This is a genomic window from Bacillus sp. 5w2, from assembly GCF_054353775.1.
In genome coordinates, this window is sequence record NZ_JBTIWT010000006.1 from 173,015 (window position 1) to 215,593 (window position 42,579).

General features: G+C 34.4%; 30 protein-coding genes, 16 tRNA genes, 1 rRNA gene and 4 pseudogenes (1 of these 51 running past the window's edge). 3 read left to right on the forward strand and 48 right to left on the reverse strand.

The genetic code is table 11. From position 1 onward, the window contains the following. The 8 genes from ACXY7N_RS13860 to ACXY7N_RS13895 all read right to left on the reverse strand — a co-directional run. Positions 1–652 carry the 5' portion of a C39 family peptidase gene (locus ACXY7N_RS13860; RefSeq protein WP_016089375.1) on the reverse strand. The gene continues 98 nt to the left of window position 1, outside the view, so the window shows 652 of its 750 coding nt (coding positions 1–652); its start codon is at positions 650–652; its stop codon lies off the left edge, out of view. A gap of 13 nt (positions 653–665) precedes the next feature. Further along, positions 666–1,487 (reverse strand): hypothetical protein, encoded by an 822-nt coding sequence (locus ACXY7N_RS13865; protein WP_016089376.1) that lies wholly within the window; start codon positions 1,485–1,487, stop codon positions 666–668. Positions 1,488–1,693: 206 nt separating this feature from the next. Beyond that, a complete protein-coding gene (locus ACXY7N_RS13870) occupies positions 1,694–2,929 on the reverse strand; it encodes a sensor histidine kinase (protein ID WP_141537606.1) in 1,236 nt (411 codons plus the stop codon). 11 nt (positions 2,930–2,940) lie between these two features. Beyond that, a complete protein-coding gene (locus ACXY7N_RS13875) occupies positions 2,941–3,612 on the reverse strand; it encodes a response regulator transcription factor (protein WP_001238626.1) in 672 nt (223 codons plus the stop codon). 150 nt (positions 3,613–3,762) lie between these two features. Beyond that, complete coding sequence (locus tag ACXY7N_RS13880; protein WP_016133574.1) at positions 3,763–4,467, reverse strand: metallophosphoesterase family protein; 705 nt, start codon at positions 4,465–4,467, stop codon at positions 3,763–3,765. Positions 4,468–5,130: 663 nt separating this feature from the next. Continuing rightward, positions 5,131–6,009 carry an ankyrin repeat domain-containing protein gene (locus ACXY7N_RS13885; RefSeq protein WP_016089380.1) on the reverse strand — a complete coding sequence of 293 codons (879 nt, stop codon included), beginning with the start codon at positions 6,007–6,009 and terminating at the stop codon, positions 5,131–5,133. 258 nt (positions 6,010–6,267) lie between these two features. After that, positions 6,268–6,771 carry a nitrous oxide reductase accessory protein NosL gene (locus tag ACXY7N_RS13890; protein ID WP_016133573.1) on the reverse strand — a complete coding sequence of 168 codons (504 nt, stop codon included), beginning with the start codon at positions 6,769–6,771 and terminating at the stop codon, positions 6,268–6,270. A 131-nt stretch (positions 6,772–6,902) separates the two neighbouring features. Further along, positions 6,903–7,157, reverse strand: coding sequence for a hypothetical protein (locus ACXY7N_RS13895; protein WP_016089382.1), 255 nt, complete (start codon positions 7,155–7,157; stop codon positions 6,903–6,905). Positions 7,158–7,410: 253 nt separating this feature from the next. On the opposite strand from ACXY7N_RS13895, the gene ACXY7N_RS13900 reads away from it, so the two are divergent. Next, positions 7,411–8,715, forward strand: a complete 1,305-nt coding sequence (locus tag ACXY7N_RS13900; RefSeq protein WP_088083200.1) for a CitMHS family transporter — start codon at positions 7,411–7,413, stop codon at positions 8,713–8,715. A gap of 42 nt (positions 8,716–8,757) precedes the next feature. On the opposite strand, the gene ACXY7N_RS13905 is transcribed toward ACXY7N_RS13900, so the two are convergent. The 7 genes and pseudogenes from ACXY7N_RS13905 to colA all read right to left on the reverse strand — a co-directional run bounded on the left by ACXY7N_RS13905 (position 8,758) and on the right by colA (position 18,709). Beyond that, positions 8,758–9,450 (reverse strand): response regulator, encoded by a 693-nt coding sequence (locus ACXY7N_RS13905; RefSeq protein WP_016089384.1) that lies wholly within the window; start codon positions 9,448–9,450, stop codon positions 8,758–8,760. Beyond that, the gene (locus tag ACXY7N_RS13910) at positions 9,450–11,060 is read right to left on the reverse strand and encodes an ATP-binding protein (protein WP_098485860.1); all 1,611 of its coding nucleotides are present in this window, start codon (positions 11,058–11,060) and stop codon (positions 9,450–9,452) included. Before ACXY7N_RS13910 ends, ACXY7N_RS13905 begins: the two co-directional genes overlap by 1 nt. Before the next feature lie 152 nt (positions 11,061–11,212). Next, positions 11,213–12,160: a methyl-accepting chemotaxis protein gene (locus tag ACXY7N_RS13915; protein WP_437435397.1), complete on the reverse strand. Its 948-nt coding sequence runs from the start codon at positions 12,158–12,160 to the stop codon at positions 11,213–11,215. Next, positions 12,155–13,189: pseudogene (locus tag ACXY7N_RS13920) on the reverse strand (HAMP domain-containing protein); the annotation flags it as partial. The gene ACXY7N_RS13915 and the pseudogene ACXY7N_RS13920, both read right to left, overlap by 6 nt. Positions 13,190–13,435: 246 nt before the next feature. Then, positions 13,436–15,004, reverse strand: a complete 1,569-nt coding sequence (floT, locus tag ACXY7N_RS13925) for a flotillin lipid rafts scaffold protein FloT (RefSeq protein WP_016089387.1) — start codon at positions 15,002–15,004, stop codon at positions 13,436–13,438. Between the two features lie 12 nt (positions 15,005–15,016). Next, complete coding sequence (locus ACXY7N_RS13930) at positions 15,017–15,565, reverse strand: NfeD family protein (protein ID WP_016089388.1); 549 nt, start codon at positions 15,563–15,565, stop codon at positions 15,017–15,019. A gap of 246 nt (positions 15,566–15,811) precedes the next feature. After that, positions 15,812–18,709, reverse strand: a complete 2,898-nt coding sequence (gene colA, locus ACXY7N_RS13935) for a collagenase ColA (RefSeq protein WP_098485861.1) — start codon at positions 18,707–18,709, stop codon at positions 15,812–15,814. Positions 18,710–18,977: 268 nt separating this feature from the next. Between colA and opuD the strand changes: the two genes are divergently transcribed. Further along, positions 18,978–20,528 (forward strand): glycine betaine transporter OpuD, encoded by a 1,551-nt coding sequence (opuD, locus tag ACXY7N_RS13940; RefSeq protein WP_016089390.1) that lies wholly within the window; start codon positions 18,978–18,980, stop codon positions 20,526–20,528. A gap of 129 nt (positions 20,529–20,657) precedes the next feature. Here opuD and ACXY7N_RS13945 read toward each other — a convergent pair whose 3' ends face one another. The 13 genes and pseudogenes from ACXY7N_RS13945 to ACXY7N_RS14005 form a co-directional block, all read right to left on the reverse strand. Further along, positions 20,658–21,524: a GNAT family N-acetyltransferase gene (locus ACXY7N_RS13945; protein WP_016089391.1), complete on the reverse strand. Its 867-nt coding sequence runs from the start codon at positions 21,522–21,524 to the stop codon at positions 20,658–20,660. Positions 21,525–21,669: 145 nt separating this feature from the next. Next, complete coding sequence (locus ACXY7N_RS13950; protein WP_488592443.1) at positions 21,670–24,867, reverse strand: leucine-rich repeat domain-containing protein; 3,198 nt, start codon at positions 24,865–24,867, stop codon at positions 21,670–21,672. Between the two features lie 129 nt (positions 24,868–24,996). Then, positions 24,997–26,172: a sporulation protein YhbH gene (gene yhbH / locus ACXY7N_RS13955; RefSeq protein ID WP_016089393.1), complete on the reverse strand. Its 1,176-nt coding sequence runs from the start codon at positions 26,170–26,172 to the stop codon at positions 24,997–24,999. A gap of 443 nt (positions 26,173–26,615) precedes the next feature. Further along, positions 26,616–28,511 carry a PrkA family serine protein kinase gene (locus tag ACXY7N_RS13960; RefSeq protein ID WP_016089394.1) on the reverse strand — a complete coding sequence of 632 codons (1,896 nt, stop codon included), beginning with the start codon at positions 28,509–28,511 and terminating at the stop codon, positions 26,616–26,618. Between the two features lie 542 nt (positions 28,512–29,053). Continuing rightward, positions 29,054–31,123: a sensor domain-containing protein gene (locus ACXY7N_RS13965; protein WP_088083197.1), complete on the reverse strand. Its 2,070-nt coding sequence runs from the start codon at positions 31,121–31,123 to the stop codon at positions 29,054–29,056. 127 nt (positions 31,124–31,250) lie between these two features. Beyond that, on the reverse strand, positions 31,251–31,739 hold the full coding sequence (gene trmL / locus ACXY7N_RS13970) for a tRNA (uridine(34)/cytosine(34)/5-carboxymethylaminomethyluridine(34)-2'-O)-methyltransferase TrmL (RefSeq protein WP_000538147.1): 489 nt from the start codon (positions 31,737–31,739) through the stop codon (positions 31,251–31,253). Positions 31,740–31,797: 58 nt separating this feature from the next. After that, complete coding sequence (locus ACXY7N_RS13975) at positions 31,798–32,685, reverse strand: amidase domain-containing protein (RefSeq protein WP_016089397.1); 888 nt, start codon at positions 32,683–32,685, stop codon at positions 31,798–31,800. Positions 32,686–32,729: 44 nt separating this feature from the next. Continuing rightward, positions 32,730–33,872, reverse strand: a complete 1,143-nt coding sequence (queG, locus tag ACXY7N_RS13980; RefSeq protein ID WP_016089398.1) for a tRNA epoxyqueuosine(34) reductase QueG — start codon at positions 33,870–33,872, stop codon at positions 32,730–32,732. Positions 33,873–34,071: 199 nt separating this feature from the next. Beyond that, positions 34,072–34,145, reverse strand: a tRNA-Gly gene (locus tag ACXY7N_RS13985). 114 nt (positions 34,146–34,259) lie between these two features. Further along, positions 34,260–34,913, reverse strand: coding sequence for a DsbA family protein (locus ACXY7N_RS13990; protein WP_016089399.1), 654 nt, complete (start codon positions 34,911–34,913; stop codon positions 34,260–34,262). 188 nt (positions 34,914–35,101) lie between these two features. Continuing rightward, complete coding sequence (locus ACXY7N_RS13995) at positions 35,102–35,878, reverse strand: transglycosylase domain-containing protein (RefSeq protein WP_016089400.1); 777 nt, start codon at positions 35,876–35,878, stop codon at positions 35,102–35,104. A gap of 486 nt (positions 35,879–36,364) precedes the next feature. Then, positions 36,365–36,828: pseudogene (locus ACXY7N_RS14000) on the reverse strand (NUDIX hydrolase). A 146-nt stretch (positions 36,829–36,974) separates the two neighbouring features. Then, on the reverse strand, positions 36,975–37,694 hold the full coding sequence (locus ACXY7N_RS14005; protein ID WP_016089402.1) for a YebC/PmpR family DNA-binding transcriptional regulator: 720 nt from the start codon (positions 37,692–37,694) through the stop codon (positions 36,975–36,977). 645 nt (positions 37,695–38,339) lie between these two features. On the opposite strand from ACXY7N_RS14005, the pseudogene ACXY7N_RS14010 reads away from it, so the two are divergent. After that, positions 38,340–38,660: pseudogene (locus tag ACXY7N_RS14010) on the forward strand (DUF3884 family protein). 100 nt (positions 38,661–38,760) lie between these two features. Here the strand turns inward: ACXY7N_RS14010 and ACXY7N_RS14015 are convergent. From ACXY7N_RS14015 to rrf, 20 genes and pseudogenes are all read right to left on the reverse strand, one after another. Continuing rightward, a complete protein-coding gene (locus ACXY7N_RS14015) occupies positions 38,761–38,907 on the reverse strand; it encodes a hypothetical protein (protein WP_179197184.1) in 147 nt (48 codons plus the stop codon). Between the two features lie 30 nt (positions 38,908–38,937). After that, positions 38,938–39,390, reverse strand: coding sequence for a YrhA family protein (locus tag ACXY7N_RS14020; RefSeq protein WP_016089404.1), 453 nt, complete (start codon positions 39,388–39,390; stop codon positions 38,938–38,940). 155 nt (positions 39,391–39,545) lie between these two features. After that, positions 39,546–40,118: an imm11 family protein gene (locus ACXY7N_RS14025; RefSeq protein ID WP_088083196.1), complete on the reverse strand. Its 573-nt coding sequence runs from the start codon at positions 40,116–40,118 to the stop codon at positions 39,546–39,548. A gap of 42 nt (positions 40,119–40,160) precedes the next feature. Beyond that, positions 40,161–40,797 (reverse strand): annotated as a pseudogene (locus ACXY7N_RS14030) (AHH domain-containing protein); the annotation flags it as partial. A gap of 227 nt (positions 40,798–41,024) precedes the next feature. Next, positions 41,025–41,106: transfer RNA gene (locus ACXY7N_RS14035), tRNA-Leu, on the reverse strand. A gap of 10 nt (positions 41,107–41,116) precedes the next feature. Continuing rightward, positions 41,117–41,187 (reverse strand) — tRNA-Cys (locus ACXY7N_RS14040). 14 nt (positions 41,188–41,201) lie between these two features. Further along, positions 41,202–41,276 (reverse strand) — tRNA-Gly (locus ACXY7N_RS14045). Positions 41,277–41,281: 5 nt separating this feature from the next. After that, positions 41,282–41,356 (reverse strand) — tRNA-Gln (locus ACXY7N_RS14050). 63 nt (positions 41,357–41,419) lie between these two features. Then, positions 41,420–41,495, reverse strand: a tRNA-His gene (locus ACXY7N_RS14055). 19 nt (positions 41,496–41,514) lie between these two features. Further along, a tRNA-Trp gene (locus ACXY7N_RS14060) sits at positions 41,515–41,588 on the reverse strand. Positions 41,589–41,595: 7 nt separating this feature from the next. Next, a tRNA-Tyr gene (locus tag ACXY7N_RS14065) sits at positions 41,596–41,679 on the reverse strand. A 10-nt stretch (positions 41,680–41,689) separates the two neighbouring features. Continuing rightward, positions 41,690–41,765: transfer RNA gene (locus ACXY7N_RS14070), tRNA-Thr, on the reverse strand. A gap of 18 nt (positions 41,766–41,783) precedes the next feature. After that, positions 41,784–41,859, reverse strand: a tRNA-Phe gene (locus ACXY7N_RS14075). Between the two features lie 9 nt (positions 41,860–41,868). Then, positions 41,869–41,944 (reverse strand) — tRNA-Asp (locus ACXY7N_RS14080). A 3-nt stretch (positions 41,945–41,947) separates the two neighbouring features. Next, a tRNA-Met gene (locus ACXY7N_RS14085) sits at positions 41,948–42,024 on the reverse strand. A gap of 24 nt (positions 42,025–42,048) precedes the next feature. Continuing rightward, positions 42,049–42,124 (reverse strand) — tRNA-Val (locus tag ACXY7N_RS14090). Between the two features lie 5 nt (positions 42,125–42,129). Continuing rightward, positions 42,130–42,204: transfer RNA gene (locus ACXY7N_RS14095), tRNA-Glu, on the reverse strand. Between the two features lie 17 nt (positions 42,205–42,221). Further along, a tRNA-Ser gene (locus tag ACXY7N_RS14100) sits at positions 42,222–42,313 on the reverse strand. 2 nt (positions 42,314–42,315) lie between these two features. Then, positions 42,316–42,390, reverse strand: a tRNA-Asn gene (locus tag ACXY7N_RS14105). 8 nt (positions 42,391–42,398) lie between these two features. Further along, positions 42,399–42,514, reverse strand: a 5S ribosomal RNA gene (rrf, locus tag ACXY7N_RS14110). Positions 42,515–42,579 lie beyond the last annotated feature (65 nt).

Here is a 42,579-nt window from a genome sequence, read left to right on the forward strand (position 1 = left end):
CGAGAGGATCTCGAATATATACAAATTCCTTATCATATCCAATAAGCACTACACAATGTTCATTATACGTAATAGAAACATCTCCACTATTTGTTTCCCATGTAGTAAATTCATCTTCATCTAATGGCTCAAATGTTGCATTTGTAATCATGACTACCGGCTGTCCTGATTTTACACTCTTATAAAGTTCTTCTATACTCTTTCCTGTTAAGTCCACAGATTTGTTAGGTAAATACTTTTTCGCTAATTGAAAGAGTGGTCCATGATATACACCATATCCAGATTCAGAAAACGTATAAATATTTCCTACAAATCCTTCATTCGGATTCCCACGTACACCATCTTTCATAAAATCAACTTTCTTTATTTCATTTGCTAATTTCATCTTATCCACTGTAATACCTGCGTATTGTAACATCATCGCTAAGCTCGTCACTTCACAGCCTCTATCTAACTCTGGTAATTGCTGAATTAAAGGAACATTTGATAAGATAATCTTTTCATCATTATTACTAAATTCCGCTTCTTTTCCATTTTGTATATTGAAGAATGTTAACTTCTCCATATACTTTGTAATTCCATTTGTATATACATTCCATACTGCTATAGATAGTAATACTATACATATATACCACTTAAACCTCCGTATCACTCTCACGCCCTTTTTAGTTCGTTAAATAAGAATAAAACGCGTCAGCATCCGTTCGAATCACCGGTATAAAATTTAGTTCTTTTCCTTTTTCAGGCTGATTCTTTTTTATTTTTTCTGCTAATTCTTGAACGTTCATATTCATTTTGTCCATATTAAGCTCATCCGCCATTTGTAGCACTTTTTGTTCATTAATTTCGCTTAATACTTGATATATATCTTTACCATACAAATCAATATGATAATTTTTTGCTTCTTCCTGCACTTTTTTTTCGTACACTTCTTGCGCTAACGCTTCTATCTCTTTTCCTTTTTGTGAAATACCTAACTTCCCTGCTTCCTCTCTTACTTTCGTTCCGTAGATTTCTTCCGCAATGTCCTCTATTTCTTTTCCATTTGTCGAAATACCTAATTTACCCGCTTCATCATTAATTTTAATCGTATTAATTTGAGTAATTAAATTTACAATCGATGTATTTTCTATAGATATGCCTAACTTTAACGCTTCTTGCTTCACTTTTGTTTCATAGATTTCTTCTGTAAGAGTTCCAACATCTTTTCCTTCAATTGAAATGCCTAACTGTTCTGCTTCCCTTCCTACTTCTGTTTCATGGATTTCTTTTTCTAGCGTAATTTGTTCTTTTCCTTCCGTTTCAATACCTAGATTCTCCGCCTTTTCTTCTGTATGCACCGCATGTATCTTTCCATTATTTAATTGCTCTTTACTGCGTTGCGTGTAATCTGTCTTTCCTTTTGATGTTTCAGAAGGAGAGGCACCCCCTAGTATGCTTAAGCTCATTACTCCAATAGTGAATACCGTCATCATTTTCTTTTTCAAAATTAATTCCTCCCTCTTACACTTTCTTTTTCATCATTCCCTATACATAATTGAAATAACATTTTGATCGATATAATCTGCTCAAATACATTTTTATAATCGCTTCTTTATGCGACGAACTTTCTGTATATAATACATGTTATAAATAGTTTCTTAACTTTCCCTTAAAAAAGACGACCTTGTAAAAAACAAGATCGCCTTCTAACTCATATTCTTTGATTTTTAGGTAGGTTCACTTCAAAACAAGTCCCCTCTCCCCATTTGCTCTCTACTGATATTTTCCCGTAATGCTTTTCTACAATCCAATTCGCGATTGAAAGGCCTAATCCCGCTCCTTCTGACGCACTTCTCGCTTTATCTCCTTGATAAAAACGATTAAATAATTTTGGGATGTCCTCATCTTCCACTCCTATCCCGTCATCTTTCACTCGTATACGAATCGAGCTATTCGTTTGCGTACAATCGATTTGTATATGCCCACCTTCATTCGTATACTTCATCGCATTATCTAACAATATGACCATCATTTGATGGATTCTCTCTCTATCACCCATAAATGATACGTCATGCTCCACTTTCAATATCATCTCTTTTTCTTGATAGGAAGCAATTTCCTTATATGGATCTACTATCTCTTCTAACAATTTATCCATTTCAAATATTTTCTTATCCATCTCAATTTGATTAGAATCAGAACGTGCTAGCAATAATAAATTACTAACGAGTTTCGATAACCGCCTACATTCTTTTGAAATTGTAGAGATATCCATTGCTTTTTCTTCTATCGTAGCGGATGGGGATTGGAATAACACATCCGTTTTTGATTGAATGACTGCAAGTGGCGTTCTTAATTCATGTGATGCATCAGAAACAAACTGTTGCTGTTTTTCCCATGAATTTTGAATGGGTACGAGTGCTCTACCAGCTAAGAAAAAGCCAATTCCTATTGCACATAGACTTCCTATGCTACAGCCAATAACGAGAATTAAAAATAAAGTATTTAGCATCTCTTCTTCAGCTGTTATATCGCGTACGATTTGAACTATTTTTCCATCTTGTTGAAATGCAAACGTTCTAAAATATAGCCCTTGCACTTCTATATCTTGCAAAGAACCTGACTTTTTTGGAGCAAACATTTCTAAGTTTTCTTCAAAAATAAGACGGAATTTTGGATTTCCCGTACCTATCTCCACAGTTTTTCCACTCCAAGTTAACTTCATTATCCTAGGATCCCCAATTGGAGGATATCCCCTAATTTTTTTAGTTATTTTTTTATCATCTGAATTTTCTCTATGCTGAACGGCTTTGTCTATCGATTTATCTACTTCACTATAAATACGATTATACGTGTACGAATAAATAATACTACCTAATACGCCTATCAAAATGATAAATACTAATGAGTTCAATATAGTCAATCGAATACGCGTCTTCTGAAACATGCTTCCCTTTTTCATTGTTCTTTTAATATATATCCAATACCTCGAACAGTTTGAATATCTTTCTGATAACCGAATGGCTCTAATTTTTTACGTAAATGATGTACATACACTTCTACAATTGCTACTGTCGTATCTGAATCAAATCCCCAAACACGATCAAAAATTTGTTCACGCATTAAAATCTTTCCGCTATTTTGAACAAGGTACTCTAGAAGCTCATATTGTTTTAATGTTAACTTCATACTTTGTCCATCTACTTGAACGTCTTTATCTTTTCCGAACAGTTCAATCCCTTTATAACGAATAGTCTGCTTTGTTGTTAAACTACCGCTTCGTCGTAATAAAGCACGAATTCTCGCTTTTAACTCTGGAGCCTGAAATGGCTTAACGATATAGTCATCCCCACCAAAGTCCAAGCCTTTCACGCGATCTTCTAAAGAATCTCTCGCTGTCAAAAAAAGGACTGGTGTCTCAATCTTTTCATCTCGTATTTTTTGAATCACTTCAAACCCGTCCATCTCTGGCATCATCACATCAAGCAAAATGGCGTCATATATATTTTGTAATGCTAGAAATAATCCATCTTCTCCATTCAATGCTGTATCTACTTCAAATTCATCGCGTAATATTTGGACAATAGACTCTAATAAAGAAGCATTATCTTCTACTACGAGTAAGCGCATATTCTCACCTTCCACCATATTGTTCAATCCTATTTATAATTATATTTTAACGTTTTTCTCAATATAAAATTTGAAAGATTTATTATAAAAATTCTTTCTTAAATTTTTCTTAATAAAAAATTGAAAGAAATAAGACTCCCCTTATCTCTTTCAACTTTTTACTACGTATACCTTTTTACTCGGCAATTCTAAACAATTTAGCTGGCCACCATATACAGCACCGCCATCAATCCCTATAATACGATTACTACCAAAATACACGCCGCAATTCTCACTACCATGAAGTGTTTTTGTTTCCGTATGGCCGAATACAACAACCTTTTCGCCACTATATCCATTATGAAACTCATTACGAATCCACATTAACGTATATGGTTCACATTCCGAAACTCGCTTCAATGGCTCAACACCAGCATGTACAAATATATACTCTTCTATTTCAACGTAATGATCTAATTCTTGAATAAACTTTACATGTTCCTTTAAAACATTCGATTGTAAAATTGGTTTTTGGAAGGCTTCTTCATTAACCACAATATCTTTTTCTGCAAATCCATAGCTGTATAAAGTCTTATCTCCACCATTCCTTTTTACCCAATGGTTCCATGAACGTTCCTCATCAGTCGTTAACGCTTTAATCATCATATCTTCATGATTTCCCTTTAGGACGAGGGCTCCCTCTTCTTTTAACTCTTTTACCTTTTCAATTACAGCACGCGCATTGGGACCACGATCTACATAATCCCCTAATAAAATTAATTGATCCTTTCTTGCATCGTATTGAGCTTCTTCCAATAACTGTTCGAACTTTTCTATTTCTCCATGAATATCACTAATAACAAGAATCCTTTTCATATTATCCCCTTCTTTCTAAACCACTCTCTTTCTAATTATAGTTCAAAACAACAGAAATTTCTGAATCCATATTCAAAATCACGTTTCTTACAAATAAAACGATTATCCTTACAACAATGTAAGTCTCTTGTCATCCAATTCGATAGTTACAATTTCTATATTTCCTTATACTAAAAGTAAGAAATGAGACAAAAAACAAGGAGAGATGAGAAATGAAAAAAGTGATGGAAGTTGTAGTAGCAGTGGCAGAGGTTTTCGTAAATGGCAAACAAGTTGCAATGGAGTTAAACAAATAATGAAAAGGACAAGATTCATTCTAGACCCTTTACTCATATAAAAGAGATAAGACTTCTTCATTTTTTTGATCCCTTATCTCCTTGTAAGAAAACCGTATCCTGAAAAAGGATGCGGTTTTCTTATTGCCATATTCATTTACTTATTTATTATTCCTAGTTGATTATAAATAAGTAAAATCTCTGCTTAAATTGCTTTTAACTCAAGTTCTGAAAATCTCATTTTTCTCTTCCTTAGTTACTATGTATCTATCCCTCCCATCAAATAATTTTTTCAAAATAAAAATCCCATTTAAATACACATTACTGAATCTATCATACTAAATGACTTCTTCATTCTGTCTATCTAAATGGGATTATTTCACACTTGTTATTCCACTGGTTGTGGTTGTGGCTGTGGCTGTACTACTTCATTCGCTCCAGCTACCCTCAACATATTTGCAATATCTTTAAAACCTCTTTTTTCAGCATATTGCAGTGGCGTAATATTTTCCTTATTGGCCATATTTACATCTGCCCCGTGGTCAATAAGCATTTGAATTACTTTCTTATGATTTTCACTACCATTTCCTAATACGATTGCTTCTACTAAAGCTGTTCCACCACGAGCATTTCTATAATTCACATCAATATCTGTATGCTCTAATAATTCTTTTACAACCTCTACATGGCCACGTTCAGATGCAGAAATGAGTGCTGTTCCACCTGATTTAGTAATTTCATTCGTATTAACCCCTGCATTAATTAGTAGCTTTACAATGTCTGTATATCCTTCTCTACTTGCATAAAGAAATGGATTACTTTGTTTCTCATCTTTACTTTCAATATTAGCACCTGCACCAATTAATGCCTTAACTGTCTCTACATGATTTTGATACGTTGCTGCAAGGATAGGCGTTTCTCCGTTGTCACCTTCTACGTTTATATTGGCTCCATCTTGAATCAGCTTCATAGCTGTTTCTGTGTCTCCAAGAGTCGCAGAAAGTAGCAACTGTTTGTCCATTAAATTTATACTTTTTTCTTCTTTAGATTCTTCCTGTTCTTTATGCTTTTCTTTTTTCTTTTCGTTTTTCACATGAACCGGTTTCGATTCTGGCTCCTCTTGCTTATCGCAAGCCACTACCGTCATTAAAAGTCCTAATAACATACATAATAAAATTTTTTGTTTTCTCACAACTACAGCTCCTATGAAAGATAATGTTTTCTTAACCATTCCTCCATCACATACAATAACTCTTCTTGAGTACATTTATCCATAAGTTCTTTATATTCCTTCTTTAATCGGATTATCTAAACTTATACCTATGTTTCTCAACCTATATTAGCGAAGCAATTAGTTTAGCACGATTTTACCGCATTTGTATACATTTCTAAAAAGTGCATAAATGATTGCTTTAGGTTACTATATTCCATTGTAACCGTTCTTCTAAAAATTTTACACCTTTTCTATATTTGCACCTGAGTAATAATAAAAAAAGGACAACTATATAGTTATCCTTTTCTATTATTAATGATGTCCACCGTGATTTCCCTTTTTCGGGTTCCCCATCATTTCTTTATTCATTTCCCATTTATGCTCTGCTAGCTCTTTATATGAAAGAACTTTCCCTTTGTAGTTAGACACAAAGCTCTCTGCATCCTTTTTATTTTCAAATGAAATAACATTATAAGCCATCGGTGTTGTTATTGTTTTATCATATACGTAAGTCGCATCTTCTAATGAGATCCACTCTTTCGAATCATAATCACGAACAAATTTCTCTTTCGTCTTTTCACCTGGATTAATCTCCATCCATTTATACATACAACCAATATCATCAAATTTTAATGCTTTTCCATTTTCTAAAATGATTTCTGTTGCAAATTGATTATCTATTACCCCAATTTGGCAAATATCACATTTATCATGTTTCTCATCGATTGCCACAGCCTCTGCTTGTTTTTTGCCACATCCTACTATTGTAAAGACAAAGAATAAGCATATAGCAAGCATGACATACTTTGTTCTCATTTTATTTCCTCCCTAACCGTATCTTCCACAAGGAGCATATCAAAAAGTTGTGTGAGATTTGTGAAAAAATAATGTGCTTTTTGTAATATAAGGAACAAAAAAGATGTGTAGCCATTTCTACACATCTCTCATCATTCACAACCTGTAATTAATAAATCGTCTTCTAACGTAACTAATAATGTATTTGTATTAATTTGCTGCCCAGCAACTACATTTACTAATCTTATATTTCCACTGATACCGACTGCAACTTTTTCAAGCTCACCATTATTTTTTCGAATCATCATTAATTTTTCCCACTCATATACGTAAGAAGATTCATTAACAAAAATCTCTTCTACTTTTCCCTCATAAGAACTATAAATTTCTTCCATTCTCGTTTTCATATAAAATCTACTCCCTATTTCACACTTCAATATTTTCATCTTATTCTACCATTCTTACGGAGAGCTGCTTACCTTTTTAAAAATTCAAATTAACTACCGTGAACAAAATGAACAAAATAAAAATTATGCTTCTAATGATGTTATTTTTCAAATTATTTACCATTTGAATAAATGCTTTTATGATAAACAAAAAACATTTTTTCTGAATTTTCATTACATTTTGAAAGCGTAATCATTTTGAGGGGGAGATTACATGTTAGCACTACTTGGATTTGCGATGGTATTTGTCTTTATGTTTTTAATTATGACGAAACGTATGTCTGCACTAGTAGCATTAATATTAATTCCAATTACTTTCGCATTAATTGGTGGTTTTTATGCAAATATGGGACCTATGATGTTAGAAGGCATTCAAAAACTAGCACCTACTGGTATTATGCTTATGTTTGCTATTTTGTATTTTGGAATTATGATTGATAGCGGTTTATTCGATCCTGTCATTAGTAGGATTTTAAAATTTGTAAAAGGAGATCCTTTAAAAATTGTTGTTGGTACAGCAATTCTTACTATTATCGTTTCATTAGATGGTGACGGAACAACAACGTATATGATTACTGTTTCCGCAATGTACCCTCTATATAAACGCCTTGGAATGAATCCACTTATATTAGCTGGGGTTGTTATGTTAGGGGCAGGAGTGACAAATCTTACACCATGGGGCGGACCGACAGCTCGGGTTATGAGTGCTCTTGGACTAGACGCATCAGAGCTCTTTACACCACTTATACCAGGAATGATCGCTGGTGCAATTTGGGTAGTTTTCGTTGCTTACTATCTTGGGAAAAAAGAAAGAAAACGATTAGGAATTATGGATGTACAATATTTAAAACAAATGCAAACGATGGATGAGCAAGCTGCAACAGTGGAAGCTGCCGTTCATAAACGTCCTAAGCTTCTATGGATTAACTTTTTATTAACTGTTACCTTACTTGTCTGTCTCATACTAGAAATTATGCCGTTACCTGTTTTATTTACAATTGCTTTCGCTATTGCTGTTATGCTTAACTATCCGAACTTAGAACAACAGAAAGAACGTATTGCTTCTCACGCTGGAAACGTATTAGCGGTTGTTTCTCTCGTATTTGCCGCTGGAATTTTCACTGGTATTCTATCAGGAACAAAAATGGTAGATGCAATGGCTCAAAGTGTAGTCACTCTTATACCAGACGCGCTTGGGCCACAACTACCAATTATTACAGCTCTTCTTAGTATGCCGTTCACATTTTTCATGTCCAATGATGCATTTTACTTCGGAGTATTACCTATTTTAACGAAAGCTGCTGCTGCTTACGGAATTAGTGCAGCTGAAATGGGACGTGCTTCCTTACTTGGGCAACCTGTTCACTTATTAAGCCCTCTTGTCGCTTCCACTTATTTATTAGTCGGAATGGCCAAAGTTGATTTTGGTGAACATCAACGCTTTACGTTACTTTGGGCAATTGGAACGACAATGGTGATGTTGATTACTGGAATTGTAATTGGGATTATTCCAATATAAGATAAAAACAGTAGAGGACATAATATCCTCTACTGTTTTTTATTATGAAGAAACAAGAAAATACCTTCTTTCCGGTCTCCCTACACTCCCATATGTAAGCTCCGCATGTACTTTCTTTCCAGATATTAAATACTCTAAATAGCGCCTCGCTGTTGATCGGCTTACCCCAACCATCGAGCTTAACACTTCTGCTGTAATTCCTTCTTCATTCACTGTTAACATATGCTTTTTTATTTTTGCTAAAGTTAAAGGATCTATCCCTTTCGGAGCATATTCCATTTCATTTCCCTTTACGCCTCTTTGAGACCATAAATGTTCTATTTGTTCTATAGATAATTGATTAGTTTTCTTTAACTGCACAATCTTTTTTTGGTAACTTTCCAAACTCGCTTTAAATCGGTCAAACATAAGTGGCTTTACGATATAGTCTGTTACTCCGCCTCGTAGAGCATGTCGCACTACATCTGTTTCCGATGCAGCTGTAATCATAATAATATCTGTATCATGTAAATTATTCCTAATATATGTGACAAGTTCCGTTCCTTGCATATCAGGTAAGTACACGTCTAATAAAACGAGCTGTGGCTTCACAAGATCTAGCCATTCTTTCGCTTGTTCTCCAGTCGTTGCTGTTCCAATTACTTTAAATCCCTCAATCTTTTCAGTAAAACGACGATGAATGTCCGCAATTCGAATATCATCTTCTACAATCAATACTTCAATCTCCTCACCCATTACAATTCGCCTCTCTCTTTTGGTAATGCAATAATAAACAATGCACCACCTAAATCCCCTTTTTCGATTGCAATACTTCCATTTAAATCTTCTACTAACTCTTTTACTTTTGCTAATCCATATCCTCGCTTCCCGCCTTCTTTCGTCGAGAAGCCTTTATAGAATATGCTAGTAATGACTTCATCATGAATCCCTTGTCCTGAATCTTCCACTTCAATTACAATTTCTTCTCCGATATCAGTTACAAACATTCTGACCTTCTTATCATTCTCTTCATTTCTTTCAATCGCTTCAAATGCATTCGTAATTAAATTTCCTAAAATAGAAACGACATAATTGCTCTCAATGTGCGGGCTTAATTTGTCTAAACTACTTTCTCGATCTAGCATAAAATCAATCTTCAACTCTCTTGCTCTATTATAAAATCCAATTAAAATCCCACCTAACCATGGATTTTGAATTCGCTTCATAATAAATTGAACAAAATCTTGATATACCGCTGTTTCCTTATGAATAAGCTCTAAAGCATCTTCATATGATTCTAACTGGATAAGTCCTGAAAGCGTATACAATAAATTGTTATATTCATGCGTTTGCGCTCGCAATGCCTCTGTATATTGCTTCGTCTGAGACAATTCTGCTGTTAACTGATCCATTTCAGATTTCAACCGTAAGCTCGATACAACGCCAGTTACTTTATTCTTTACTTTAATAGGTAGACGGTTCGCAATCACAGCCTGCCCTTTTATATTTAATTGACGATCAAACTGTTCTTCACCAGTTTGAAGTACATCTAGTATCGTTGAATTAGGAATTACATTTAAAATAAATTCTCCAATAATATTTCGTTGTTCATCTAGCGAAAGAATATCATAAGCTGCTTGATTGACTAAGCTAATCATGCCCTTTTGATCAATGACAATAATCCCTTCACGTACAGATTGAATCACTGTACTATGCTCTTCATATAAAGAGGAAATTTCTTCTGGCTCCATCCCAAACATCATTCTTTTTATACTTCCTGCTAAATATATAGAACCAATTATCCCGATTAAAAGACCTATTATCGTAATCCAAAATACACGCTTTCCATACACTTCTACCGCTCCATGAATATCATCCATTGAAAATCCAACAGACACCACGCCAATAATTTCATTTTCCTGATTACGGATTGGAACTTTGCCGCGTAATGAAGGGCCTAATGATCCAGTCGCTTTCGAAATATAAGATTTTCCTTCTAATAGAACTCCTTTGTTATCTCCACCAACCATTGCTTCTCCTATTTTATCTCGCTCAGGATGTGCATAACGAATCCCTTCCTTATTTCCAACTACAATAAAATCAGCATCCGTATCAATTCGAATTTTTTCTGCAATTGGCTGAATAATAGAAGCTGGGTTTTCTCTTTGAAAAGCTTCCTGAATTTCTGGTATCACAGCAACTGTTTTTGCAACATGCAAAGCCCTTTTACCAATTTGCTCTTCTACCGTTTCAGATAATATGTAATAAAATAAATAACTCGTTAACAGAAGTACAACTAGAATAAGTGTACTAATCGTTAATGTAATTCTCGGTTGTAGTTTTAATTTTTTAAATTTCAAAACCATTCCCCTAACATGATTAAAGATGGAATTAAAAGAAAATACAGTCTTTTATAGTTACACTTAATCATAACACGGTTACTCTATATTTCTTTATTTTTATCTTCATAAAAAAAGAAACGAAGTACAATTACTACCTCGTTTCTTAACATTTCTTATTACACTTTAAATTTCCCAATCATCTCCTGCAATTCTTCTGCCATTTGCGATAAATGAACTGCTGCTGCATTGATTTCATCTACTGAAGCTAATTGTTCTTCTGAAGAACCAGCAATATTTTGAACGCTTGCTGCATTTTCTTCAATCGTAGCTGCAATTTCATTGATAGATGCACTAACTTGTTTTGCATCTACTGTCATTTGTTTCGCTACTTCTACCATGCTATCAATTTGTACAACAGTATCATCTGTAGACTTCAATATTTCAGCAAAGCTTTGCTTCGTTTCATTTGCAACTACAAGCCCTGATTGTACTTCTGTCCCAACCTGCTTCATAGAGCTTACTGTTTCTTTTATATCAAATTGTATCTCTTTCACTAGTTTTCCAATTTCCGTAGAAGACTGTCCTGATTGTTCTGCTAACTTTCGCACTTCATCTGCTACAATTGCAAATCCTCTACCTTGCTCTCCAGCTCTCGCAGCCTCAATCGCAGCATTTAATGCTAATAAATTTGTCTGCTCTGCAATATGTTGAATTACCTCAAGGATTGCTCCAATTTGTTTCGACTTATCATCTAACAAAACAATAACTTTATCTGATTGTGAAACAGACTCATGGATTAATTGCATTTGATTCACAGTTTGTTCAACTAACTTTCCACCATCTTCAGCCTTTTTCTTCGTATACATAGATGCTGTGGATACTAATGAAGAACTATCTGCAACACGCTGAATTCCTTCTGTAACTTCTTCTAATAACGTTGCGCCTTCTTCAACTTCTTTCGTTTGTATTTCAGCCCCGCTCGACACTTGCTCTATTGCTTGTGTAATTTGTTCCGTCGCTTCACTTGTCTGCTTCATGCTAGCTGTTAATTCTTCTGAAGATGCTGCTACATGACTTGCCGAAGTATTTATATTAGAAATGACATTCTGTAATGATGCCGCCATCTCGTTAAAGCTTTCTCCTAGCTGCCCAATTTCATCTTTAGAATGAACTGTAATTGATTCTGTTAAATCACCTTCACTAATTTTTTTAGATGATATAACAAGTTGTTTTAATGGTTTAATAATAGAAGCAATTATGAAGTAAATTAAAATACCACCGATTATTAATGAAATAACAATAACAGTTAGCGTCTTATAAAAAATAGGTTCAGCTGCTTCAATAATTTCTTTTGAAGGCATAATTCCTGCTATTTTCCATCCAGTTTTCTTATTCGTTTTAAAAGTAACATTACGATCTTCACCATCTAATGAATAATGAAAATCACCAGCTTCCTGTTTATAAAATTCCTTACTAAGTTTCTCTTCTAATTTCTCTCCTGGCTTCATTTTCGGATGTGCTACTACATTTTTATCTTGATCAAATATTGCTACATACCCTTTCTTACCGATATTAACCATCTTGGAAGTAGTAACAATATCATTAATTATTAAGTCAATCCCAAGGACGCCACTTTTATCCTCATTTTGTTTCGCTAATGTAATAACAATATTTCCTGTCGTTTGTGACTTATATGGAGCAGTTACAATTACCTCTCCGCTTTTCTTCACTGCCTCTTTATACCACTCTCTTTCTGTAGGATTATATCCGTCTGGCATCTGAATAGCTGGCGATTGAATAAATTGTCCATTACTAGATCCTGTATAGATTGCTTCCATTTCTGGATGTAATTTGTTGTATTCTTCTAGCTTATTTTGGATGTTTTGAATTTGGTCTGCTTGGTAACTTGATTGTGTGAATAATTTCGTAAAATAAGTTGCATCTACTTTTTTACTATCCAATTCCTTATTAATTACATTATCCAAAATTTTTATATTATCTTTCGCTGAGTTTACAATCGTTTCATTAAAATTCGTTTTTGCCTGCTGATAAGACGTCAAACCAATTACAATACTTGGAAGAATTAAAATGATGATAAATGATACAAGTAACTTTGTTTTTAAACTACTACGCCTTAATTTCCCTTGAAACATATTTCTACCCCTCCATACCGTTTTACACTTAATTCCTTTATATAAATCATACGATTCAAATGTATCAATGAGACTCTCTATCTCTTTTTTTCATCTCTTTCTACATTTAAAGGATTGATATATACCTTTTTCATTCTATATAAATTAAATAATTAAAACAATGTATAAAAATGTATATTATTCGAAATATTATAATTCACAGAAGAACCTCTAGTATTTCACCTACTAGAGGTTCTTCCCACTTTACTATTCTTTTTCTACTTCTTTTTTCTCATCTTCTACTACAGATACAACAGGCTTATCATTTGATAATTGTTGTACCGCTCCTTTTCCTGCAAATCCTTCTAATAACTCTTTTAAGTCAATGCCAGAAGAAGCTTTTAATGTTTCTTGCATCGTCGCCATTAAATCAGTCGCATAACCTGCAACTTTTCCAGCGCCGCTATTTTTACCACTGCCGCCTGTATCAACAACTGTAATTTTATCAATGTTGCTAAGTGGGCTTGCAATTTCTTTCGCATAACTTGGAAGCATTTTAAGTACCATATCCATAATTGCCGCTTGGCCATATAGCTCGAATGCCTCTGCAATTTTTTGTTTCGCTTCTGCTTCTGCTAAACCTTTTAACCTGATAACATCGGCTTCTGCTGTACCTTGTGCTTTTTGTACTTCCGCTTTCGCTTGACCTTGCGCTTTCTCAATTTCCGCCTTCGCTAAACCTTCTACACGTACTTCTTCCGCACGAGCTCTCGCTTCAGCTTCAATCTTATATTGATCCGCATCTGCCTTTTTAATTTGTTTTACTTTTTCTGCTTCTGCTGATTGCTCAACAGCGTAGCGATCTGCATCTGCTTTTTTCTTTACTTCTGCATCGTATTGCTTTTCACGACGCGCAATCTCTTTTTCTTCTAATTCAATTTGTTTCTCACGCTCAATGATTTTAACGCGCATTTGCTCTTCTGTAACACCTTGTTGCGCTTTCGCTTGTTGTAATTCGTAAGAAAGATCCGCATCTGCGCGCGCTTGTTCTTGCTCTCTCTTATAAGATTGTACTTTTAATTCTTTATGCTTTTCAGCTTCAGCAATCTGTGCATCACGTTGATACTCAGCTTCTTTCGCTTCTTTCTCTGCACGTGCTTTTTCAATACGTGCTTCTTTTTCACGCTCTGCATTCGCAACTGTTGCATCACGTTTAACCATTGCAATTTGTGGCTGACCAAGTGCATCTAAATAGCCATTCTTATCCATTATTTCTTTAATTGTAAAGGAAACGATGCGAAGACCCATCTTCTTTAAATCTGTAGAAGCCACTTCATGCACCTTTTGAGCAAATTGCTCTCTATTACTATACGCATCTTCTACTGTCATAGAAGATAAAATCGCACGTAAATGACCTTCTAAAACCTCTTTTGCTTCTATTTTTAACTCTTCTGTTTCTTTTCCTAAATATTGTTCAGCTGCTGTAGATACTTCTTCAATTGTTGATCCTACTTTAATAATAGAAACACCGTTTACTGTAATCGGTACACCTTGCTTCGTATACGTATCACGTGTACCAACTTCTAATTTGTAATTTAATAGGCTTAAAAGCTCTGCTCTTTGCATAATCGGAACCACGAAAGTACCGCCACCACGAATAATCTTAATCTTTTTCCCATCATCTGTGGTAACAACATTTTTCCCGCCACCAAGCCAGTTCCCTGTAACAATTAACGCTTCATCCGGACCAACTGTACGATACTTCGTAATGAATACTAAAATGAGTAGAAGTAAAATTGCGAGTAAAACTCCACCGATAATTAATGGAATCGTCATGTAAATTCCCCCTTATAATTTTGGTTTCTTTAAAGAATAAGCGATGTTCTGTACAAGCAAAACACCATCTTGGACTCCCTCAATAATAACTTCAGTTCCTTGTGAAATATCTTTTTTTCCAATTGTTTTAGCTAGGATTGCATTACTTCCAAATTGAGAGGAGATTAATACTTCACCAAATCCTTCTGTAGGAATTGTTGTAATGACTTCTCCCTTGCAACCAATGAATTCATCCATACGTTGCACAGTGTTTTGTTCAGCTTCTGCAATCGGCTTTAAAATTAATATTTTCATTATGAATACACCAATAAAGGATATAGCAAATGCAGCCCCAAAAATAAGAATGCTATTAAAGGAAAATAAATATTCTCCTATATAACTAAGTCCACATAACATGGCGAAAAAACTAAGTAATAACGTAACAACGGATACCGATCCGCCTCCAAAACTAAATATGGATTCAAATATATCTCCAAAAAAGATATAAATAACAGTGAGTATAGTAGCAATAATAAATCCGTATAAATAAATTGTTTCAAGTGGATAACCAAACAAGACCATTTCTTATCCCCCTTTCTTAAACAATCCTTTTTTTGTTATGTGTATGCCTCACCTCTTTCAAAGATTATCATTCTAAATTTTCAGTTATTTAACCTTTAAAGAAAAACCTGTAAGACAGGTACCTAAAAAAGAACAGGAGGAACCTATTGTGACAGGCTCCTCCTAGAAAATAACCGATATATTATATATCTATATAATATACTATTTTCCACAAAAAGTAAAGTTAAACATACATTGGAAAAGCGCTTATTTTACTGATAATTCGTATGTTCCATCGCCATTATCATATTTATATACATACAAGTAATACTTACCTGGTTTTGCATTAAAGTTTGCCTCTATATGATTTCCATTTGCTTGACCGTAAGCAGCATAATTTTGCATATCTGATTCATGGTGAAGTACCCATGTCATCCCGATTCCATACTCATTTAAAACGGAAATATCGATATCTTTGGCTGATGCTACATTAAATGTATAAACATCAGTGTGATCCCTGCCGATAAGGCTACCTTTTATAGTAGAATTTAGCCCAATACGATTTGCTTCCTCTGGACGATTATTTGGTTCTGATTCTGTTAAATTTCCATCTTTAACCGTAACAGTTGTTTCGCTTCTGCTCTCTTTTCCTTTATCATCTTTTACTATTAACGCTACTTTATAAAAACCTTCTCTTTCATATGCATGTACTGGATTAACCTCTGCACTTGTTCTTCCATCTCCAAAGTCCCATAAATATGAAACGATTTTTCCGTCTTCATCTTTTGAACCATCACTTTTAAATTGAATTCCTTCTTCTACAAGCCCATTATAAGGACCGTTTATATTAACTGTCGGAGCTTTATTTTCTCCGTCATCTTTTGCGATACCATGGAAAACTACATCATATTCAAATTGATTGGAACTATTCACACGGTAATTGACGAAATATGCTGTAACTGTTTTGTAGCCACTCCATTCTTTTTGTGCCAATTTTTCTAAAGCTTCATTGACTCTTTTACCCATTGCGTTCCAGTCTTCTGATTCACCTTTTGTTACACTACCTGTAAACGTGCCTTCTAATGTAAATGTATTAAAGAATTGAGACTCATGTTTTGTCATTTTTGCATCTTTCATAAGCAACGTATCACTAATTTCTTTTTTCACTTCTGTTAATGATTTCGGTGCATGTTCAGCTAAATAATCATCTGTTACTTCCGGTACATTATACTTATCTTGATTATCAATTAGCTGCTGCATATACTCTTGATACTCTTTATTTAGTTTAGGATCTTTACTTAAAGTTTCACGATAGGCATCATAATTTTTCACGTCATTCGCACGAATTAAATCTTGAATTTTATCAAACGTTTCAAATTGATGTGTATATAAATAGGACTGCAGCGCAAATGAGTAGTTATAGAAATCCCAAGAACCATATTTAGCAAATAATGTGCGCTCTGCTGTATAACGGCTTGCAGGATCAGATGATAATCCACTAATGATGCTCTTTCTCGGTACTACATTATTCGTACGAGTAGATCCTGCGAAAAATTCTGCATTCCCTTCTTGGAACCAAGTTAACCTTTCATTTTGATACATATCTCCTCTTCCAAATAAACCTGGCACTTCATATCTCCCTTGAAGATAATGAGTAAATTCATGACGGAATAACTCTTCTAAACTATAAATACTTTGCTCTGGCGTACGCTCATATGTAAAGAATGTTCCTGTTTCTTCAATATAAATTCCACCGTTATTTGTTTCATACCCATACAATTGTCTGTTTAACTGATATTCGTCTGGAGTATTATAGATTACTATCGTTAATACGTCGTCTGCATTGCCTGGCTCTAACGCTTTGTCATTCCCAATTACACGATGATACTGCGCTTTTACTTCCTTTGCAGCCCAATATAGTCTCTTAATTTTTTCTTCTGATACTTTATCTCCTGCTTTAAACACAATAGATCCATCGTCGAATGTGTACGTTTTTGGTAAGTACTGTTCTTGTCCTTCTTTACGTATTTTCTCTAAATCTATTGTATTCCCGCTATAATCTTTCCCATTATAATTTGTTGTAATTTGTTCTACTGCAACAAAATACGGCTCACTTAAACGCGGGTACATATGCATTGCTTGTGTAACAACCTCTAAACCTTTATTTGGATTACTATGAAACTTCCCTAAACGACTAGCAAAATAAATTCCATTATTAACGAGCCACTTATTTTCTGGTGTTACTTCATTTAGAAGAGCAATACGATTTATTTCATTAATAAACCCATCTACTTTTCCGTACCACATTGTATCTTTTGCTTCTTTACGAGTTTCAAATAAATACGACTGCATATCATAATCAATACCTTGCATCATATCGTATACAGCTTGTCCTTTCATACGATCGTCTACGTATGTATGAAAATTATCATTATATTGTTTTAAAATATTCGATGCATATTGAACCGTTTCCACATCACTTGAAGCATTACTAATTAATTTACCATATGCAGATACGACTGCATCTTGCTCATCTGTACCGAGCTTAAAGTTTGGATTTGCTGCGATTGCCTTTAGAGCAGGTAAACATTTATCCTGGAAGCTTCTCTCATTTAAATCGCTTAATTCACTATTGTAAAATGCAAGATAAAAAGCTGAACGTAACACTTCCGTAAACGTTTGAATTCCTTTTGAATCATCTTTCGTAAATGTACTACCTCGATGAGCTAATTCATCTATAACTGCTTGCATTTTCCCTTTGTCTTTATAAAAAGCCTTTGCATCTTCATTGAACTGGAATAAGTCTGTAATTTGGTTCCACTTAATACTTCCTAACGTTTCAACTAATTCTTGATCATTCATTTTGTTTAAATCAGCCATTGAATAGCTTTCTTTAATTTGCTTAACTTCTGAGCTCTTCATAATAGATGCTGGTCGCTGTGAAAAGTCTCCTACTTTTAAACGTTCTTGAAACGATAATGTTTCCTCGGCTTTAGAAACGTGTCCAATCTCATCTACTGGTTTTTCAATTCCAACCGGTTTCGTTTTCAACACATTATATGGTACTTTTTCTTCTGCTGATACAGAAGCTTGAAGCGCCCCTAACGATAGAGCCATTGTACTAATACTAAGCATAACTTTATTGATCTTTGATTTCTTGTTCATATCCTTGCCCCCTATTTAAATATTCCATTCAAGAATTTAACATAAAATCTGGATACAACAATATAAAATGCAATATTTCATATTATTTCTCCCCATATTTTGTACATATCGTGAACAGCCTTACCTTTATCTAACCTCCAATAATTATGAATCTATAGCGATTAAACTGTCCTTTTACACACAATAAAAATCGAATTTTTTGACAATTAATCTTTTAATTGTTATGGTTAATATAATTGTTAACTTTATTAAACAAGGGTGGGATTCTATGATAAAAAAAGAAAACAGTGTATTTTATATCTCCATCTTGCTAACAACATTATTCATCATATGGGGAATTACCCCGGCAAGTTGGATACAAGGCTATGATTTACAAAGTGTTACATCTTCCTTAAACTCATTTATCCTCAATAAATTTGGATGGTTTTACTCTCTACTTATGACCGCAATGATTATTTTAGCCACTTATTTAGCATTTTCTAAGTACGGTTCTATTCGTCTTGGTAAAGATGGAGAAAAACCACAGTATAGTTATCCATCTTGGCTATCCATGTTGTTTGGAGCAGGAATGGGAATTGGACTCCTCTTTTATGGAATCACTGAACCGATTTCACATTTTACAGATCCATTAACAGGAAAAGCAGGTACAGAAGAAAGCGCCAAGCTCGCTATGCAATATTCATTTTTCCACTGGGGCCTCTTTCCATGGGCACTATACGCAATGGTTGCTTTAACAATTGCATATTTCACATTCCGCAAACAAAAAGGTAGCACAATTGGTGCTACAGTTACTCCATTATTTAATCGATCGAAAAATTCTCCTATCGGAAAAACAGTCGATATTTTAGCTGTTTTAGCCACAGTATTCGGTATTGTGCCATCTGTTGGGATTGGTGCTCAACAAATCGCCGGAGGATTAAGCTATTTATTCCCTTCTATTCATAACACTTTACTTACACAGCTCGTACTTATCGCCATCTTCGCTGTTTTATATTTAACGAGTGCACAAACTGGCTTAGATCGTGGGATTAAATATTTGAGTAACTTGAATTTCTCTCTTGCAGGTATTTTACTCGTCTCCTTTTTACTTTTAGGACCAACTGTATTTATTATGAAATATTTCACATCTACACTCGGTTCTTATATTGGAGCTTTACCTAGTATGGGATTAAATTTAGGAGCATTTAATGAAAAATCTTCTTCTTGGATTGAAAACTGGACTATTTTCTATTGGGGATGGTGGATCTCTTGGTCTCCATTCGTCGGTACATTCATCGCCCGTATTTCTAAAGGGCGTACAATAAAAGAATTTATTTTTGGAGTTGTATTAGTCCCAACTCTTATCTGTACATTTTGGTTTGCAGTATTTGGCGGCACCGCTATCCATATGGAAATGTTCCAATCGCTTGGAATAGCTGATGAAATTGCAAAAAATGGTACAGAGATTGGATTATTTGCTGTTATTTCACACCTACCATTCTCTACATTTTTAACAATTATCGGGTTAATTTTAGTAGCCACATTTTTTGTTACTTCTGCCGACTCGGCAACATTTGTTGTTTCAATGCAAACGAGTAACGGAAGTTTATCACCGAAAAATAGTTTAAAACTTATATGGGGATTAACAATCGCGATAATTGCAGCCATTTTATTACAAGCTGGAGGACTAAATGCACTACAAATAGCAGCTATAATTGCTGCGCTACCATTTTCTATCGTAGTCGTTCTTATGGTCATTTCGCTCTTTAAGGAGCTTCAAAAAGAAGATGTTAATTTACAAGCAAAAGAAGTTCCGCAAAAAATAAAGAAGGTTATGTAACGATTAGCACCTCTCCTAAAGAAGAATTCGGTCCTCAAATTAGTCCTGAATCCGTTATTACGGAAGGCGGCAAAGTAAACTAAATAAAACCCATTCGTATGAAATATACTTTTCATACGAATGGGTTTTTTACTCTATTATATAGTGTTGTAAACATGCTTTCTCCTCAAAACCTACTTTCTTGTACAACTTCATAGCACCATCATTATTCGTATTCAAACATAGTTCTATCTCTCTCATCCCTTGGAAAGAAAAAACATGCTGAATTGCAGCTCGTAATAAACACTCACCAATACCTTTTCCTCTACTCTCTTCAGCTGTTGCAATAAATTCGATATCCGCTTCTTGAAACTCCGGATTTACTTCAACGTATACGTAACCTTCTAGCCTATCATTCTCCACACTTACAAATAATTTATTCGTATTATTTACACGTTCGATAATTTCATTTCCTTCGTAATATGTATTAGGAAAAACGTTATTGTGTAAAGCGATAAACTGCTCAAATACTTGTGGTAAAGCTTCTTCCACATTACATATAGTATGTTGTTTCACACCACTATTACTTAACCTGAAAATACTATGTCGATCTTGTTCTTTAGCATGTAAAACCTTCATCAAATGGGCGCAATTATTATTTTCTACATGATAAAATCCATAAAATTTCTCAATATGAAAGGGCACATTTTCTATAAGCTCCTTCCACATATGTAAAGCAACTTCTCCCCAATTCTCCGTAATAATAAACGGTCCCCATATTTCTGCACATTTCTTTACTTCATCCACATCAAATCCTAATACACCAATTATTTTATTGTCCTCATAAGTAACAACAAAAGATTTCTCCCAACCTATATCAGAAAAATCATGAAGAATTGTATGTAACACCTCCTCTTTCTCATCTCCACAATAACCAACATGATGAGTAGCATCTTTATTCATACTTGCCATAAATGATGCAACCTCTTCAATCTTTAAAGTAGAACTAATATACATACCCTCTCCTCCTTCTCTAATATATTTACACTTTTTCTACCCATATCCTTTCTAATATAAAAAAGACGTTATCATAAGCACATTTCAAAATGAAATTGCTATGATAACGTCTTTTGAATAATCTTATAATAAGATAAAACGTTGTTTATTTTTTAAATATATTTCTTCTAAATACAAACATACTAAGTGCAGATAAAACTAATGCTAGGCCACCAAATAAAGATATATTATTTTCTTGTCCGCCTGTTGCTGCTAAAGATTTTTTACTTTCTTCTTTCTTCTTGCTAACTTGTTTACCTGATACATTTTCTTTCGCTGCTTGATCCGCTACTTCCTTTGCTTGTACAGGTACTTGTACCGCTTCATTTTTCTGAACAGTAGCTGTTCCTAGTTCATTTGAGCCTTCTGTTTGTTTCTCAACGTTTGCTCCTGACTCGTTTACATTTTCACCTTTTGTTACAGGTTCACTTGCTTCTACTTCCGCCTCTGGCTTACCTGTCTCTTCTTTCGACTTTTCTATTTCCGCCTCTGGCTTACTCGTCTCTTCTTTTGACTTTTCTACTTCCACCTCTGGCTTACTCGTCTCTTCTTTCGGCTTTTCTACTTCTGTTTCTGGTTTACTTCCTTCTTCCTTCGGCTTTTCTACTTCTGCCTCTGGTTTACTTCCTTCTTCTTTTGGCTTTTCTACTTCTGCCTCTGGTTTACTTGTTTCTTCCTTCGGCTTTTCTACTTCTGTTTCTGGTTTACTTCCTTCTTCTTTTTCCGGCGACTCAATTTTTTCTACAATATTTTGAGTTACTTCACCGCTGAACCGTATGCCAAGCCCATAATAACTCGTTCCATCAAAAGCAAACTCATATTTTTTCTCTCCTGGAGTACTCCACACAATTGTCCCCTCTTCTTCATTGAATGTTCCGCCTTCACTTTTCAGTGTAATATCCTCAAGAGGATTATCTTCCACATCATGAACAGGAATTTTCACTTCTTGATTCACTTGAGCATCTTCTAGCATAATTTTTTGTCTGCTAAGATCAATTGTAACCCACTGAGATAATTGAATAATTGGTTTTATATCACGAATTTCATTTCCAGCCAGTTTTAATTTAAAAAGATCTAACATAGAACTAAAAACTGTTATATCTTTAATTTTATTATCTGATAAGTCTAAAAATCTTAATTCTTTAGCTTTAGTTAATGGCGTTACATCCACTATTTTATTACCTTTAATTTCTAATTCATCCATTTTAGTTATTCCACTAATTTCTTCCAAGCTACTAATGTCATTATTGTTTATTATTAGTATCCCTAAATTTTTGAATTCCTGTATTCCTTGAAGAGATTCATTATTAATTTTATTGGCTGAAACATTTAACTTCTTCAATGAATTTAATGTAAATAATGGTTTTATATTTTGGTTGTTATTGTTGCTTATATTTAATACTGCAAGCTTTTCTAACTTAGCTAACGGCTCTAAATTTTCTATTTTATTATTCGCTAAATTCACTGACTTCAAGTTTTTCAAATTCGAGATAAAATCTATACTTTTCAACTCAAACTTTTCTAATGTCAGATCTTCTAAATTTGCCATATACTCTAATCCAGATAAATCTGTTATTCCATTATTCTGTCCATCAATTATTTTTAATGTTTTAACCTTTAATAAATCTTCTTTCGTGATAGGAGTACTCAAGTCTGTTCTATCTAAACTATGTTTATTAATATACTCTCTTAGTTTTTTATCTGGAATAACACTTAAATCTGCTTGCTTAGCAACTATTTTTTGAATGACTGTTCCATTGAAATGTACTTTATTCTTTGAAGAACCTGTTTCTAAATTGAACTCGTATACTTTCTCTCCAAGACTGTTCCATTTTACAAAACCATTATTATGTGTTCCACCCTCACTTATCCATCTAATATTTTGAAGAGATTCGCCACTTAAATCGTATACAGGAATCTTGATATCTTCATTTATTACTCCTTCATTTAAAAAGACTTTTTGTCTATGAACTTGAACTACAAAACGCTTTCCAAACTCTTGAATAGGTCTTACATCAGAAATTTCATTTGCACTTAAATTAAGTTCATATAAATGAGTTAGTTCACTAAGTGGTGATACATCAGAAATATAATTCTCTTCTAAATCAAGTGATTGTAAGTTTTTCAGTTTAGCTAACGGTGTAATGTCCCTAATTTCTGCATCTCTCACTGCAAGCTGAGTAAGGCTCTCCATTTTACTAATGGATTCAAGATTAGTAATGTTATTATTTCCAATCCATAATTCCTTTACATGATTTAACTGTTCAATTCCTGTTAAATCACTAATATTATTATTAGCTAAATACAACTTACCTAGAGACCCCATTGTAAATAACGGTTTAATATCTTCAATCTTATTACCGACTAAATCTAATGTTCTAACTTTTTTCAAGTTACTTAATGGATTTAAATCAATAATGTTATTATCTCTTAAAGAAAGAGATTGAATTTTATTCAGCCCAGCAATTGGCTCAATATTTCCAATTCGATTAGAGAAAAGATCTAAAGACTTCAAGTTATTCAAATTAGCAATTGGAGATAAATCACTCACTTCAGATTCATGCAATCTAAAGGTTTCTAAATTTACCATATGCTCTAAACCAGCTAAATTATTAATACCCTTCCCAACATATACCTCTAGTTCTTTAATTTGTAGTGCATCGGCTTTCGTTATTGGTGCATTTATATCTTTCCGACCTAAAGCATTTTGATTAATGTATTGTTGTAATTTTTTATCCACTACTATATTTTTTGTCTCTTCTTTTTGTTCTTCTTTATTTTCTTTTTGTTCTTCCTGAACATGATTTTCCATGTTTGTAGTATTTACTTCAAATTGCACTTGATATTTCTCATTATATCCCATTGTCGGAATATAAATATGCATTTGCATATTATATCTTTTTCCTAATTCTCCAACTTCAAATTGAATAACCTTCGTCCCATTTTTCTTTTTATCCTCTGCTATTACTTTTACATCATGAAACACACCAGAAGTATGAATATCTTCTGTTTTCAAGTATTGGAAGAAATCACTATCACTTAACGTTGCTGTTACAATTTTCTTCCCATTCTTGATTGTTAATTTAGGATCTTTTATATAAACAGCTGCCATAGACTCTTCATTGGTTTTATCTTTATATGCTTTAATAACAGCATCATATGTACCATCTTCTAAAGCCTGTCCAGTTTTATTCGCCTCAATTGCTACAGCTGCTAACGCAGGTGTCGAATACACCGCAAACGGTAACGATAGCGTCGCCGCTATAATCATGGCATTTATATGTTTTCTTTTATTTTTTCTCAACCTTACATCTCCTCCAAAATATATAAATCAAAATGTAATCATATCTCGAATAAATGATAATGATTTTCATTTTCAATGTCAACTAGAAAAATAAAAAGTTTACAAAAAAATAACCCCCTTTTAAAGGGGTTATGCCATTTTCTCTCCTGATTCTTCTTTAAAAAAGCTTTTCATTGCATGGAATACATCTGCTTTTTGCTTTAAAATATAATATCTGAAATTCTCATCTTTAATATTTTTATAGGCTGACATAAGTGTACTGTGGCGGTTGTACTGGTTCACTTCCCCATACCCAAACATGTTACACTTCTTCATTAACTCTTCAACAAGTTTTACACATCTAGCATTATCTGATGTTAAATTATCACCGTCTGAAAAATGGAATGGATAAATATTATAGCGGTCTGGTGAGTATTTATTATCAATTAGCTCGAGTGCTTTTTTGTATACAGAAGAACATATCGTTCCGCCACTTTCTCCTTTTGAGAAAAACTCTTCCTCTGTAACGACTTTCGCTTCTGTGTGATGAGCAATAAATTCAATATCAACTGTTTCATACTTCGTTCGTAGAAATCTCGTCATCCAGAAAAAGAAGCTACGTGCCATATATTTCTCCCATATCCCCATCGATCCACTCGTATCCATCATCGCTAATACAACAGCTTTTGAATCTGGCTTTAACACTTCATTCCAAGTGCGGAACTTTAAGTCTTCTTGGTGAATCGGATGAAAAGATGCTTTACCACGCATCGCATTTCGTTTATATGCGGAAATCATCGTTCGTTTCTTATCAATGTTTCCCCATAATCCGGTTTTTCTAATATCATTAAATTCAATATGTTCAATCCTGTTTTCATCCATCTCTTTTCTCTTTAAATTAGGCAGCTCTAACTCTTTAAAAAACGCTTGCTCTAATTCTAGAATAGAGACTTCAGCTTCATAATAATCTTCTCCAGCCGCATCCCCTGCTCCTTGCCCTTTTCCTGGTCCTTTTTGCTTTTGACCACCTGATCCATCTCTCGCAACGACATCACCAACTTTGCTATCACCATTTCCTTGCCCAACATGTTTATTTTTATCATAATTGTATCTAATCTTATACTCATCTAAAGAACGAATCGGTATTTTTACAACATCCTTGCCATTAGACATAACTATACTTTCCTCTGTTACAAGGTCTGGTAAATTATTTTTAATTGCCTCTTGTACTTTTTCTTGATGGCGTTGTTGGTCGTCATATCCTTTGCGATGGAGGGACCAGTTTTCCTGTGAAATCGTATAATTTGGTTGGTTTTCTTCACCCATTTCTTTCCCTCCTTACTGTAATTGTCTTCCTATATGAACAGCAAGCTAGAAATTTTGTTTTATACTGTGCAAGCTAGAATGAAAGGTAACTGCTCATCGAAAATCATCCCATAAACATATATAACGTTTTCATACAATACTCCGAGCATCCTAAACAAAATTTTGCCACTCACATACTAGAAAAACATTCAGCCGTTGATAAGAAAGAAACACAATGCATAGTTGCACACATTTTCACTTTGCAACATATTGTATTGTGTTGGCTTTTTTCGTATGAATGGTTGGTTACTCTATCATATGCATATTGTAAAAATAATTGACAATAAATTCATGAAATTGCATCTTAATTTATTACATTTGGACAAGGTATGACAGTTTACACATATGAACGGATAATAAAACGCTGTCCCGCAAAATACAAGAGACAGCGTTTTGTTATCAAACTATCGGTTTAACAGACTACCTACATAACGTAATAATTCATTTGCTGAAGAAGAATTATAGCCATGCTCATCAATTAAGCGTGCAACAACATCATTGATTTTCTTAAGCTGATTTTCGTCTGGCGTTTTCGTTGATGTTGTAATTTTCACTATGTCTTTTAAATCAGCAAATAGTTTTTTCTGAATCGCTTCGCGAAGACGCTCATGTGAATTATAATCAAAGCGTTTTCCTTTACGCGCATAAGCAGAAATGCGAATTAAAATTTCTTCACGGAATGCTTTCTTCGCATTTTCTGAAATTCCAATTTGCTCCTCAATTGAGCGCATTAGCTTTTCATCTGGACTCATTTCTTCACCTGTTAATGGATCACGTAATTTCGATTTATTGCAATATGCTTCAACGTTATCTAAGTAATTATCCATAAGTGTCTTCGCTGATTCTTCATATGAATACACGAATGCTTTTTGTACTTCTTTCTTCGCAATTTCATCATATTCTTTTCTCGCTAATGAGATGAAATTCATATAACGCTCTCGATCTTCATTACTAATTGACGGATGCTGATCCAACCCGTCTTTTAGCGATCTAAGTACATCTAATGCGTTAATAGATGGTACCTCTTTTCGAATAATTGTAGAAGAAATTCGGTTAATAACATAACGAGGATCAATACCTTTCATACCTTCATCTTGATATTCACGTTGCAGCTCCTCTACATCAATCGCATTATAACCTTCTACCGTTTCTCCATCATATAAACGCATCTTTTTAATTAAATCAATATCCGGACGCTTCGGATCTTTTAAACGAGTTAAAATTGTAAACATTGCTGCCACTCGAAGCGTGTGCGGTGCAATATGCACATTGGACACATCACTTTCACGAATCATTTTTTCATAAATATGTTCTTCTTCACTCACTCGTAAATTGTAGGGAACTGGCATTACAATGATTCTTGAGTGCAATGCTTCATTTTTCTTGTTTGCTATGAAGGAACGATACTCAGTTTCATTCGTATGCGCTACAATTAATTCATCTGCTGAAATAAGCGCAAATCTGCCCGCTTTGAAATTCCCTTCTTGCGTAAGCGATAATAAGTGCCATAAAAACTTCTCGTCACATTTTAACATCTCTTGGAATTCCATCATCCCACGGTTTGCCTTATTCAATTCTCCATCAAAGCGATACGCTCGTGGATCTGATTCTGAACCATATTCTGCGATTGTTGAAAAATCTAGACTACCTGTTAAATCGGCGATATCTTGTGATTTAGGATCAGACGGGCTAAATGTACCAATCCCTGTACGGCGATCTTCCGAGAAGAAAATACGCTCTACAACTACATCCTCAATTCTTGAACCATATTCTTGCTCTAGACGCATTACGTTTAGTGGCGATAAATTCCCTTCAATTCTAACTCCATACTCATCAAAGAAATCATCCCGTAAATGATGCGGAATTAAATGAAGTGGATCTTCATGCATTGGGCAGCCTTTAATTGCAAAAATTGCTCCTCGATCTGTTCGTGAATATGTTTCTAATCCTCGTTTCAACATCGTAACTAATGTTGATTTCCCTCCACTAACAGGACCCATTAATAATAAAATACGTTTTCTAACATCTAATCGTTTTGCAGATGGATGAAAATATTCCTCTACAAGACGTTCTAAAGCCTCCTCTAATCCAAATAGCTGATTACTAAAGAAGTTATACTTTCTTCTACCATCTACTTCTTCGATTCCAGCATCTTTGATCATATTGTAAATGCGAGAGTGTGCTGTTTGAGCCACCCATGGTCTTTCCTTCACAAGCTCCAAATACTCCGCAAACGTACCTTCCCATTGTAAGCGTTCTTCTGCTTCTCGATGCTGTTCAATTTTTTTTAGAATATCCATTATAGCTCCTCCCCCATCTCCTTGTTCAATCGGATTATTATAAAAGGTATGCTAGGATGTCCTTAAACATTCTTTAAATCAAAATGAAATATACAGTAGTGCTATAAAATTCTCTCCAAAATTCAAAGAAAATTCTGTATAATATAGGTATTAAAGTTTTTACACCGCTATTCATTTTAAATAAATTCTTTTCTTCTGAGAACCTTACATACATTTCGATTCATATTTAAGATTCGTAAACTGAAAAAACAGGAGGGATATTAGTATGAAATTATTATTAATTTTAGGTGTATCACTCACATTTCTTACAGCTATTTTTACATCTGGTTACAACGATAAACCTGGTACACATAAAGTGAAACTTTAATGAGTGGGGGTTTTCTTCCCCCACTCATTATTAGTTGAACCAATCGGGCTTTTACGGGCAGTTAATCTCCCACCTAACCTCCTTGTCCTAGCCGAGTTTTGAGGTGGGAATTTTACTGCCCGTTAATGCGGGAAAAAAAGTGATGTGCTTCTTAGCACATCACTTTTTTTATCAATTATTTATAATACACATTTTCCACATCATATTTTGATAAAGGTCGGCTATAATAATAACCTTGTACAAACTTCACATTCTTTTCCTTCAAAAATTGTATTTGTTCCGCTTTTTCTACTCCTTCTGCAATTACATTCAATTCTAAAGTATGAGCTAAATGAATAATTGCAGCCGTAATATTCGTATCACGTTCATCTACATGTATACCTTCCATAAAAGAACGATCAATTTTCAAAGTATCAATTGGATACGTTTTTAAATAACTTAAAGATGAATATCCCGTCCCAAAATCATCTAAATGAATCTTTAAATTTTGTTCTTTTAATTGTAGCAATACTCTTTTCGATATGTCTTTATGTATAAGGGCTCCTTCGGTAACCTCTATCGCTAATAGATGGGCTGGTACATTGTACTTATGTAAAGCACGTGTAATCATTTCTATTAATGTAATAGAGCGAAAGTGCCTGGCTGAAATATTAACTGCAATCGGGACAACTTCATATCCTTTATTTAACCATTCACGTATTTGCTGACACACCTCATTTACTACCCATTCATCAAGCTTAATAATAAATCCTGTTCTTTCTGCTAGCGGAATAAATTGATTGGGAAAGACAAATCCTAATTCTTTATTCTCCCACCTTATTAAGGCTTCCATACTAGCTATTTTTTTCGTTTCAATATTCATTTGTGGCTGATAATATAAGAAGAATTCATTTTTTTCTATAGCACGATGTAATTGGTTTTCTATTATAAACCTTTGTTCACGCTCACAATCTAATCCATTGCAATAAAAATGATAATGTCCTTTTCCTTTTTCTTTTGCTTTTTCCAAAGCAGCATCAACTCTTTGGAATAATATTTTTTCATCTTCTCCATCTGTTGGAGCCATTACAATTCCGATTGACGCACTTAAATACACGTCCTCTTCTTCAATTACAAAATGTTCACTAATCTTTTTTTGTATGCTTTTTGCAACTAACTCTACACGTTCTTTCTTTATATTTTCTATTAACATAACAAATTGATCATCGTGTTCTCTAAATAAATGCATATCGTCTATTTGGAGACTGCTTAAACATTCTGTAACTTTTTGTAATACTTTATCTCCTTCTTTATGACCAAACGTATCATTAATAAGGTGAAATTCATCTAAATCTATAAAGATAAACGCAAAATCTATCTTCTCATTTAAAAAATCATTTAACTTATTTGTACATGAAATTCTATTCATTAATCCTGTTAACTGATCATAATAGGCTAAATATTCCGTTCTCATCTCATTTAATACTTGCCTTGTAACATCCCTCGTAACAATATAAACCCCAACAATTTCACCATTCACAATAATTGGAATAGTTCTCAAAGAAATATAGAGCTCGTACCCTTCTTTATGAACATATTTCTTTGAAACAATTTGCTTTGCACTTCCTTGCATGGCTTCTTTAAATAGAATATGAAAATCTTTTTCATATTCTTTATTAATAAATTCAAAAATAAATTTATTATTTAATTCTTCATATCGGTATCCAAATATTTCATATGTTGCTGGATTTGCATATGTAATTTTCCCTATAGAATCTATAGATATAATAGAGTCATTATTATATTCTAGTAATGACTTAAATAACATTTGTTTTTCCTCTATCTCAATCTTCTCCTCAATTTGAGGTGTGATATTCCTCGTAATACAAATAATAAACTGACATACTCCTTCTTCGTCAAATACAGGGTTAAGTGAAGATTCATAATGTATCTCACCTTTTGGTAAACTAACTACATCACAAAAGGTATTTGCTTTCGCTTCGCTCGCTACTTTTGCATATTGCACTTGCAATATTTCCGCCGTATCTTCCGGTAATACTTCTGCAAAAGTTTTTCCATAACATTCTTCGCTTAGCTTCGCATAATCCATACCTATCTTATTTACATAAATATATTTAAAGGTTTCTTCATCCATAACTTTCACAATAAATACTAAATCTTGAATAGCATGTAATAACCCTCTTCTTATTAAATCCATATCTATCATACTTAAAAAGGTATTTTGATTACTATATTGTTCCTTCATATTTATCTCAACCCGTCTAATCTATTTTTATTCATATATCCCATTCTATATGAATATGTACCCTTTTTTAAATGTATGATTACATATTATTTTTATCTTTAGAAAAAAAGTCGCCATATGGCGACTTTTAATAAACAATTTCTAAATCTAGTCCTGGATAATTTTGTTGACGGAACGCTTCATAAATTAAAATAGCTGCTGTATTAGATAAATTTAATGAGCGCACTTTATCAGTCATTGGAATACGTAAACAATGATCGAAGTTTTCTTCGATTACATTAGCTGGTAAGCCGTTTGTTTCTCTTCCGAATACAAAATAGTAATCCTTCTCACGTTTACTATAATCAAACGCTGTATGAGCTTTCTCGCCATACTTTGTTAAATAGAAGAATTCACCGTCTTTATTTTTCTCATAAAACTCTTCAATTGAATCATAATACGTAATTTTTACGTGCTGCCAATAATCTAATCCTGCACGCTTTAACATTTTATCATCCGTTGAAAATCCAAGCGGTCTAATCAAATGTAGTTCTGTTCCAGTTGCTGCACAAGTACGAGCAATATTCCCTGTATTTGCTGGAATTTCTGGTTGATATAAAACAACATGTACTCCCACGCGATATTCACCTCTGTTTTTTGTCTACTACGTATTATACCATTTGAGCGAAAAATCTCTACCCATTAATAATATGAAAGAATTTATATTTCATTTGTGGTGTATATTTACTAGAATCTTCATAGTTCCAATAACGCCGACGGCTATTCGCTGAATGTGCATTTACAAGTGGCATACCATCTGCGTCTTTCGCTACTACAATTGTCGTATGATTCCACCTACCATCATCCTCAAAATCATAAGCGATAACATCACCAAGAATAAGGTCCTCTGGTCTTTCTACTGCTTCTGCTCGAAGCCCTGTTGTAGCACCTGACAAATACCAATAAAAAGAGTGTGCGACAGCCCAGCTCCAACTCCACTGATTCTCCCTTTGCCACCATCCTTTACGAATATTAGGATATCCATTCATTGGTACTTCTCCAGTATGAAGACATTGAGAAATAAAATTCGTACAATTATCAGGGAAATTACGATATATAGGGTTTCGATCATCCCACCAACGCTCCGCATATTTAACTGCCTCTAAACGGTTATACTGATAAGAACCATACTTCTCCTTTGTAACTTCCCTTTCTAATGTCTCACTCATTCCAACTGCTTCTGGCACTTCAATAGTATAATCACCTATTATCCGGCTATTATTTAAACAAACTCTTCTTTTTAATTGTTCCTCTTCGATATAAAATAATTCTTTATGCTTAATTAAATATTTAAAATGTATTTGATAATCAATTTCTTGATGATTGCTATTATTTAATTGCCTCATAAAAGAAACGTCCGCAGTTGCTTTCACTATATGTGCACTACGTTTTTGAAACAATTGTTTCTTTCTCTGTGCTATTTGTAATAAATCTTCAGCAATACCATCCACATTTGTTCGTTTCTCTGTTATATACGCTAAAAATTGTTGTACTTGCTTTTCAATATTTACTTTTACAACCATTTCGTCTCCCTCCCATATTACAATATGAAAAAGGGAGATATTATCTACTGTTTTTTCTGCGCTAACAATTCAAGTCCGCGATTCATTTCATGAAGAACCTCTTCGTCTTTCTCACGTTGCATCGCTTTTTCAATGGCTTCGCCCACGCCATCTCCACCAATTTTCCCAAGTGCCCATGCTGCCGTTCCGCGAAGTACCGGTCTTGGATCATCTTTCATAACACCTATTAAATCAGGAATTGCTGATGCTTCTTTAAAATGCGCAAGTGCCAAAATCGCATTTCGTTGCAACGGCTTTTTACCTCTCCATGAACCAGACATAATCCCATATTTCTCTTTAAAATCACGATTACTAATTGTTAAAAGTGGTGTTAATAACGGCTTAACTAACTCAGGATCTGGTTCCATCTCAGGGTGATTATGAAAATCCATTCCTTTATTTTTCGGACAAACAGTCTGACATGTATCACATCCATAAATACGATTTCCTATTTTGTCGCGATATTCTTCCGGTAGGAACCCTTTCGTCTGTGTTAAAAATGCTATACATTTCTTCGAATCTAACTGTCCTCCTTGTATTAAAGCACCTGTAGGACAAATATCAATACATTTTGTACAGCTTCCACATTGATCTTCTATCGGTTGGTCTGGTGGGAATGGAACGTTTGTAATCATTTCTCCTAAATATACATACGAACCAAATTCAGGTGTAATAATAGCGCAATTCTTACCGCTCCATCCAATACCGGCACGCTCCGAAACAGCTCGATCACTTAATTCACCCGTATCAACCATTGACTTAACTTCTATATCGGGAAGTTTCTCGATTAAATATGCTTCTAATTTTTGCAAACGATCTCGTAAAACAAGATGATAATCTTGTCCCCAAGAGGCACGACAAAAAATCCCGCGGCGTTCTCCACGCTTACTTAATGGTGCATTTTTTAATTTTGAAGGATACGCTAATGCAATCGCAATAATTGATTTCGCACCAGGTAATAGAAGCTGTGGGTTCGTTCTCTTTTCTATATCAGGCTCTTCAAATCCAGATTGATAATTTAATTGTTGCTGCTGGATTAAACGCTGCTTTAATTCTTCAAATGGTGAAGCACTAGCAAAGCCTATTTTATCTATACCAATTGTTTTACTATACGCAATGACATCTTGCTTTAATTGTTCAAAATTCATTCCTAATCGCCTCCTCAGATGAATCCATCCCTTATGTAACGACTATATTGGTTAGCAATTCACTTTTGGAATACTATTCTTTACTTCTATTTTCGCATACAATCATGCTTTTCAAACATTAAAAAACGCAATGCCTCGTTTATCTCGGAAACGAAACACTGCGTTGATCACAATTTATAGAAAAACTTTTAATAAAATTTGGAGCGGGTGAAGAGAATCGAACTCTCGACCAGAGCTTGGAAGGCTCTTGTTTTACCACTAAACTACACCCGCAAATATGAAATACATAAAAGATATTAGAATAACTTATGTAAAGTAGTATAGCATGTAAAAAAATCGGAAGCAAGAATTTTATCGAAAAAAGTCGAAAAAGTGATGAGTATCTCATCACTTTTTCAATTCTTTATCAATTGCCTTCTTCATACTATCGAAATCAGGGTTTGCAAGATTTCCATTTACATATACTGAAGGAGCACCTTGAACTTTTAATTTTTGAGCACGATCTGAATCTTTACGTACTTTTTCTTTCATTTCTTTACTGTGTAAATCCTTCTTAAATTGTTCTACATTAACTTTCGGAAGCTTTTCTTTCACAATGTTAAGAAGTAATTCTTCTGTAATCCATTCTTCTGTGTCTTTCTTTTGACTTTGATAAATCTCATCATAGAAAATCCAGAATGAATCTTTATCTTGTTTATAAATTGCTTCACCAGCTGCTGCACCTAAATCAGAGTCTTTTCCGATAAATGGGAAGTTAATAAAATATAACTGCACTTTACCTTTATCGATATACTCTTCTTTTAAGCGTGGTAATACTGTTACATCCCAAGTACGACAAGCAGGACATTTGAAGTCTCCAAATTCAACTACCTTAACTGGAGCATCATCTTTCCCTAAAGATTGTTGTGTGGAATAAGCAAACATCTCATTCCCTTTATCTTTTTTGTCATTTATGATGCTATACGCAATCGTTCCGATTACAATCAATACTGCAATGGAAAAAACTATACCAAGAGCCATGAGTTTGTTCGATGATTTCATATACATTCCTCTTTAAATTCATATTCTGTATACAGCATTGTACACAATACACATAATATCAATACTTACATATACCACGCAATGAACACGCTCACATAAATTACAAAAATACAACAATTGTGACGATATTGTGTCACAATTTGTCACAATTTATTCAAAAAAAAGAAGCACCTATGTAGGAACTTCCCTTAGCTTACTGCTTTTTCACGCGCATTATTTAACATCGATTGCTCTGTTTTTATATCATGACGAATTACTAATTTCTCACTAACAGCTTGCACATACTCATCATGATTGATATAGCCTTCTTTCTCCATTAATCTCAAAACTACATTCCGTCTCTCAACTGCTTTATCGTAATTTTGTGCTGGTGAGTAATAAGCGGGTGCCTTTACTACAGCAGCCATCATTGCACTTTCAGCCAACGTTAATTGGCTCACCTTTTTACCGAAGTAAAGGTTTGCTGCCTTTTCAATTCCCCATGCTCCTTCTCCGTAATAAATATTACTTACATATAATTTTAAAATTTCATCCTTCGTAAATGTGCGTTCAATTTTTTTCGTGTAAAAAATTTCTTTCCACTTACGAGAAAATGTACGCTCATTCGTTAAAAAAGCATTTTTGGATAATTGCTGTGTAATTGTGCTTCCTCCCTGCACAACACCACCAGCTTTTATATTCTCAACAGACGCCCGGATAATCGCTATATAATCTAAACCGTTATGATGATAAAACCTTTTATCTTCTGTTGCAATGAATGCATGTGTTAATGATTCTGGCACCTCTAACTTAGCCGGTACATGTAATTTACTAATATCACTTTGCTCGATCATTACATTTCCAATGAATAATAACGTAAAACTTAACAATAATAATAAAATAATGGCTTTATAAAAAAATTTAGTCATTGGATTTAATGCAACTTTTTGATGATAGTTCACCCTAGATAATACTCGTTCTTTCATCTTAAACACCTCTTTTCCACACAGCGTATAACTCTTACTTTAAGAATACCTTGTTGTAAAAAAATATCCCATCGATTTCTCTTACACGTACCTTACATCATTGTAAGGTATAAAGTGAAACTTTAATCAGCCCGCACCAATCTGGCTGCCCGGCAAATAGCGGGATAAAAAAGTATTGTATCACAGTCCTTTTTTATCTACTATTCATCTGAAATATTGAATATAGATTATGCTAAACTAATAACAGATTAAACCTTAAGGCTATTATACTTTCTCTATTAAAGCACCCTATTTTCATTATATCATCTACAAATATATATACTTTTAAGTATATATTAATCTAAATGTACATAACATACCATACATTATACAGAACAAACGTTCTCGAAATCAATACTAGCACCATTATTATTTTGACCTTTTTCTTAAACAGTATACAAAAAAGAGTAGTGATTTGATTGTACCTCAAATCGGCTACTCCTTTCTTTACAATCTTCCTATTAAATTATACGGCTGCACTTCCCACATTTCATACGGAATAAAATGTGTTGCTCTCATCGCATCAAGCGTTCTAGATTTCATATGAGGACGCGTTATATACTCATCTATGTTCTCTTCATTTAAAGCAACAAATTTAGCCTCTTGTATTTCTTCAGGCTGAATTTTTATTTCACCACTCACATATGCCACTTTAAAAACAACAGATAAAATATGCATAGAAGCATTATAGTAAACACCTGTAACTCCAACTGGCTTCACAGTTAAACCCGTTTCCTCAAACATTTCCCTACAAACTGCTTGATTGAGTGCTTCCCCTTCTTCTACCTGTCCTCCTGGCAGCTCTCCCACGTATCAGCTCGCCAGTGTACCTTTGCTAATAACACCTCATTTTTTTCATTTGTTAAATAACCTGCTACAGCAACGATATGCTTTGGTGTTTTATGTTCCATATTACGCCTCCTAGCAATAATGAATATTTCACATATCCGTATAAGCATATTCCCTGTCTACAACAAAATACCTTTACTAATTCAGCACCTTAATTACCTTTATAAAAAAGCCCCTATTCGATAAACGAACAGGGGCTTCTATCATATTATTCTCCTAAGTCTACGTTGTGGTAAACTTGTTGCACATCTTCTAAATCTTCTAATGCATCAACCATTTTCTCAAATTGTACTTGAGCATCTTCAGGAAGTGTTACATCACTTTGTGCAAGCATTGTTAATTCAGCAACTGTAAATTCTTCAACACCCGCATCTTTAAGTGCAGATTGTACTGAATGGAATTGATCTGGTTCAGCATATACGATAACAGCATCTTCTTCTTCTAGAATGTCACGTGCATCTACATCTGCTTCCATTAAAATTTCAAGTACTTCATCTGATGTTTTCCCTTCAAGGCCGATAACAGCTGTCGCATCAAACATGTAAGCTACAGAGCCGTTTACACCCATGTTACCACTGTTTTTGCTAAATGCAGCTCGTACATCTGCTGCAGTACGGTTTACGTTATTTGTAAGTGTATCTACAATAACCATAGCTCCATTTGGCCCAAATCCTTCATAACGAAGCTCATCATAATTTTCCTCTGAACCGCCTTTTGCTTTTTCCACTGCACGATCAATAATTGTTCTTGGTACATTATATGTTTTCGCACGCTCTAATACGACTCTTAACGCCTGGTTTGATTCTGGATCTGGCTCGCCTTGTTTTGCTGCCACATAAATTTCACGTCCAAATTTCGCGTATATACGGCTTGTATTTGCATCTTTTGATGCTTTTTTATCTTTAATATTATTCCATTTACGACCCATACTTTCCACTCTCTTTCCCGTTTTAAATCTACATAAAAATATTAATATGAAATATAATGTGTATTCAACACATTTTTAAAAGAAATATAAAAAGTTCATTTTTGATTCATATTACAGACATAATATAAATTACTATCATTTTGTTCTTTCGACAAGTTATATTATACATGAATTCCTACATTTATCACGAATTTTAGAATTACATAACATAATTTAACAAAAGAGACTCTAACATTTCTGTTAGAGTCTTTTTACATCGCCGATACCGATACTGACACTCCCGAAGGAACACGATTTTGAGTCTTTTAGGTGACATTTATATAGAGTGTTACCCTTAAAATCCTTTATTTTAAAGCATTTCAAAAATTTTGAGCTTCTTTCAACATGATAAATTAAAATGGGACGGAGCCAAAATGGAATCACAATAAAATAACTGACACCTTTTACTTTCATTTTTCTCCCTTAATTAAGTTTATCCTATTTCATTTATTACTGTGATGATTTATTTTATTATCTCTCGCTAAACAATAAGGAAAAGTAAAAAATTACCACAACATTCCCCTAATTACTTTCTATCGCTATATAATTAAAATAGGAAATTTTTTGAAATCTAAAAATTTAAAAGAAGGATGGGGGAGAGTTATTATGACACATTCAAATGAGAAAAAAGCATATGGTCTTAAAGGGATAGGAGAAAAACTAAACCCAACTATCTATCAAGTGAGATTCATGAAATTAGATGAACCAATTCAATTTGAGTCGTTTCCTGAATTAAAGGAATTAGGGGACTGGTTGAGTACTTCAACGCAAATGTGATCGTGCCACTCAACTATGTACAAGTACAACAGAGAAGAATTTGAAAAGAAGTTTTTAGAAATTACGAAATTAACAGCTGATCATGTGCTAATATCTACTGGTGGTGTCGGATTTAACTTCATGTCACCAGGATGGGGAGATTCTCTCTAGAGTGCTGGAAACGATTCTTGTATATACAAGAATCTACTGACATTTTATATAGTAATGGAATTATATAAAGGGATAAAAATGAATGTTCGTTTTTATCCCTTTATTGTTTCGCAGTTTGCTCTAATTCCTTAATAGCTTTTAATTGTTGTTTATATAACAGAGCTGTTCCTTCTTCCAAAGTTTTACTCGTTAAAAAGAAATACTCTTCGATCTTTAGTCGTATTAGATAAATAAACTGTTCTTTCAAATGGATTTTTTGTTCTTCTTAATCCCCCTATTACAGAAGGGTTATTTTTAACGCTTCCTCAAGCATTGTATCGAAATCATTATATATTTTCATCACTGTGCCAGATGGTTTATCAAGTTCTAGATAAGTACCGTCTGATAAGTTTTTGCAAAACCACGCAATATTTGAATCCCCAAAGAAAAGATACTCTTTTTGAAATTCATTTTCATACCAAATCTCATTCGTATCTATAAAGCCGCAAATATGTTCATCTTTTTCTGTTTCTAGTAAAGGAGAATCGACTCCGTAAAGGACCAATCCATCAAAGTCTAAACCATTTACAGTTTTAAGAAACTCTTCGTATTCACTCGGTAAGTCAACATTAAATTTCTCTTTTACGTGTTTTCTTAATCTATGAACTTCAGTATCTGTTGCTGGTGTGTTCAAATTAAAGTTAACACTTTTCAGTATATCTCCAATTTCTAAAATCAGATTTTTCCACATAAAAAAAACTTCTTTCTAAGAGTATTTATTCTCCTTTAGGATAACTATTATATTTGGGTATAGATCAAGTTATATCTGCACTATCTCCATCTTGTAAGTGTCTAGTTAATGTAAACCATTGTTTGAACTTCTATCAGTTATTTTAGGACTTTCTTTTACATGTTTGCTTCTGAATCCCATATCTCTATAAATTCAAAACCTTTTAAATCACTTTCTAAAATTGCATTTCTTAATTCGTCAGACACTAAAACAGTAGAGAAGTGTAATCTTTGATTTAAATAGGTTTTAAATATTATCTGCCCTTCAACTATATTAGGCAAAAATGCGTATTTTTCGAAACCTATTATTAATCCTGTACTTAGTTTTTCAAAAACTGCTTTATTGTAGTCAATTGCATCAATTGTATTTAAAACGTTTATTAGGTAATAAAATTCACCTGTAACATTATGAGTTAGCGGAAGAAACTCAACATTATTGCAAATTAAAGGCTCTAATACCTCTTTTGCTTTTCTACTAACCATTGGCGTGCCAAGTTCCCCCCAGAACATAGGACAATCACTATGGTTATCTCCTTCTACACATTCAACAAGAATTTCTCCCCATGAATCAGATAACTTTATTGCCAAATCAATTTTTTCATCAAAATATTTTTTACGGTCTTCTTTCAAATTTAATAGTTGAAAAGATTTATAGTTATCAAATAAGCTTTTTAATTGCCAAATTTTCATACCTTTTACTCCTTTATAATTTAATTAGTAAAACAATTAAGATTATTCAGGTTGATTTAATTTTAAACTACCGTCCAATAATCTTTCTCTTATATTCTGCAAAGCTGCAACTGCTCGATTACCCCCAAAGCGTTTAACTTCGCCTAATACTCTGTATACTTCTCTTATATACTCTGGACCATGATCACCTATATGTAATGCTTCAGTAGTCACATATTCATTCACTTTATACGGTAAAAATACCCCATTAGCAGCAGAAGCATGATGTATCTCAATCTCTTTTAATAATTCCTGTACTTCCACTGTCCTGCTATCATTTCAAGCTACAATGTGATGTGCTGCATTAGAATATGGGATTGCTTCAATTCCTGCAGCCTTAAGTTCTTCACGTAATACTTTAGATGCTATATACGAATCGGGATACTCATTTTTTTACATTTACTCTATCAAGAACTTTATCCACATAATCTTTTATTACTTCTTGTACACCCTTAATTCTACTTCTTCCACCAGTTTCGGAAAACATAAATGTATCACGAGCTTCTTGTAAAGCTTCAAAAGCCTTTATATGATTGTTACCAAAGCCACTAGTACCTGCAAATGCAAATCGTTCTTTCAATGGTAATTGATTTGAAACGGACGAGATACCTTCTGATAATTTTGTTAGATTCGCACCTTTTTCGATATTATCATCTGATAAATTTCCATCAACTAAATTACCATTATAACGTTCATCAGCATTACGTTAACCTATAAGAATTAACGTAATAGGCGATACATTAACATTAATTTGAACACACAAAAAAAGCGTCCCCACAAAGTAGGAACGCTTGATATTACTGTATACTCACGATTAATTGAAGATAAAAACAAATAAAAAAAGACGATCACTCGTCTTTTAACCGATACCGATGGTCGGGGTCGAACCGACACTCCCGAAGGAACACGATTTTGAGTCGTGCGCGTCTGCCAATTCCGCCACATCGGCACAAAAGAAAAGGCGGCAACCGGATTTGAACCGGTGATAAAGGTTTTGCAGACCTCTGCCTTACCACTTGGCTATGCCGCCATATTAAATTTCATTGGAGCGGAAGACGGGATTCGAACCCGCGACCCCAACCTTGGCAAGGTTGTATTCTACCACTGAACTACTTCCGCAAAAATGGCTGGGCTAGCTGGATTCGAACCAGCGCATGACGGAGTCAAAGTCCGTTGCCTTACCGCTTGGCTATAGCCCATCGATTTCTTACTTAATTATATGTAAGTATCCATTAGATTATTTGTAATTTTAAAAATAAAAATGGGGCGACTGATGGGAATCGAACCCACGAATGCCGGAGCCACAATCCGGTGCGTTAACCACTTCGCCACAACCGCCATGTTGTGTAAATATATTTGGCAGGGGCAGTAGGAATCGAACCCACACTGGAGGTTTTGGAGACCTCAGTTCTACCTTTAAACTATGCCCCTATGTAAATGGTGGAGGGGGGCAGATTCGAACTGCCGAACCCGAAGGAGCGGATTTACAGTCCGCCGCGTTTAGCCACTTCGCTACCCCTCCGAAACTTACATGGTGCCGGCTAGAGGACTTGAACCCCCAACCTACTGATTACAAGTCAGTTGCTCTACCAATTGAGCTAAGCCGGCGTATTTTATTAAAATAAATGGTGGCTCGGGACGGAATCGAACCGCCGACACGAGGATTTTCAGTCCTCTGCTCTACCGACTGAGCTACCGAGCCTTATTAAAATGGCGGTCCCGACCGGGGTCGAACCGGCGATCTCCTGCGTGACAGGCAGGCATGTTAACCACTACACCACGGGACCATTTGGTTGCGGGGACAGGATTTGAACCTGCGACCTTCGGGTTATGAGCCCGACGAGCTACCGTGCTGCTCCACCCCGCGACAATATTATTCATATAATTTATATGGTGGAGGATGACGGGATCGAACCGCCGACCCCCTGCTTGTAAGGCAGGTGCTCTCCCAGCTGAGCTAATCCTCCAAAAGTGGTGACCCGTACGGGATTCGAACCCGTGTTACCGCCGTGAAAGGGCGGTGTCTTAACCACTTGACCAACGGGCCAAATATTATAAATCCTATGGCGGAGAGCAAGGGATTCGAACCCTTGATACGCTTGTGACGTATACACGATTTCCAATCGTGCTCCTTCGGCCAACTCGGACAGCTCTCCAATGGCTCCGCAGGTAGGAATCGAACCTACGACCGATCGGTTAACAGCCGATAGCTCTACCGCTGAGCTACTGCGGAATAATATTGCCTGGCAACGTCCTACTCTCACAGGGACAAGGTCCCAACTACCATCGGCGCTAGAGAGCTTAACTTCCGTGTTCGGTATGGGAACGGGTGTGACCTCTCTGCCATCATTACCAGACATTATTCTTTTGAGACAATCATTATTATAACTTATTCACTTTAAAAGTCAATAAGTTTTTTATG

What these genes read in the sequence shown, in the direction of transcription:
- ACXY7N_RS13910 (WP_098485860.1), bottom strand. Translation starts at nt 11,060, where the DNA reads ATGGTTTTGAAATTTAAAAAATTAAAACTACAACCGAGAATTACATTA.
- ACXY7N_RS13905 (WP_016089384.1), bottom strand. Translation starts at nt 9,450, where the DNA reads ATGGGTGAGGAGATTGAAGTATTGATTGTAGAAGATGATATTCGAATT.
- ACXY7N_RS13895 (WP_016089382.1), bottom strand. Translation starts at nt 7,157, where the DNA reads ATGAAAACGAGAATGGAAGAAATTTATAGTTCTTATGAGGGAAAAGTA.
- ACXY7N_RS13880 (WP_016133574.1), bottom strand. Translation starts at nt 4,467, where the DNA reads ATGAAAAGGATTCTTGTTATTAGTGATATTCATGGAGAAATAGAAAAG.
- yhbH (WP_016089393.1), bottom strand. Translation starts at nt 26,172, where the DNA reads ATGGGTGAAGAAAACCAACCAAATTATACGATTTCACAGGAAAACTGG.
- colA (WP_098485861.1), bottom strand. Translation starts at nt 18,709, where the DNA reads ATGAACAAGAAATCAAAGATCAATAAAGTTATGCTTAGTATTAGTACA.
- queG (WP_016089398.1), bottom strand. Translation starts at nt 33,872, where the DNA reads ATGAATTTTGAACAATTAAAGCAAGATGTCATTGCGTATAGTAAAACA.
- floT (WP_016089387.1), bottom strand. Translation starts at nt 15,004, where the DNA reads ATGACGATTCCATTAATTATCGGTGGAGTTTTACTCGCAATTTTACTT.
- ACXY7N_RS13945 (WP_016089391.1), bottom strand. Translation starts at nt 21,524, where the DNA reads ATGTATATTAGTTCTACTTTAAAGATTGAAGAGGTTGCATCATTTATG.
- ACXY7N_RS13990 (WP_016089399.1), bottom strand. Translation starts at nt 34,913, where the DNA reads ATGAAATCATCGAACAAACTCATGGCTCTTGGTATAGTTTTTTCCATT.
- ACXY7N_RS13885 (WP_016089380.1), bottom strand. Translation starts at nt 6,009, where the DNA reads ATGTACTCAAGAAGAGTTATTGTATGTGATGGAGGAATGGTTAAGAAA.
- ACXY7N_RS13965 (WP_088083197.1), bottom strand. Translation starts at nt 31,123, where the DNA reads ATGAAGGAACAATATAGTAATCAAAATACCTTTTTAAGTATGATAGAT.
- ACXY7N_RS13960 (WP_016089394.1), bottom strand. Translation starts at nt 28,511, where the DNA reads ATGGATATTCTAAAAAAAATTGAACAGCATCGAGAAGCAGAAGAACGC.
- ACXY7N_RS13900 (WP_088083200.1), top strand. Translation starts at nt 7,411, where the DNA reads ATGTTAGCACTACTTGGATTTGCGATGGTATTTGTCTTTATGTTTTTA.
- ACXY7N_RS13915 (WP_437435397.1), bottom strand. Translation starts at nt 12,160, where the DNA reads ATGGCGGCATCATTACAGAATGTCATTTCTAATATAAATACTTCGGCA.
- opuD (WP_016089390.1), top strand. Translation starts at nt 18,978, where the DNA reads ATGATAAAAAAAGAAAACAGTGTATTTTATATCTCCATCTTGCTAACA.
- ACXY7N_RS13870 (WP_141537606.1), bottom strand. Translation starts at nt 2,929, where the DNA reads ATGTTTCAGAAGACGCGTATTCGATTGACTATATTGAACTCATTAGTA.
- ACXY7N_RS13995 (WP_016089400.1), bottom strand. Translation starts at nt 35,878, where the DNA reads ATGAAAGAACGAGTATTATCTAGGGTGAACTATCATCAAAAAGTTGCA.
- ACXY7N_RS14005 (WP_016089402.1), bottom strand. Translation starts at nt 37,694, where the DNA reads ATGGGTCGTAAATGGAATAATATTAAAGATAAAAAAGCATCAAAAGAT.
- ACXY7N_RS14020 (WP_016089404.1), bottom strand. Translation starts at nt 39,390, where the DNA reads ATGTGGAAAAATCTGATTTTAGAAATTGGAGATATACTGAAAAGTGTT.
- ACXY7N_RS13875 (WP_001238626.1), bottom strand. Translation starts at nt 3,612, where the DNA reads ATGCGCTTACTCGTAGTAGAAGATAATGCTTCTTTATTAGAGTCTATT.
- ACXY7N_RS13930 (WP_016089388.1), bottom strand. Translation starts at nt 15,565, where the DNA reads ATGGTCTTGTTTGGTTATCCACTTGAAACAATTTATTTATACGGATTT.
- ACXY7N_RS14025 (WP_088083196.1), bottom strand. Translation starts at nt 40,118, where the DNA reads ATGAAAATTTGGCAATTAAAAAGCTTATTTGATAACTATAAATCTTTT.
- ACXY7N_RS13890 (WP_016133573.1), bottom strand. Translation starts at nt 6,771, where the DNA reads ATGAGAACAAAGTATGTCATGCTTGCTATATGCTTATTCTTTGTCTTT.
- ACXY7N_RS13975 (WP_016089397.1), bottom strand. Translation starts at nt 32,685, where the DNA reads ATGGTTGTAAAAGTAAATATTGAAAAGCAAGTACAACAATTTTTAGCG.